Origin of the sequence: Vibrio sp. 10N.286.51.E5 (assembly GCF_041469125.1) — a bacterium.
Classification (GTDB): domain Bacteria; phylum Pseudomonadota; class Gammaproteobacteria; order Enterobacterales; family Vibrionaceae; genus Vibrio; species Vibrio crassostreae_C.
Genome location: NZ_JBFRJZ010000040.1, coordinates 1151 through 58821 on the forward strand (window position 1 = coordinate 1151; position 57671 = coordinate 58821).

Sequence of the window (57671 nt, forward strand, 5' to 3'; positions counted from 1 at the left end):
TGATACTCATGGATAGCTTCGGCTTCAAGACCACAAAGGCACTTAGCCTCAGAGTTAGGTTTAAGAGTCAGGGTAATAAGTGATGCTGTCTGGTGAGACTTTACTATTTGAAAGCCTTCCCAGAATGAAGATAGGAAAGTATGATTCGGCATGAAAACGGTAGTTTGTGTATGATTTTTGTTTGGCGACTAAACCATGTCACTTACTACCGTTTTTGTTTTTAGTTCCCGCTAATGCGCGATGAACCTTATTTGTTTCGACCTAGTGAGTCAGAAACAGATAAACGGCTCTTTTATTGAGTGGGTGCTGGATTCGAAATCTAGCTCACGAAACCTTAGAGATTGAGTCTACTCAGTGATCTCTTGCAGCACTTCTCCGATTGACCCGCTTGGTTGGGTGATACCCAGTTTGTTCGAAAGCGTTGGCGCAATGTCATATGGCGTCACTGGTCGCGATACCTTCTTAGCTTCAACGTCGTAGCCTGCAAAGATCACAGGCACATGAGTGTCGTATTTCCACGGAGAACCATGTGTAGAGGCAATTTGGAGGCCTTCCATGTCGTTAATGTAGCTGCGCGGTGCAAATACTACGTACACGTCGCCAGAACGAGCAGGGTGGTAGTTGTTTTTAATTAGCTGCATCACATGCGTATCCGGTACTCGGTTAGCCGCAATGTCACTACTTGATACAGCAAACGCAACACCTTTCACTTTTGCAATTTCATCCGCAATAGCTTCTTGGACCTTAGCCAGATCAAGCTTCTTCTCAGCGATCAGATCATGATTCAGATAGATGTAAGGTTGTGCGTACAAGCGAATCGCGTCTTTGGTTAAACCAAATTCATCCTTCAATCGTTTCTCAACACCACTCGAGAGTAGTGTGTCTTTATTGAAGTATTGAGCTTGATTGAAACCAAGCGCATTTGCCGCAGGTGAAGATTCAGGTACACCGTGGTCGGCAGACAGCACAATCAATGTGTTTTCTAGCCCGACTTGGTTATCCACGGTTTTGAAAAGCTTAGCGAGAGTCTTATCAAGTCGGATAAGGTTGTCTTCTGTTTCTAGGCTTTCAGGGCCGTAAAGGTGCACCACGTAGTCATTTGATGAGAAACTCACTGACAGATAATCGGTTACGTCGCCTTGGCCAAGCTTCTCTTGCATCAACAAGGTGCTAGCGAAGTTTTCCGTGATTTCGTCACCAGCAGGGCTGACGGTTAGCGTTGTGCTGTAGTACTTGTAACTTGCCGGGCCATAAGGATGAGGGAAGGTGCGTTGGAAGTCACCGAGTTTCACTTTGTGTTCGGTATCGTGTTCTTGCAACGTGTACTTATCACGCGGTAATGAGAGCTCCCATTTCTGTTTGGAATACTGAGCAGCAATCGCTTTCTCGTTCCAGCGTGATACCCAATCTGGATTCTCGTCATAGTAATAGTTACTGGTGACAAACTCCGATTGTGCTTTGGAGAACCAGAAGGCTTTACCATTGTGTCCTGCCAATGAGATTGCGCCGCGGTCTTTCACTGATACACCGAATACTTTTGATTTGCCACTATTGGAAATCGTCAGTTCGTCACCAAACGTGGTGGAGAGTATTGGCTCTGGAGAGCGGCCATCGCCTTGTGCTGTCTTCTGCGTTGGGTCGATCTCTGTTGCTTTATCGACACCTGCACCAGAGGTCAGCATTTGGTAGTTACCGTCTTCTACGTTATACACCAAACGTTCTTCGCTACGGTCATACCAAACGTTACCTACCATGCCGTGTACGCTCGGTGGAGCACCTGTTGCAAGCGACACATGGCCCACGATCGTTTCCGTGTTGCCATGTTGGTAGTTTGCGTTGGTGTAGTAGGTACCATCATCCATTAAGTACCGGAAACCGCCTTCACCGAAGTTGTGCTTATATCGTTCGATTAGATCTGCGCGCAGGCCATCTACCGTGATTTGAAGGACTAGATTTGGCTTTTCCTCAGCTGAAGCTGGGAGAGCGCAGAGTAACGCGAGGGTTAGTCCTGAAAGCTTGGTGTATTGCATAGAGTTTCCTTATTCACTGTTGCCGCTGAGTTCTAATGTTTGGTCAGGTTTCCAACGTTTGGCCAGATTTGTAACGTGTGTGCAGTGCGAATCGTATTTTTAGTATTGTTGGTGACGATTAGTGAACCATAACCTTCGGCATCTTTAGTTAGTTCGCTTCGTTAGCTAGTTCACATCCTTAACTAAACGCAGCCCCATATCTGACATAGTGATCGATTGGCTTGCGAAGTCACGACGGTAACTTTCAGATTCATTTTCGTCATAAGCAAAGCTGCCACCGCGAACCGATTTGTGTGATAAACCGACGTCGCTGTGTTTTGCGTTGTTAGGGTTGTCTGTTGGACCGAATCGGTAGAAGGTGTCATCGAAGGCATCGATAACAAACTCGCCCACGTTTCCTGTCATGTCATATAAGCCTAGTTCATTTGGTTTCTTTAGCCCGACTGGATGTGCGCTATTTTTAGAATTTGCTGAGTACCACGCAACATCATCTAAGTTATTGGAACCACTGTAAGTATAGCCTTTACTTTTATTGCCACCTTTAGCTGCAAATTCCCATTCAGCTTCAGTAGGCAGACGGTATTCTTCACCCGTTAATTCATTCAACTGCTCAACAAAATAGTTTGCTTGCTGCCAACTAAGGTTATTGACCGGAACTTGTGGGTTTTGGAAATAACTGAGAGATGAACCCATCACCGATTCGAACAATTCTTGAGTCACCTCAAACTTCGCAATATAGAAACTATCTACAGTTACATTACGTGCAGGACGCTCTGCTTTGGTCGCTTCTGGACCGTTCGACCCCATGGTGAATGTGCCGCCTTCAACCAACACCATCTCTTGGTCAATTTGTTGGGCGATGGGGTGTGTAGGCACGCTTGCACAGCCACTCAGAAGGATAGTCATGGTGACGCTGCTAATTGTTGCTAACTGTTTGTAATTAAGAAATTTCATCACGTGCCTCAGATGTTCGAAATAGGGTCTAATTCTAACGTTTAAGGTCATTCCTATTGGTTATAAAGGGTATAACATGTCACCTGTTCGAATAGGAATTATGATGGGTCCAGAATACTAAAATAGGTAGGTAAATCATGCATATTACTCAAGGTCCACAATATAACGGTAAAGCGTCTAAGCGCTTGCATGTCATGGCTAAGCCGATTGGCGCAGCATGCAACATTGACTGTAAATATTGTTACTACCTAAGTAAGCAAGATTTGTTGGAGTACAAGAAAGGCAGTTCTCCAAGAATGGATGATGAGACGTTAGAAACCTACATCCGACAATACATCGAAGGTCAAAACACGGCAGAAATCATCTTCTCATGGCAGGGCGGTGAACCGACCATGCTAGGCTTGGCGTATTTTGAACGCGTGGTTGAGCTACAGAAAAAGTACCAACCTGAAGGTGTATTGATTTCAAACGACTTACAAACCAATGGTACATTGTTGAATGATGATTGGGCTGAGTTTCTTGCGAAGAACAACTTCCTGATCGGTTTGAGTATTGATGGTCCTGAAATGCTGCACAATGCTTATCGTGTTAACAGAGCTGGCCGTGGCACATTCAAACAAGTGATGGCGGCTGTGGAGCTGCTGCACAAACACCAAGTGAAGTTCGCAACGCTTACCTGCGTGAACAACCTGACCAGTCAAAATGCACTAGAAGTGTACCGATTCTTACGTGATGTGGTGAAGTCGCCACAAATGCAGTTTATCCCTATCGTTGAGCAAAAAACCTTTAGAACGGTTGCACCGCAAACCTCTCAAGTGAGCGAGCAATTGAAGCAGGGTGACAAGCGCCTGATCCCGGGTCATAAAGATTCAATCATGGAATCATGGTGTGTGTCAGATCTGGCGTGGGGTAACTTCCTGATTGCTGTGTTTGATGAGTGGGCGAAACACGATATCGGAAAAGTGTTCGTTCAATATTTCGAAGCAAGTTTAGAAACGTGGATTGGGCGTCCGAACCCATTGTGTACCTTGAACGAGATATGCGGAAAGGGTTTGGCAATGGAGCCAAATGGCGATGTTTTCTCATGCGACCACTATGTTTACCCTGAGTACAAAATTGGCAATATTCATCACGAGAAACTTGATGATTTGGCGTACAGCGCACCACAGCAAAAGTTTGGTTTTGCTAAATCCCGCACACTGACCAGTCAATGTCAGCAGTGTGATTACAAGTTCGCTTGTCATGGTGAGTGCCCTAAGAACCGCTTTATCAAAACTCGTGCAGGCGAACCGGGCTTGAACTACTTATGTGCAGGTTGGCATAAGTTCTTTTCTCATGTCGATAAGTCGATGGCGTACATCGCTCGCGCGATGGGGCATCCGGTTGCTCATGGTAAATTCAGCGACTCAGTATTGATGGCGCATCGAGCAAAACAGGCGCAACAAGCTACGTTCGAGACCAAGTTTTAACTCGTTCTTTGGATCAACAGGTCCAAGATAAATTTAATCAGATACGAGTCTAAGGACAGGCTAAGTTCTCCAGTTTAAGGTAATACTATGATGAAGAAGAGTTTAGCGACGGCTGTTGCTTTATTGATTTCAACGTCCGCATTAATTTCAACGTCTGCGATGGCTGCGAATAGCGTTCAACAAACGGTTGACGCGCCAGCACAAAATATCAATCAAGTGCTTGAAATGACGGACACTCAAACCCGCATTCAACAGTTGTCTTACATGGCACAAGATCAGAATCAATCTGTTGAAAATCGTACTGGTGCACTGCAAGAGCTTGCTTCATATCCAAGCCAAAATGCGCTGGTGGCGGTGGCAAGAGGCTTAAAAGATCAAAACCCTGAAGTTCGTGAAGCGGCGGTTATCGGTTCTGAACCTTACCAACTTGAACATCGCTGGGCGTTAGTTTCCCCCTTGCTAAAAGACAGCGATACCATGGTTCGCCATACGGCAACGTCAAACCTAGTCCGTGACTTCAATGCATTGGATGACGAGCAGAAAGCACAAATTGAACCACCAGTCATAGAGCTTATTAGCTTCTTGGAAACGCAAGAATCTGAAAAGTACCAATTACTGTTTGCTGATGTGCTTCGTTGGCACAATGACTGGGATAAGGCGGAAACGGTTTATCTAGAGCTGATCAATACGCATCCAAAAGAAGCGCAAGTTTGGTTGAGCTACGCAGATAATTTTCGAGCTCAGAACAAAGATAAGCAAGCAGTCGAAGTATTAGATCGTGGTTTGGAGAGCGTGCCAAACAACGCCGCTCTGCATTATTCGAAATCGTTGACTCTGGTTCGCCTTGAAGACAAAACTGCGGCAGCCAAAGAGATTGAAGTGGCTGCGAAGCTAGCGAAAGATAACAGCTACTACTGGTACCTAAATGGGGTATTACAAGAAGAGTTGGATATCGACAAGTCGACTAAATCGTTCGAGAAAGCATATTTGATCTCTGGTTCTCCAGAGCAGCTATACGCGGTATGCGATATCTATGTGCGCTACGGAAATGAAAAGACCGATGATTGCTTAGGTGAGCTAGGTAAAGTAGCTCCTGACTATGTTATTGATCAGTTGAAAGATAAACGAGTAGCGCCAAGCTCATAATATCCTAATGAGTAATTAGCGAAGCCTATAATGAAAAGCCAGTCGACACGTTCGACTGGCTTTTTCGCATCCATGAACTGCTTAGACGAGGTTCAAGCAACTAAAGACAAAATAAGGGCAAGCCTGTTACTTGCCCATTTCGTTTTATTATTCACCCATAGAGCTTGATGCACGGCGTCTGTCGGTCGCGCCATAGATCTTGCCATCTTTGACTTCAATGGCATTCAAGCCACTGACGACTGGAATGACATGCACCGGATAACCGAGCTGCATGAACTCTGGTACTAACATTTCGGCGTAGGTTTTCTTTTCGACGAGCAAACCCGTTGGGTCATAAGGTTTGGTGCGATCAATCTTGGTCTTTGTCTTTTTGGTAAAACAGCGCAAAAGTACCGCCGCCAATCCCAGTCATATCCGGTTCAACCACCGACATTGTCATCTGCATCGCCACCATTGCATCGACTGCATTACCTCCTTGCTTGAGTACCGAATACCCAGTGCTGCTTACATATGGATTCGTTGCACTTACCATAAACTCTTCGCCAGTTTCGTCTGGCGTAATTGGAAAAGGATTTGGGTTAGAAGACGAAACTCAACATGATGGTATAAAGGACGGCATCTTTGTCATCAAAACCAGTAAGTGCGTTGAAATTCTCAACAAAGGCACCGTTTGCTTTACGAGCCTCAAAATATTGCACTTCGCCATTGATGGAGACGTTAGGTAACACATCGTAATCCACACCAATTAGGTAGCTGTTTCCTGTTAGGTGTTCGTGAGAATCAAACTCTGCTCCGTAAACGACGTATGGAGTGAATAAATCTAGTCTGTAGCCCAAACTAGCGTACATCGAGGACGAGATGTTACTGATCTGTCCTTCACTTGCAAGCACCGCTTGACCTAATTCATACTCAACACCTAACGACCAAAGTTGAATGTGTTGGTTGCCTTGTTTGCTACTGAATGGAGCTGTTATCGAAGTCCCAGGGATTGTAATCGTGCCAGAAACGGTTTGATCAAAATTGGAGTCGAGGAATGACAAGTTCCAACGATAGTTTTCACCGCTCAATTGAAGATTGGCACCGAACATTCGGTTGGTTTCAAATTCCAGTTTTGTAGTCGAGTTGAAATCTACGTCATTTTTATCTTTTATGCCGATAAACGGAGTAAGTAAAAGAGTAGCTTCGTCACTGACATCGTGAGTCCAGCTCACTTTTATACCGTTGAAAGCTGTGACTCCGAGAACGCTGTTATACACCTCTGTCGGTGGCCTTGCTGTCATATAGGCTTGGCCCACATAGTAGTACTCAGAGGCAAGGAATAATGGTAGTCGTAATCGACCAATGCTGACATCAAAGTCATTAAATTCATAACCTAAGTAAGCCCACTCTAGCTGCGGCTCACTCCAATCATATTGGGGTGGCTTAACAACTTGCACGGAAGCTTTGAATGAGTTGTAGAAGTAATCGAGTTGAACACCAAATGTGGTATCACAGTCGTAACAGCTCTCATCAGTAAAACCGCGGTTGATGATTAATGGATTATCGTTATCCGATGTTGCCCAAGACGTTGAGCCAAAGCCACTCAAGGATAAATTATCGGTAAGTTCGATATTCGCAAAAGCCGGAGAGGCCATTGAAGCACATAACACTGACGTAATTATTCTTTTCATATTATTTCTCCGAACTTATAACGTAGAGAACGTTGGCATTTTGAGGAACCGAAGAGAGTGGGGAGTAACCAATACGGTTTGGTTTGTCATCAAGCCAGTCGACTAAGCTGTCGGTTGACGCCGTTTTGATTTCTCTTGGATAACGCGCTTTTCCTGAAAAAGATAAACCAGCCCAGTGTGCATTCATTTGAGCGGCATTTTTTCCAAGCAAAAGCTGATAAAAGTCCTCTCTTTCGGCACTGTTCTCAGGCCAATCAGACAGTTCAACACGTTTGCCATTGAGGTGCTTAGTTTTCCCTCTATAGAGCTTTCGCGCTTTGTTTATTGATATCTCTTCAAATCCGGAGTCTAAAGAAAATATGGCATAATCTTCAGCGGCATGAGCGGGGCTGAGAAGAAGTAAGCTTCCTAACAACCCTATCACTGCGGGTAGCAGCGCTCTGCACGAGAGTGTTTTAATTGTTTTGATCCAATCCATTGGTTTCTCCTAACAAGTCGCACTTTCTATTTGGTGGAACAGTTTTTCTTTTCTTACGGGCTTCGCTACGTACCCATCCATTCCGGAATCAAAGCACTTTTGAATATCATCATCGATAACACTAGCGGTTAACGCGATAATAGGAGTTTTGCTTAAGCCTTGGTTTTTCTCGTGTTCTCGAATCTCCTTAGTTGCCGTGAAACCGTCCATAACAGGCATCATGCAATCCATCAAAATAATGTCGAAGCTACTGTCGTTCTGGTACATATCAACGGCAATTTGTCCGTTGTCTGCAATTTCAAAGGCATATCCGGCCTTCTTCAGCATGATAGAAGCTACTTTTTGATTGACGCGGTTGTCTTCGACTAGCAAGATTCTCTCTGATTTGCTCGGAATTGCGTTTTGTTCCGCTTCTTCAGGCAAAGTACGTTTGGTCGCAGCCCCGTTGATAATTGGAGTGACAGTTGCAGGTTGTTTCTTAGGTTGAGCTTTATAGGAAGCTGGTAGTGGCATAGCTTCTACCGCGGTGAGTACTTTCTCTTTAAGCATTTCGAACTTGAATGGTTTTGGTACATAGTCATCCATACCAACGTCGAAACACCTCTGAATATCGTCATCGATGACACTGGCGGTCAATGCAATGATAGGGATGCGTCGCGTCGCTTCCGTTTCTTTTTCAATTCTTCGGATGTTGCTTGTTGCATCAAAGCCATCCATAACCGGCATCATGCAGTCCATGAGTATCGCCGCGTAATGAGGATTAGCGGTGAACATGTCCACAGCTTCTTGACCATTATTAGCGAACTCGAATTCAAAACCACTTTTACCGACATGAAGACCAGCAATTTTTTGGTTGATCTTGTTGTCTTCAACGATGAGGATTTTGTGTTGGATCTCGACTGATGTCTGGCTTGCTTCTGATAGTTCCGCCAAACCTCGAGTATCACAAAGCTCAATAGCTTTAATTAAACGCAAGCCGAGTAGGGGCTGTGCGACTTGTGCAGTAACGCTGTCACCAAGATCCGCTGGCTCACTTAAGAAGGAACGTATCAAACAGATAGTGATGCCGTTTTGGTGCAGCTTTTCTAAGTTATCTGCGTGGGTATTAGCTAGGAATGCGTCATCCTCGGCGAAAACAACAGTAATAGGTTTAGTGTGTTTTTGAGTGGAGAGCTGCTCTGTAATTGCCGTTATATCATTCGTTTTATCGGTAACCTTCAAACCATAAAGGTTAAGGTCGGACTCTATTCGCTCGGAGAGCATGTTTTCGTTACCCAGCACATAAATATCAGCCGTTGCTGTACTTGGTTTTGGCAGTATCAAGTCAACAGGCAATACCAAGTCGAAGTAGAAACAGCTTCCTTCACCTTTGACGGAGTCGAGTTGAATTTGACCACCCATCAGCTCTACCAACTGTGTACTGATGGCTAGACCAAGACCAGTACCACCAAATTGGCGTGTGGTTGAATCGTCTTCTTGAGCGAACGGTTCAAATATCTGTTTTTGTTGCAGTGAATCGATACCAATACCCGTGTCTCGTACAGCAAATCGAATGGTGGCATTGTTATCTGCTTTGTTGAGCGTTTGAATTGATAATGTGACGCCACCTTCAGCCGTAAACTTCACCGCATTCGACATAAAGTTCATCAAGATCTGTCTTAAACGGTGATCGTCTATCATCACGCGAGCTGGTGTGTCTGGGCTGATATCAACGTTAATCGATATTCTTTGTTCTTTCGCTTTTGGTGCCACAATAGAGGCTATGTCGTAAATCGATTCTCGAATTGATGCTGAATGAGGGCTGATCAACAGCATGCCAGATTCGATCTTAGAGAAGTCCAAAATGTCGTTGATAAGGCTTAATAGCAATTGAGAAGAGGTCTCAATGGTATCGACATAATCGCGTTGTGTTGGTGTCAGCGGTGTATCAGACAAGATCTCAGAAATACCAATAACACCATTGAGCGGGGTGCGAATTTCATGAGACATGTTGGCCAAGAAGCTACTTTTTGCTTTGCTGGCTTGTATTGCGTTGTCTTTCGCGTGTTCGGCATCCTCTTTGGCTCTCTCTGCGTCTTCTTTTGCTACCGTCAATCTCTCTTTCGCGAGCTCTCGTTCGATGGTCAATCGTTCAACTTGCTGAGCAAACAGACTGAGTTCATCTTTACCTTGGATTAATTTATCTAAAGAAGGGCGCGTGTCATCATTTTCGCTTTGTAAGAAAGCTAACACCAAATTAAGGTTGTTAGTGACTTGTCTCGCCAAGCTAAGAGTTAAACCCATAACAATCGCTGCCAGCAAAGCGACGATTGAAATAAACAGGGTTCGTTGTATTTGCGCGTCATAGATGGCTTGCTCAACTTCTTGTTGAAACTCTTGCTTGATTACGCCGCCAAGGCTTTGTAATAAGTTGAGCCGTGCGCTCATCGCTTCTAAGCCGACAGACACTTCTTGTGGCGTCAGTTGGCTGATTGTATTTAGGTCGAGTAGCGCGCTTCTTATCTCTTGGCTTTGAGCAAACACATCATTTCGAAACACTTCAACCATCAAAGAAACTTGATGTTCGTTGGCGTTCAATGAAACAAAGCGCTCTAAGAACAATTGCTGTCTTTCACTCAAGGTTTTGATCTGTTCGGCGAGTTCTGGGTCGTACTCTTGGCTGATTTGGAAGATCTCAATCAGTGAACTACCAAGCTTGAACTCTTCGTTCGACCAAAACATCAACCACTCAAGTTGTTGAAGGGCAGTGAGGTGCTGTTGAATTTCACGTTTAGTGTTTTCAAAAGGGACTTTCTCTACTTCAAGTAACAGTTGCTTGTATAAATCGCTCTGCCATTCGAGGGCATCCAATTTATCGTAAGTGTCAGTCACTTGCATCGTCGATAAGGTCGCTTCGCTGAAATCGGCAACAAGTTGATTCATTTCACCAGATGCGTCTAAAAAAATGATGGGAGACAGGTTTTTAAGTTCTGCCTTTACTTGGTTGCTTTGAGTAGCAAACTCTTCAGGGCTAGAGGCTAAGGTACTTCTATACAAAATAGAAATATCTTGAAGATAGACAGATAACTGATTGGTTCGTTCAAAATCGGTTAACTGAGTCGTTAATATATAAGCCTGTCTACCTGCTAGGAAGAGTAATAATGAAATGGGAAGTAGAACTAAGCCAAAGAGTTTATGTTTGACTGAAAGGTTATTCCAAACCGTAATCGCCATATAAGGATCCATCCAACTGTCGTTATATAAAAACAGTAGAATAAAAATGCCGATATGGAAACTTTGAAACGGTAAATTTTACGTAAGTGTGGGAGAGGTATAAGTTCTTGTGATTCCAGAGCTTATTTTGAAATGCGTTCTTTTATTAGTAATTTATAGCGTTTGGCAGTTTGTTTAATTTTATGCTTATTGATGAATCACTTAAAAAGCTTACTAATGAGGACGATTGTTATCGAGGCTTAATTCGAAAAGAAGTTGCTCTAATACGGTTTTTGCAGAGGGTTCTAATGTCCAAATACCGAGCATTCTGTTAAGTGCGGCGCGATACACTCTGTTTTTTAGTAGGAAGGCGAGTGTGCTCGTATCATTGCTGAATACGTGCATTTGTACGATGGTGAGCTCTGCTTTGTTCTCAATGTCTATTTTCTGAAGATTGAAAGCGGGTAGGAAGGCAGACTCATACCAAACCTCAACGATCTCTCGAAGCTCCATCTCTTCTTCAGGTACATCGCACTCCTGAAGTTGGTGGTTTTCAGGAATTGCGGATAAGTAAGCTACATCAAGCTTGTCTGCAACGAATGTGTACATATTCTTCCTTGTTACCTGTGGTATTGGGGCGAATCATCCCTCTCGCTTATGAATTTGTCAATTATATCCATTTCCCTAAATAGCGAATTGTGATTAAGCGTTGAGGTTTTAGCTTAAGCTGTTTAAGTATTTGTCTGTTAAGCCAAAATATTTCAAATTTCCATCCGGCTCTAACACTAAACTCATGTTTGATGTTGCGATCAAACCAGGGTCGTTAGTCGAAAAAATCACGGTCTTATTCAACAATTTATCGGAGAACAGGCGATTAAAGTATTGAGCGTTTTCTTGCTCTGCACCGTTGAACGGTTCATCAATGATAATCAGAGATTGCTCACAGTTACCTAGGCCAAGTACCAGACGCAGTTTTTGTTGAATTCCATTCGGAAGACTTTTGCATTTATCCACGCTTAACTGAGTAGCCAAGCCTTCCGGAAGCCATTCATCTAATTCGAAGAAGCTGATCATCTCTTGCATCTTGTCTGTTGGAATCAGTCCGTTGTGTAAAATGAAGTTGGTCTCAAGTGAGCCTTCAAAAATATGCAAATTGAAAGGGATGTAGTTAATCGACGTGCGATAACGGTAGCTATTGAACTGTTTAATGTTGTAACCATCGACAGAGACTGCGCCTTGATAGCGGTCTTCTAACCCAGCAATGATTGAAATTAAGGTGGTTTTACCGCAGCCCGTAGGGCCACAAATGACCACTTTGGCACTGGGTGGGATTTTGAACCCCAAGTTAGTTAAACCCGTTGCGGCTCCTGCATATCGGTGACTGACTCCGCTGCCCACAATGCTTCCTTGGAACAGGCGAATAGGTGGGCTTTTTTCTAAGGTCAATTTGTCGTCATTCATCGACATCAGGTTGTTTATCTGTGCTGATGAAGCCTTGATCGATTGGAACTTGGAAATTGAGTTATAGATACCCATGATTGGGCCTAACGCTTTCCAAACCAAAATAACGGTTGCGAGCATGGCACCCGCATCAGAAGTACCTTCCATCACACCGATTACCGCGGTCACGATACTTGCTGTACCAATCACTTGAATCAAACTGCCACCAGCGGCCTGAATCTTACTGTTAGTCACGGCAACGTTCTCTGCATCGCTGGTGCTTTGCATATGCGATGCGCTGAATCGAGATTGAACGACACGAAGTAAAGGCAGGCCTTGGATAGTCTTGATACCACGAAGAATTTCATTCCATTGATACGAAACCATCGCATTGGCACGCGAACTTTTGGATGTGGCTTGCGAGTAGATATAGCGCGAGTAAATACAGAACACTAACATCAGTATTAAGCCGCCCATCACCACCAATGCCGCTGTACCAGACATCAGAGCAATGGCGATGATAAATACAATCACAAACGGCATATCAAAATAGCTAAGCGTTGATTCTGCGGTCACCAAGCGTCGGAAGGTATCGATATCTTTCAAACGCGCTAACTGAGAAGAGACCCCAGCTGTAGATGTCATCGCATAAGGTAGCCAAAGCAATTTAGATATAACGGCTTGCGAGATGTGCACGGCGAGGTCTTTACCGGAGGTCGCAATAATGTTGACCCGCATTTTCTTAAAAAAGTATTCAGAGAAGCCGACAATAATGGCGAATAAGGTTAGCCAATAGAGTGTGGCTTCGGAGCTCGAAGTCAGTGCGAAGTTATATACACTCATAATAAAGAATGGCTGCAATGCACCGAGAATACTGATGACGAAGCTGAGAATGATCAGGCTTTTAAGTTCATTGTTATAACGATAGAAAGCGTATTTAATCCAATTGCTTCTGTCTTGCGATTCCGGAGGTGGCTCGCGGAACAGACGAGAATATTCGCTAATCGCAATCAGCAAACAGGGCTTTTTGCACATTGGGTATTCAATGGTGTTGTTGTTCGTGTAATCAAACAGCAGCAACTTTCCATCTTTGGTGCCTAAGAAAATCGCACTTAGATTCTCTATTTCAATAAAGCATGGGTGTGGGTGCTTATCGATATTCTCGAGTGTCTTTAGTTTAGTAACATCACAGCGATATCCAAGGCGCTCTATGGTTGCTGTAAAGCTGTCGCCATCTTTGGGTTTTGGAATAAAAGCATCGCTGAGTATTGCGGGTGTGCCTTCCCATTCGAGTGCTATCAGGGTGTAGGCCAAACCACGAATAAGTGGCGATTGACTGTAACGTTCGTCGTATCCACTAGATTCAAAATCCAAGACACGTTGCGGCACATTATTGAAGTCGACTAGGATACTCATTGGTCACCTCCGGTAAGTTTTACGCGTTTGAGGCGGTGATTAAGTTTGTCCATTTTATTGCTGGCGATGATCAATATTTTGTCATTGGCGCGATAAGCCGTACTGGTGAGAACGACTCTCGCAAATTCCTCATCAAAGACACAATCGATGTCATCGAATATCAATACACGCTTACTGGCGAGCAGGGCACGAACTAATAATAAGGCGTAGCCAACTTGGCGAGAGAATGGGTTACGCATATGGCCTTTGAGTTCTGTATAAAACCCGGCAGGAAGCCCATCAATTTGCGCTTTGATGTTCATGGTTTCACACAGTGCAAACGCCGTGTTATTCAAGCTTGGTCGGAAACAGGTCAGGTTATCGATAATCGTCCCTTCTACGAACGAACTGGTCTTATCAACCATCAGAACACTGTTACGCCAAACGTTGTAATTGACGTCATCCAAAGGCGTGTCGTTAATCATGATATCGAGTTTGCTATCACTGTTCTGACGCGTAATACAGTTAGCGAGGTGGGTCTTACCTGAACCACTTTTCCCTGTCAGCAAATAGGCTTGTCCGAGTTCGAACTCGATACGCTGCTTTTCAGAATACTTAACCGAAATACGTTCAACTTCTGTTGTTTCATGTTGGTGTTCAACAGAGGCGGCCAATTCAAGGAGGTCAGCGATACGTTGGATATGGAGTTTGTTTAACTCCCAGCGGCTCGCGGTTCTCATTACCTGTTGATATGGCGCAAAGTAACGGTTGGTTAGCATGATGATCGCGGCCATGATGCCTTGACTCGATTCCATATTGATTACGGCAGTCGCCAAGACCACAACAACGCAAGCAATGGATAGCTGTTGGATGAGCGCCAAAATCAAGCCAAAGTTCGACTCGATTTGCTCATATTTGATGTTCTCCACTTCACGCTCTTCGACCATTTGTGTCATCAGGCTTTCAACGCGGTACTCCATGTTTCGCGCTTTAATATCAAGCGGGCTAGAGATGATCTCAATGATTTTGGAGGTAGTTAACCCTTCGATGTCTGACTTATTCTGCAAGCTACCAATTTTCTGTTTGGAAAGACTCCAAGCGAAAATCGCTAAGACAGCCGAGGCAATTAGAAGGGTGATACCAGCCCATATGTTAATGAGACCGATGATAAGTATAGTAATCACGCTAACAGCAAGGTTGATAAGCGCTCGAACCGATTCTCCACCAAAGAAGGTCTTAAGTTCAGGAATGGTTGAGATTCGTTCTAGGTATTCGCCTGGTTCCAAACGACGGAATTTAGATATTTCCGCCAAACAGATGGATTGGAATACCTTGTTGGTTAGGTTGGTTTCAAACTGCCTCATGATAACGGAAGATATCTTCTCTTCCTGACTTTTTAAGTGGTAGTCGAGGAAGATGGAAATCAAAATAATCGCGAACAATAAGAACAGCGTATCTTGTGCTTGGTTGGGTAACACTCGGTCAAAAATGATCAGAATAGAGAAGGGCAGTACCAAACCAAACAGGGTCGATATTATCGTTGAGAAAGTCAGATAACACTTATCTGCCATGTTGATCTTTTGCGAAAACTGCTCAGTTTGCATTGTGACCTCCTTTTCTCAATGACTCCGTTGAGAGAAGATGTTTTGGCACCAAATCTTGATTGTCGCGACCTTCAATATCACTCATTAATTGCATCACGCTTTCGATAGATTGAATTGAGAGTATTCCCTTAATTTGCTCAAGCTTGATGGTCTCGATGATGTAGTCGTATCGTGCGCTTTCATAGTCTCTTAACGCGCTGAACAGCTTACTTTCCGCCGCCAGCAAGTCGGTGATGGTACGCGTGCCTAATTGGTAGGCTCTTTGGATCCCTTTATAAGACGCGTAGTTGGCGCGAATGATGTTTTCGTAACTGCTTATAGATTGCGAGAAATCGTTAATGTTGAGCACGGAGGTATTCACACTGTTACGTGTGGTGTAAAGCGAATCTTGGTAAAGCAGCTCAGTACGTTCGATGGCCGTCGATGATTTTTGATAGCCGTAGTAATCAGAGCCACCAGACAAGATAGGAACTGCTAGGTTTAACCCAACACTGGTTGAGTTACTTTCGCCTGTCGCTGTAATGTCGGTTTTGTCGAAGTTATTGGCGTCATCGTGTCGATAGCTGGCTGAAAGCGATACTGTCGGTAAGAAGTTCGAACCGCTCTCTTTTAAGCTTCTGCGGCTTCTCTCGACGTTTTTCTTAGCCACTAACAAGTCGTTGTTGAGCTTTAACGCTTGATCCATGATTGATCGTTGTTCGGTTTCGTTTATCTCTTTTAAAGGCACACTTTCGTAGATATCTTGAGACGGAGTGATAGGGTATTGAATCTGAATCGATAGCCCGTTGAGAATGACGCGACGGTCTTTCTGCAAGGTTCTCAATCGATTCGACACACCTTCTTTCTGAGCAATCACTTCGTAAAGCTCACTGGCGGCTGTATTGCCGAGTTCCACATTGCGTCGCATTTGATGTTCACGCGTCTCAGACGACTTAAGCTCTACCTTGGTCGCTTTAATTTGTGCGTTGTTTTTCAAATACTCAAAGTATTGAGAGCCGATTTCTGAAATAGTGCTTTGGATTTTGTTCTCGTGTTTAATCTCTTCAATGTTGAAGTCGAGCTTTGCCGTCCCATATTTGAAAATATCGCCCAGATTGAAGATCGATTGAGAAAGGGAAAGGCTGTAGCTGTTCGAGTTATAGCTTGAAGTTTCATCAGGCACACTTGATAGCAAGGTTTCATTTTCATTCCATGTGGTATCGGCAGCACCATTGAGGGAAGGAAGAAATTTTGAGCGGCTGATACCAATGTTGTACTCGTTTTCTTCCACGCCCTTATCACTAGCGCGAAGAGACAGGCTGTTTTGCAGGCCGAGCTCTACCGCTTCAAGCAGGGTAGTCGCCGATGCTGAAGGTGTCGTGCTTAATGTAAGCGCAGCTATGATGCTGCTAGTTAAGTTTTTGTACCGCCACATACTTGTTGATCACCTTGATGATTTGGTCGCTTTTATAAGGTTTGCTGATTACGTAATCCATTCCGGCCTCAATACAAGCCTGGTGTTCGTTACTGCTGGTCAATGCGGTTGCACCTATGATGGTACAAGGGTTTTTCTCGTTTTCTTGTTCGAATTGGCGAATGCGTTTTGTGGCTTCGATGCCACCCATACCCGGCATGATGCAATCCATGAAGATGATGTCAGAACGCTTGTTCATAAAGTGCTTCACGGCATCGGCGCCATCGCCAACCATGTCTGGTTCATATTCTTGTTTGGTCAAGATTCGTTTCAGTAAAATTTGTTGAACTCGGTCATCCTCTACGATAAGGAATGAGCTGTTTTCCATCTGTTCTTCCGATGCTTCCGCTTCCATAATGGTGAGTAGGTTTGGAATGAACTCGTAAGGGATAGCAGGAGCGTTGATGATTTTGTCGACGAAGCTATGACACTCTTGTGCTTGCTGAGTGTTGGTCACTGACAACAGTAACTTGGTATTTGGGTGGTTCTTAAGCTGAGATTTCACCGTCTTGCTCAACGACGGCAGCTTGTTGGGTTCAAAGGTATCGGTCAACATTATCGCATCGTAATCACCGAACGTTTTCGCCGCTGAGAAAAGCTCATTTGCAGTGCGAATCTCGGTGATATCAAGCCCCAAGTTACTGAGCATTTTCTTCATCACATCGATGCGAACTTGAGTATTAGCACACAAGAGTAAACGCTTGCCATCAAAGCGAGTTTTCTCTGTGTGGAAGTTCTTAGCCTTAAGATCAAGCTCGATCTGAAAACGTTCCTGAGCCCCTGACTGGAACCAGTGGCTCTCGTAATATCCGTAATCCTTCAGAACGCTTTTCGCTAAGTCATCTGTGCTGGCTGTATGGTCTTTGTGTGCGCTCCAATGGAGTTTGTTGAGCTTGGCAACAGAAACATCCAGTGTTGATAAGAAGTTGAGGTTGATGGTGACACGGGTATTTTCCATGTCTGAAGCCGCACCCGATTCAATCGTTACAAACAGTTTCTTATTTGATTTGAGTTGAATAGCGTTAGAAAGTTGAAGGAACAGTATCCAGAATAAGCTGGTGGATTGGCCTGCAACACGATTCGGTAAGTTGTCAGAGATAAAACAGTCAAGTTGGCTTTCATTACGTTGTACTTTGGCACTGATATGAATCATTAATTCAGATAACACGCTCAGTAAAGAGAACTCTTTCGACTTGCTTTCCGTACCCTGTGATATCAAGCGATTATAGTTTTCTGCTAACTCAGATAGTGTGCTACACGCAGAGGTAATATCGTTCGCCATCAACACGCCGTTTTCATCGGTTTCTTGAACCAGATATTGGACACCACCGTTGATGGTGTTTGTAATTCCGCGAATCTCATAACCGATCAGCGCATACAACTGTTTGTAGAGATCGTTATTGCGCTTTTGGTCTTCTAATTTACTGAAAATAAGTTTGAGATGAGAGTAAATCTGACGCTGCTTGGGGTTGATGCTAACTTCATTAAGAAGCTCTTCAAGACGTTGTAAATCTAGCTGCTTCAGCTCTTGATACAGGGCATCGAATTCATAGTCGATTTCGCGTTCGTTAGAACTGGATTTCTTTAGCTTCAACATAGCAACTGAGTTGGATAGAATCGTAATCACAGCCAATATCACGACCACCATAAACAACCAGATAAAGAACTCGTTTTTTTCTGACATTAAGTCATTTGCATGGTTGTTAAACATGGTGCGATAGTTGTCGTCCATCTGCAGATAGTTATTGGTCAATGAAAGGTACAAGCCTAATACGTCGTTACGTGTTTTTGCGCTATCGGAGAAACGATTAATCGCCAATTCCAGTTGTGTGTATTCAGTTGCCCCAACCAAGCTGAACTCGGTTTTGTTCAACGAGGCTAAAGAGCGAAATTCATCAATTTCAAGCTTCAAGTTAACCAGGTTGAATTCGTTAGTGCCGCAAGTGTTGGTACTTAAACACTGTTGCAGAGTTTGAATATCTTGTTCTATGGTCTGATTAAGCTTCTGGGCTTGTATGAGCAGTGGGGCGCTTTGCACTTGTGCGACTGAATCTATTTTTGACCAAGAAAAGTATAAATAGAAAGCGAGCGCAGCCAATACCACGCTAAATAGTATGCTTAGACGTAGGGCGGGTATGGAAATATTGTACGAAGGTTTACCGCTCATTGATTATCTCTCATCGAAAGCATCCTCGATGGCTGACATCACCGGTTTCGCAGCGTATTCGATCACGCGACGCGAGCCTGTTTTCACATCAGCGGTAAACTCCATGTAAGGTGATAACTTGTATTGAGTGCCTCCTCGTTCAAGAAAGTTTCGGTCAATTTCAATCTCAGCTAAATAGAATTCAGCGTCTTCTTCTTCGTATGATGAACGGCTGATTGAGGCGATGGTTCCCTCAACAAACCCGTATTTTGCAAAGTTATAGGTATCCATTTTTACTTTCACTGCCTGACCAATTTCGACAAATCCCATGTCTTTACGTGGGATCTTCGCTTCACCGTGTAACGAATTATTTATTGGGGCAATATCGGCGATACTTTCTCCTGGCGGAATCACAGCAGAACGGAAATTGAAGTGAAGTTTATCGACCACACCATCGACTGGCGAGTAGACGACTAGGCGATCAACCTTGTCGGAATGCTGCGGTTGTAAGATTCGCTTTAGCTTGAGGTCTTTGTTCGCTTGAATGATTTGTGCTTGGTACTCAGAGTTTCGATTCTCAACCAAGTCACGGTGTTGCTTTTCCAGTTTGTCGAGTTGGAAACGCTCATTCATCACAGATTCGTCAAGGTTCTCAATCTCACGCACCATATTCGACTCTTGTACTTTCATGTTAAGAACGTCGACATAAGACGCCATCTCTTCTTTATAAAGCGTATTTTTGATGTTGAGTTGTTTGCGAATGAGCGATAGTTGGTTCTCTGAACTTTTACGACGCTTAAGCATTGACCTAATCAGGGAGTTTTTGTGTTTAATATCGTGGGTAATGAGCTCTTCATTTGAACGGTTTTTAGAGAACTCTTGTCGCCATGTATTCATGTTGACCTGAACTTGTTCTGGAAATTTTTCGATATAAGAAGCGAAGTTGGGTTCTACCATGTCGCGTAAGCTTTCATAACGAATCTTATCGAGCTCTATCTGAATAATCTCAGTATTCACGGTATCGAGTTGTGTGTTGCGGTCTAGTGAGCGAATTCGTGCGATCGGCTGTCCTTCATAAACGACTTCTCCTTTTCGGACTAACATCTCTTCCAATATGCCGCCTTCTAGGTGTTGAACCTTCTCAACGTCAGATTCCAACAACAGTTCACCACGTACAGAAACGACGATGTCGATACGCGCTTGTGATGCCACGGCAATAGCGACTAAAGCGAGTAGGAATATGATGAGCAACGTTTTGTGAACACTGGTCATGGCACTTGCAAGCACAATGGTGTCATCAGCTGTGACCTTAGAAGCCTCATTATTAGAAACGAGCGCTTTTCTTAAGTGGTGTTCTATTTGGTTATTGCTCATGACTACCTCGATGACTTGTCATCTATTACTTCCTTAATGTCCAACAAGTGATTGATTTGTCGATTGACGTTGTGCAATTCAGTTTTTACATCCTCTATTAGATCTTCCGGCGCAGGAAACTCGTGTCTACTCAAGTGTTCCAATTTGGCCATTTTTGGCGGAAGGTCTTGGTCGCAAAGCAACGTTAAGATGGTCTTCAATCGTTTTGAGTAACTATTGAGTTCATCAAAATGATTACCGTTATGAAGCGCTTCTATATTTAGGGCTGCGTCAGAAAAGTCATTGTAAAAGTCGCCTAATAGCAATTGCAGCCCTTTGTGGTTGTTGTCGACCGAGCGCAACAAATTCGTCATGTCTATCATCGCTCCACTGCCTTAATTGCTTTAATCACAATAACTAAGGATCTTTAAAGGCAGTTTTCAAATTTTTTTTGATTCTTTCTCTTTAAAAAGAAATTATGAAAAATGTTGTATAAAAAATTGGTTTTTCAAAATGATGTCCTTTAATGCCTCTATAAATACGATCAGTTAGCTAGTAGCAACGGAGGCTGTAATGGCAGGCGAAAATAACCAAAACAACCAAAATGAAGATCTAAATGACGCGGTAGAACAAACGGACACGAACGACGCGGGTACGCCCTCCCAACAGCAGAATCAACAAAATCAACAAAATACGATTGCGTCGACAATAGCGACGGGTGCTGAAAATACGGATGCGGCAGACGAAGTTAACCAGGCTTTAGACGACAATCCGAGTGGTGCAGGTAATGCTGAAGATGCCTCGGCCTCTGGTGCGGCTGTGCAAGAAGAGACGCCAGAAAGTAGTAGTGATTCACAGGCAGCTCAATCCAATGTGGTAGATAGTGTTGCTTCTGAAGGAGGAAGCGCTGAAGGTACATCGGGAAGTGGTGGTGAGGGTTCTGGTGCAGGTGCACAAGCTGTAGGTGGCGGTGGTGCTGCCGGATCTGAAGGGGGAGTTGATGCAGAAGGTAATCAAGCCCAAGGTCAAGCAGTACAAACTTCAGCAGCATCAAGTTCTTCAACAGACTCTGAAGGGTCACAAGGTGGTGATAATCTAGATTCGGAAACCGCAGAAGAAACGTTTGCAGTCGATGTTCAGGACCAAAGTGGTGAAGTAACAAATCAAGTAGAAGATGATTTTGATTCTGAAACGACGAGTGAAACTTTCCAAATCAATGTAGAAAGTGAAAATGATGCGCCAGAAGCAGAACAAGATCTGGCTTACATCATGGATGAAGATGGCTCCATAACATTCACTCAAGAACAATTACTCGAATACGCAAGTGATGTAGATGGGGATGAACTTGTTGCTTCTAACGTTCAAGTTGGTGCTGATGCAACAGTTCAAGACAATGGTGATGGTACTTTCACCGTCGTTCCTTCAGCTGACTTTAATGGTGAACTTGACCTTACTTTCGACATCAGTGACGGCCAAGAAACGATTAGCAGCGCAATTGATTTAACGGTACGTCCGATTAATGACGCGCCTGTTCCTGAAGATAAAACGTTTGAAATCGAGGAAGACGGAACTCTTGTATTCACCGACGCTGACCTTCTTTCTGGCGCTACTGACATTGAAGGCGATAACCTGACGGTTGAAGGTATCACTTATGAAGGTACTGATGGCGTACTGACTGACTTGGGTGATGGCTCATATAGCTTTGCGCCAAACGAAAACTTTAATGGCGATGTGAATTTTAGCTTCGATGTGTCAGACGGTACCGATACCGTGTCTGCAAACATTGATGTTAGCGTGACTCCGGAAAATGATCCTCCAGTTGCGGGTTCTACTTCTTACACCGTAAATGAAGATAACTCGATTACCATTTCTGATGCACAACTATTGGCAACGTCTTCAGATATTGAAGGTGATGTATCGATAGACAGCGTGACTTACTCTGGTAGTGACGGTGTCCTTGAAATCAATGGTAACGGCACTTACACCTTCTCACCAAATGAGAACTTCAGCGGTGAAATTGCACTGGATGTGGTTGTTGCTGATGAAGATGGTGCGACTGACGCGACGACTGCGGGTATCAATGTTCTTGAAGTGAACGATCCGCCGGTTGCAGGCCCAACGTCTTACACCATTGATGAAGACTCAGTACTGAACTTCAGTGAGTCTCAAGTGTTGCTTAATGCCTCAGATGTAGAAGGGGATGTTGAGCTAGTTGGTATTAGCTACGATGGCCCTGAGGGTATATTCTCAGTAAATGGTGATGGCACTTGTAGCTTCGCACCGAATGAGAACTTTAATGGCCAAGTTCAGCTTGATGTCACCATTCGTGATGAAGACGGTGCAGAAGTTGAAACCGTCATCAATGTTGACGTACTGCCAATCAATGATGCGCCAGTGTCTGGTGATTTGGCTTACAACGTTAACGAAGATGGTTCAATCACACTGAGCCAAGAGCAACTGTTATCACAAGCGTCAGATGTTGAAGGCGATGACCTGACAGCCAGCGACCTAACGGTTGGTGGTGATGCAACCGTTACTCAAAACGATGACGGTAGCTTCACGATTACGCCAGATGAGAACTTCAATGGTGACATCGATATCAACTTCGATATCTCAGATGGCACCAATACCGTTCAAGCTTCTGCAGACCTAACCGTTAACCCAGTTAACGATTTACCAGTACCACAAGACCAACAGTTCAGCGTTGAAGAAGATGGCACGTTAATCTTCACCGATGCAGACCTGTTAACAGGTGCTACCGACATTGAAGGTGACAACCTAACGGTTGAAGGTGTGACCTACGACGGTGGCGACGGTATCTTGACCGACAACGGTAACGGTACTTACACTTTCGCTCCAAATGAAAACTTCAATGGCGACGTAAACTTCGGCTTTGATGTGTCTGATGGCACCGATACGGTCTCTGCGAACATCGATGTGAGTGTTACGGCGGTTGATGATGCACCAGTGTCTGGCGACCTAGCGTACTCAATCGACGAAGACGGTTCGATTCGTCTAAGCCAAGAGCAGCTTCTATCGCAAGCGTCTGACGTAGAAGGCGATGACTTGACGGCCAGCAGCCTAACAGTCGGCGGTGATGCAACGGTTGTAGCTAACGATGACGGCAGTTTCACCATCACGCCAGATGAGAACTTCAATGGTGACATCGATATCAGCTTTGATATCTCGGATGGCACCAATACCGTTCAAGCCTCAGCTGACCTAACCGTTAACCCAGTTAATGACCTGCCAGTCCCTCAAGATCAACAGTTCAGCGTGGAAGAAGACGGCACGTTGATTTTCACCGATGCAGACCTGTTAACAGGCGCTACAGACATTGAAGGCGACAACCTTACGGTTGAAGGTGTGACCTACGACGGTGGCGACGGTATCCTTACTGATAACGGTAATGGTACGTACACCTTTGCTCCAAACGAAAACTTCAATGGCGACGTAAACTTTGGTTTTGATGTGTCAGATGGTACCGATACGGTCTCTGCCAACATCGATGTGAGTGTTACAGCGGTTGATGATGCGCCAGTGTCTGGTGACTTAGCGTACTCAATCGATGAAGACGGTTCTATCCGTTTAAGCCAAGAGCAATTGCTATCGCAAGCGTCAGATGTTGAAGGCGATGACCTGACAGCTAGCGACCTTACGGTTGGTGGAGATGCGACGGTTGTAGCTAATGATGACGGCAGCTTCACGATTACGCCAGATGAGAACTTCAATGGCGACATCGATATCAGCTTCGATATCTCAGATGGTACTAATACGGTTCAAGCATCAGCTGACCTAACCGTTAACCCAGTTAATGACCTGCCAGTACCTCAAGATCAACAGTTCAGCGTTGAAGAAGACGGCACGTTAATCTTTACTGATGCAGACCTGTTAACAGGCGCAACGGACATTGAAGGCGACAACCTAACTGTTGAAGGTGTGACCTACGATGGCGGTGACGGTATCCTTACTGATAACGGTAATGGTACTTACACCTTTGCGCCAAACGAGAACTTCAATGGTGACGTAAACTTCGGCTTCGATGTGTCAGACGGAACCGATACGGTCTCTGCGAACATCGATGTAAGTGTGACTGCGGTTGATGATGCACCAGTGTCTGGTGACCTAGCGTACTCAATCGACGAAGATGGTTCGATTCGTCTAAGCCAAGAGCAGCTGCTTTCTCAAGCATCAGATGTGGAAGGCGATGACTTGACGGCCAGCAGCCTAACGGTCGACGGTGATGCGACGGTTGTAGCTAATGATGACGGCAGCTTCACCATCACGCCAGATGAGAACTTCAATGGTGATATCGATATTAGCTTCGATATCTCAGATGGTACCAATACCGTTCAAGCATCAGCTGACCTAACGGTTAACCCAGTTAACGACCTGCCAGTCCCTCAAGATCAACAGTTCAGTGTTGAAGAAGATGGAACGCTTATCTTCACCGATGCAGACCTATTAACAGGCGCTACTGACATTGAAGGTGATAACCTAACGGTTGAAGGTGTGACCTACGATGGTGGCGACGGTATCCTTACTGACAATGGCAACGGTACGTACACCTTTGCGCCAAATGAAAACTTCAATGGTGACGTAAACTTCGGCTTCGATGTGTCAGACGGAACCGATACGGTCTCTGCGAACATCGATGTAAGTGTGACTGCCGTTGATGATGCGCCTGTGTCTGGTGACCTAGCGTACTCAATCGACGAAGATGGTTCGATTCGTCTAAGCCAAGAGCAGCTGCTTTCTCAAGCATCAGATGTGGAAGGCGATGACCTTACGGCTAGCGACCTTACGGTTGGTGGAGATGCGACGGTTGTAGCTAATGATGACGGCAGCTTCACCATCACGCCAGATGAGAACTTCAATGGTGATATCGATATTAGCTTCGATATCTCAGATGGTACCAATACGGTTCAAGCATCGGCTGACCTAACCGTTAACCCAGTTAATGACCTGCCAGTACCTCAAGACCAACAGTTCAGCGTTGAAGAAGACGGCACACTTATTTTCACTGATGCTGACCTATTAACAGGTGCGACTGATATTGAAGGCGACAACCTAACGGTTGAAGGTGTGACCTACGATGGCGGTGACGGTATTCTTACCGACAACGGTAATGGTACGTACACCTTTGCTCCGAATGAGAACTTCAATGGCGACGTAAACTTTGGCTTTGATGTATCAGATGGTACCGATACAGTCTCTGCAAACATCGATGTGAGCGTTACGGCAGTTGATGATGCACCTGTGTCAGGCGACCTAGCGTACTCAATCGACGAAGACGGTTCGATTCGTCTAAGTCAAGAGCAGCTTCTATCGCAAGCTTCTGACGTAGAAGGCGATGACCTTACTGCTAGCGGCCTAACGGTTGGTGGAGATGCGACGGTTGTAGCTAATGATGACGGCAGTTTCACCATCACGCCAGATGAGAACTTCAACGGTGACATCGATATCAGTTTCGATATCTCTGATGGCACCAATACCGTTCAAGCATCGGCTGACCTAACGGTTAACCCAGTAAACGACCTACCAGTACCTCAAGATCAACAGTTCAGTATTGCAGAAGACGGTACTTTACTGTTCACAGACGCGGATCTGCTTACAGGCGCGACAGACGTTGAAGGCGATAACCTGACGGTTGAAGGTATCACTTATGAAGGTACTGATGGCGTACTGACTGACTTGGGTGAGGGCTCATACAGCTTTGCTCCAAACGAAAACTTCAATGGTGATGTTAGCTTTAGCTTCGATGTTTCAGACGGAACAGATACGGTGTCTGCAAACATTGATGTAAACGTGACTCCTGAGAACGATCCGCCAGTTGCGGGTTCAACGTCCTACACGGTGAATGAAGACAATTCGATTACCATTTCTGATGCACAACTATTGGCAACATCTTCAGATATTGAAGGTGATGTATCGATAGACAGCGTGACTTACTCTGGTAGTGACGGTGTCCTTGAAATCAATGGTAACGGCACTTACACCTTCTCGCCAAATGAGAACTTCAGCGGTGAAATTGCACTTGATGTGGTTGTTGCTGATGAAGAGGGTGCGACCGATGCAACGACCGCGGGCATCAATGTTCTTGAAGTGAACGATCCGCCGGTTGCTGGCCCAACGTCTTATACCATTGATGAAGATTCAGTGTTGACCTTCAGTGAGTCTCAAGTGTTGCTTAACGCCTCAGATGTAGAAGGGGATGTTGATCTTGTTGGTATTAGCTACGATGGCCCTGAGGGTATCTTCTCAGTAAATGGTGACGGCACTTGCAGCTTCGCTCCAAATGAGAACTTTAATGGCCAAGTTCAGCTTGATGTCACCATTCGTGATGAAGATGGTGCAGAAGTGGAAACCGTCATCAATGTTGACGTATTACCAATCAATGATGCGCCAGTGTCTGGTGATTTGGCTTACAACGTTAACGAAGATGGTTCAATCACACTGAGCCAAGATCAGCTGTTGTCTCAAGCGTCCGATGTAGAAGGCGAAGATCTAACCGCAAGTGACTTAACAGTTGGTGGTGATGCGACGGTTGTAGCTAACGATGACGGCAGTTTCACGATTACGCCAGATGAAAACTTCAACGGTGACATTGATATTCAATTCAACATCACTGACGGTACTGACACGGTTCAAGCAACCGCCGATCTTACTGTTAACCCAGTTAATGACTTGCCGGTTCCTCAAGACCAACAATTCAGTATCGCAGAAGACGGTACGCTTCAATTTACAGACGCCGACTTACTTACCGGTGCCACCGATATTGATGGCGACGACTTAACCGTTGAAGGTATTAGCTATACAGGTGGTGATGGCGTACTGACCGACCACGGTGATGGTACTTATACCTTTGCGCCAAATGAAAACTTCAATGGCGATGTGAACTTCAGTTTCGATGTGTCTGATGGCACAGAAACCGTTAGCGCTAACATTGATGTGAGTGTGACTCCTGAGAACGATCCGCCAGTTGCGGGTTCAACCTCATACATGGTCAATGAAGACAATGCCATCACAATTTCTGATGAACAGTTGCTAGCTAACTCTTCGGATATTGAAGGTGCGGTGTCGGTTGATACTGTGACTTACAGTGGCACTGATGGTGTGTTCCAAGATAACGGCGATGGCAGCTATACCTTCCTTCCTAATGAAAACTTCAGCGGTGATATCAGCCTTGATGTGATTGTTGCAGATGAAGAAGGTGCAATTGATGAAACCACAGCAGGTATTACCGTTCTTGAAGTGAACGATCCACCAGTTGCGGGTCCAACGTCATACACCATTGACGAAGATTCGGTTCTGACGTTCAGTGAATCTCAGATTCTTGTGAATGCTTCGGATATCGAAGGCGATGTAGAACTTGTTGGCATTAACTACGATGGCTCTGACGGTATCTTCACTGTAAATGGTGATGGTACATGCAGCTTTGCACCCAACGAAAACTTCAATGGTCAGGTTCAACTGGGTGTGACCATTCAAGATGAAGATGGCGCAACGGTTGAAACACACATTAACGTTGATGTATTGCCAATCAATGATGCGCCAGTATCGGGCGATTTGGCTTACACCATCAATGAAGATAGCTCCATCACGCTAAGCCAAGAGCAATTGCTAGCAAGAGCAGGTGATATCGATAGCGATAACTTAGAAGCTATCAATCTATCTACTGATGAAAATGCGACCATCCAACACAATGATGATGGCAGCTACACCATCACACCGAACGCAGATTACAACGGTGACCTAGATCTGAACTTCGATATCATCGATAACGATGGTGGTTCAGTTCAAGTTGGCCTAGACATTACCGTGAATCCGGTTAATGACTTGCCACAAGCGCAAGATCAACAGTTCACGATTGAAGAAGACGGTACGTTACTCTTCACCGATGCAGACCTGCTTGCAGGCGCGTCGGATATTGATGGTGATGAACTGTCGATTGAAAACGTGCTCTACACAGGTGCAGATGGTGTTCTTAGCGATAATGGCGACGGCACATACAGCTTTGCTCCAAACGAGAACTTCAATGGTGATGTTCAATTCTCATTCGATGTCTCTGACGGTACTGATTCAACATCAGCTGTTATTGATGTCAGCGTAACGCCTGAGAATGATCCACCGGTAGCGGGCTCGACATCTTACACAGTTCAAGAAGATGGGCAAATCACGATCAGTGATGAGCAACTATTGGCAAACTCTTCCGATGTAGAAGGCGATGTTTCACTGTCTGGAGTATCGTACTCCGGTGATGACGGCTCATTTGTTGATAATGGCAATGGTACTTACACCTTTACGCCAAATGAAAACTTCGATGGTGATATTTCACTAGACGTTGTTGTCGTTGACGAAGACGGTGCAACCGCAACCACAACCGCTGGCATCGATGTTATCGCTGTGAATGACGGACCTGAAACTTCGGGCATTCAGGCTGAAGTCGATGAAGATAATTCAATCACCATTACTCAAGAGCAGTTACTCGCTAATGCGACCGATGTTGAAGGTGATGAGTTAACGGCATCTAACCTACAAACCAACGATCCAGATGCGACAATTGTTACTAATGACGATGGTTCATTCACTATTACGCACACAGAAAACTTCAATGGCGAGTTGGACTTCACATACAGCATCAGTGATGGTGAGAATGAAGTTCTGACGACACTCGACTTGACGGTTAACCCTGTCAACGATGCGCCAGAAGCGGGCGATGAAATCTTCATCCAAGCGCAAGAAGACCAAACAGTTGGTGTGACACTTCGTGAAGAACCAGCACTACGTTTAGACCAAGCGCCAGAAAACGGCATCATTGAAGCAAATGTGAATGACGAATGGGTGGTACTGGAAGTAGGACAAGAAGTTCCTGCAGATACCGAAGTGCGCTTTGTTCCAAGTGAAGATGCTCTTGCTGAAGGTACACACACCACACAAATCGGTACGTTTGACGATAACGCGAGTGTGGATGATTGGGGTACAGAAGTTGACCCTTATACGCGTGAGTTCTCAGATGGTGACTTAACGGTAACTGTTCAAAGTAACGATGACCCTCTTGGTGCCTGGAATGGCAACACCCACATTGGTCATGGTATCGGTGATACTGACCGCCAAGGCTTAAGTGGTGATGAGAAACTGACGGTTTCAGTTGAAGGTCAAGACATCAATGAAATCAGTTTCCACCTAGATGGTTTGGGTGGCTGGTTCATGGAAGAGTCTCGTCACTTTACAGAAGTAGAAATCAAAGCGTTCAATGAGGATGGCGACCTAATTGACTCGATGACTTACCACAAAGAAGACCGTGGTACTTTCGAGACAGATTACACGCTAACGGTTGATCAACCAGTGTCCTACTTTGAGCTTGGTACCGTGCAAGGTAATGGTACTTACGTCGTTCAAAACATGACAGTGTCACAAACTTGTCATGATGAAGCGGTGTTTACATCGATTGGTGTAGACGGTTCAGAGATTACTGAAACGGTTGAGTTGAATATCCATGCGGGTGACAACGAAATCGAGTTAACGGCTGATCTTCCGAATATTACTGTCGATACCGATGGTTCTGCCCAGTTTGCTTCGGTTGTGATTACCGAAGAGCAACTACTGGCGCAAGCATCTGATATTGATGGCGACGACCTTGATATTGAAAATCTAGAGCTAGTGGGTGAAAACTCAGAGCATGCAACACTCACCGATAATGGTGATGGCACTTGGACGGTAACACCGGATGAAAACTTCCATGGTGAAATCGAACTTGGTTACCAAGTTACCGATGGTGAGCTGACAGACAGCAATATCATCAATATCAATTTCGAATCAGTAAATGATGCGCCAATCGTTTCTGGCCCGATTGTTCTATCGACAGATGAAGATGAAGGTATCACGTTCAGTGCAGATGACTTGCTAGCGAACACCACAGATGTGGAAGGCGATACGCTGTCTATTTCTGACATCACTTACGGTGGTGATAACGGTGAGCTAGTTGATAACGGCGATGGTACGTTTACCTTCATGCCGAATGAAAACTTCAATGGTGAAATCGACATCGACTACAAGGTGTTTGATGGAACTGATGAAGTTGCAACGCATCTAGACCTAACGGTCGTACCAGTCAATGATGTGCCGGTTCCGGGTGAACCATTGCACACCCAAATGCTTGAAAACGGCTCCATGATCATCGAAGCGAAAGACCTATTGTCTGGTGCTACCGATGTTGATGGCGACATTCTTCATGTCGAAAACCTATTACTTGCAGACCAAACGCAAGGTACGTTAACGGATAACGGTGATAATACCTTTACCTTCGAACCTGCAGAAGACTTCTACGGTGAAGTGAATCTGACTTTCGATATCAGTGATGGCCAAGCAAGCGCACCAAGTACAGCAAGAGTTGATGTTGAAATTGTCAATGAAGGCCCAGAGGTTGGTGGTCCAATTGAAGCCGCTGTTGATGAAGATGGTTCAATCACTATCACTCAAGAGGATCTGTTAGCGAATGCGACGGATGTCGATGGCGACAACCTTGAAGCCGTTAACTTAGCGACCAACGATCCAAATGCGGTTGTTGTAGAAAACCCAGACGGTAGCTTCACTATTACACCAAGTGCAGATTTCTTTGGTGAGATTGAGTTTACTTATGATGTCACTGACGCGATCGAAACTGTTGCGGCTGACCTCAACCTAACCGTAAACCCTATCAACGATGCGCCAGACGTTCCAGACATGTCTTTCACTACGGAAGATGGTCAAGCGATTACTATTACCGAAGCTGAATTACTGGCACAAGCGACAGACGTTGAAGGTGATGAACTGTCAGTTGTGAATGTGACGAGTGCAAGCGACACGGTAGAAGTCACAGACAATGGCGATGGAACATACACATTAACACCAGAGCAGGGCTTCTTCGGTAACGTTGACTTAGCGTTTGATGTGAGCGATGGCACTGATGTGGTTGCCGCAAACATCGACCTAAAAGTTGAGTTCGTCAACGATGCGCCAGAAGCGACGCCAATGGTGGCAGATGTCGACGAAGATGGTTCAATCCTCGTTACACAAGAAATGTTGTTGGAGAACGCGAGCGACCAAGATGGCGATGAGTTGTTTGCAAGCGCGCTTGAAACTAACGATCCAAATGCCAGCATTGTAGACAATGGTGATGGCACGTACACAGTGACACCTTCTGAAAACTTCAATGGTGATATTGCATTCACTTATGAGGTGAGCGACGGTGAGCTGAGCACGTCTAATGATATGACATTGACCGTGAATCCGGTGAATGACATTCCAATTGTTGCTCCAGGCATGTATCACATTGAAGAGGATGGCAGCATCCTGTTCACTCAAGAAGATCTGTTGAGTGGTGCGATTGATATTGATGGCGATGACCTCAGTGTTACTAGCATCAATTACTCTGGCGATGAAGGCACAGTCACCGACAATGGTGACGGCACGTTCAGCTTCGTTCCTGAAGAGCATTTCAGTGGTGATCTGCAGTTCAGCTTTACTGTGACAGACGGTACGGATGAGGTTGAACAAGACCTTAACGTTCATATTGAAGCAGTCGCGGATGCGCCGGATCTTGTGATAACCGATGGCGACGGCGTTAACGTTGATGACCAGGCGATTTTGGTTGAGCCAGGCGGCATTGTTGAACTGAATATTGCAGCGGCGCTTGTCGACCAAGACTTATCTGAAACACTTACCGTAACTGTAGATGGTGTGCCAGAAGGTTCGGTTATTCAATACGATAACGAAGGCGTTCTGAATGACCAAGAGAACGGTATCACCAGTTACAACGACACTGAAATTACAGTAACGTTTGAAGGTGAAACGGCAGGTTACCAAAACGCAGCGGGTTACTACAAAGTTGACGAAGACGGCAACATCACGGGTGTTGAAGTTGTCTATGAAAATGCATCACAAGTTGGTGGCGGTGGTGACCTTGTTCCTGGGCAAGATCAGTTCAGCTTCCAAGTTGAAGAAGGTGAAAGTTTCAACCTGTTCTTGATTCCAAACGGGCATCAGCACAATGACTTTGACGCGATGCAGGAAGGTCAGTACGAGTTCCGTGCAGCGGATGGTTCGCCTGCAAACATGGATACGGTTGATCCTCAACTTGTATTTGTTGCTGCCGATGGAACTGAAACTGTAGTTCAAGGGCAGAATGGTGACGCGATATTCCATGGTGGTTCAAGCTCTCAGCTCAACCAAGATGGTATCGAACATACGCGCACAACGGTTAATGAAGACGGCGAGCTGGTTTACGGCTTTGAAGATTTGTATGGTGGCGGTGATGCTGACTATTCAGACTTCAACTTCACAATCGATGTCGGTGAAGTGAACAGCCAAATCTACAGTGGTGAAGTGACGGTTGGTCCTGATGGTACGGTGAACCTACCAACAACGGCTATCGAAAATTCACTACAAATCCAGTTACCAGAAGACTTCAACGAACAGCTTGAAGTTCATGTAACCGCAACCGCAACAGAGCTATCGAATGATGATTCTGAAACGGTCTCTCAAACCATCTACATTAACGCGACAGGCGCGCACATTGAGCACGCACCTGAAGCACTTCCTGTTGCTGCAACTGTGGAAGAAGATGGTTCTATCATCATTACGCAAGAAGACTTGTTAGCTAATGCTCGCGATTTAGATGGCGACCATCTGACGGCTCTGAATTTAGCGACCGATGATGAGAGCGTTACGATTACCGATAACGGTGATGGTACTTACACATTAACGCCAGATGCTGATTTCAATGGCGATGTTAACTTTACGTTTGATGTTTCTGATGGTGATGATGTTGTCTCTACCAATCTAGAGCTAACGGTTTCACCAGTGAACGATGGTCCAGAAGCACAAGACCAGACATTCACAGTCGGCGAAGATGGCGTGTTAACGTTCAATGACCAAGACCTATTAACAGGTGCGACGGACATTGAAGGGGACGACCTAAGTGTTGAAGGTGTAACGTACACTGGCACAGACGGTGTCCTAACCGACAATGGCGATGGCACATACAGCTTCGCGCCAAACGAAAACTTCAATGGCGATGTCAACTTCTCGTTCAATGTATCAGATGGTACCGATACGGTAACCGCTAACATTGATGTAAGCGTGACGCCAGAGAATGACCCTCCGGTTGCGGGTAGTACGTCTTACACGGTTCATGAAGACAACTCTATTACAATCAGCAACGAACAACTGCTAGCGAACTCTTCGGATATTGAAGGCGAAGTCGCAATTGATAACGTGACTTACAGTGGTAGCGACGGTGTTCTGGAAATCAACGGTGACGGTACATACACCTTCTCGCCAAACGAGAACTTTAATGGCGAAGTTAGCCTAGATGTTGTCGTGACGGATGAAGATGGCGCGACCGAAGCAACAACTGCGGGTATTACTGTCCTTGAGGTGAACGATCCGCCAGTTGCTGGCCCAACGTCATACACCATCGATGAAGATTCAGTACTGACTTTCAATGAGTCTCAAGTTCTGCTGAACGCTTCTGATATTGAAGGTGATGTTGAGCTTGTTGAGATCAACTACGATGGCCCAGACGGTATCTTCTCAATCAATGGTGACGGTACATGTAGCTTCGCTCCGAATGAAAACTTCAACGGCCAAGTGCAGTTGGATGTGACCATTCAAGATGAAGACGGCGCTCAAGTTGATACGTTTATTACGGTTGATGTATTACCAATCAACGACGTGCCAGTATCAGGCGACCTGGCATACAGTGTTGAGGAAGACGGTTCGATTACCTTGAGCCAAGAGCAGCTTCTTTCTCAAGCAAGCGATGTAGACGGAGACGACCTTACTGCTTCTAACTTGATTGTTGATGGAGACGCGACGGTTGTTGCTAACGATGACGGCAGCTTTACCATTACGCCAGATGCGAACTTCAATGGTGACATTGACCTAACGTTCGACATTAGCGACGGTACAGACACGCTCGTTGCGACGGCTGACCTAACCGTTAATCCAGTTAATGACCTTCCACAACCACAAGATCAAACGTTCAGCATTGGCGAAGACGGCATCTTGAACTTCACAGATGAAGACTTGCTAACAGGTGCTACCGATATCGATGGGGATGACCTATCGGTTGAAGGCGTGACTTACACAGGTGCCGACGGTGTTCTTACTGACAATGGCGACGGAAGCTACAGCTTTGCGCCAAACGAGAACTTCAATGGTGATGTGAACTTCAGTTTTGATGTGTCAGATGGCACGGATACGGTTCAAGCCAACATTGATGTCAGCGTGACACCAGAGAACGATCCACCGGTTGCAGGTAGCACGTCTTACACCGTTCATGAAGACAACTCAATTACCATCAGCGACGAACAGTTACTTGCTAACTCTTCTGACATTGAAGGTGATGTGGCAGTCGATAGCGTGACTTACACTGGCGCTGACGGTGTCTTTGAAGACAACGGTGACGGTACTTACACCTTCTCACCAAACGAAAACTTCAACGGCGAAGTTAGCCTTGATGTTGTCGTAACTGATGAAGAGGGCGCAACTGAAGCGACCACCGCGGGTATTACTGTACTTGAGGTGAACGATCCACCAATCGCAGGCTCAACCAGCTACTCAGTCAACGAGGACGAAGTTATCACCATCAGTTCAGAGCAACTGTTGGCAAACGCTTCTGATATCGAAGGTGAAGTGGCGATTGATAGCGTTAACTACACAGGTTCAGACGGTATCTTTACCGACAATGGTGACGGAACATTTAGCTTCGCACCAAACGCGAACTTCGATGGTGATGTAAGCCTAGATGTTGTCGTTACTGATGAAGATGGTGCAACTGTAGCGACCAACGCAAGCATTGACGTTCTGCCTGTGAACGATGCTCCGGTATCGGGCGACTTGGCGTACAGCGTGGACGAAGATGGTTCAATTACCTTGAGCCAAGAGCAATTACTTGCTCAAGCGAGTGATGTTGACGGCGATGACTTAACAGCGGCTAACCTGACCGTTGGTGGTGATGCGACCGTCACTGCAAACGATGACGGTAGCTTTACTATCACACCAGATGCGAACTTCAATGGCGACATTGATTTGAACTTCGACATTACCGATGGTGATGCGACGCTTCAAGCAACGGCTGATCTTACCGTTAACCCTGTCAATGACTTGCCAACAGTCGGTGAGCCACAGTTTGTGACTCAAGAAGACACCAGCTTTACCTTTACAGAAGAGCAACTGCTGCAAAATGCGGGCGACATTGATGGCGATAACCTATCGGTTGAAAATGTGGCTTCAGATAGCGGTACTTTGGTTGATAACGGCGACGGTACTTACACATTCGCACCGAATGAAAACTTCGACGGCAATGTGAACGTGACGTTCGACGTGAATGACGGTACCGCGACAGTACCAGCAGAAGCGACGATTGATGTTCAATCTGTGGTTGATATGCCAGAGCTGTCGATTGCTTCTGACCTAGTGATTGCTTCTGACAACTTCGAGTCTGGCTCAAACGGCTGGAATACCGGTACTGAAAGCTCACAAGGCTTCGAATCAGGTGACATGCTAGGTCGTATTGGTGGCACTGGTGGCGATGAAGCTGTCAGCAAAACTTACGACATTCCAAGTGATGTGAGCGAAGTTAATATCTCGTTCAGTTTCTACGAAATTGATTCTTGGGATGGTGAGTCATTCCAAATCTTTGTCGGCGGCGAAGAGCTTACTTCGTTAGATAACTCGGCGTTCCAAACTCAAGATGGCACTACAACGTTGTACGATTCAGCGGGCAATGAAGTCGGTGAAGTTGTTCACGGCGTGTCGCAAGGTGAAGGCTTCAGTGGTTGGAACGACCAAGCACACCAAATCAACCTAACGGTACCCGTTGAAGACGGCCAACTTGAGTTAGGCTTCGGTTCAACCTTGAACCAAGGTGTGAGTGACGAGGCGTTTGGTATCGACAACATCGAAATCACAGTGTCTGACGCGGATTACCAAATCATTGGTACTGAAGACACACCTGTACCACTTGATATTGATGCAGCTCTAACAGATACCGATGGCTCAGAAAACCTTGCTATCTTGATTGAAGACGTGCCAGAAGGCAGCTCGCTTTCTGCAGGTACCGATAACGGTGATGGCACTTGGTCATTGCAACCAGGCGAGCTAGAAGGGCTAGAGTTTATCCCTTCAGGTGACTTCAATGGTGATGTGGTTCTAACTGTGAATGCAACATCAACAGATGTTGATACCGGTACAACCGCAACAGCTACGCAAGACGTGACGATTCACATCTCACCTGCGAACGATGCTCCAGAAGTTGACGGTGATATTAGTGCCGTTACAGCCGAAGATAACAGCATCACGCTAACTCAAGAGCAGTTGCTAGAGCACGCTGTCGACATTGATGGTGATGACCTATCAGCAATCAACCTAACCACCAATGATGAAAATGCGACCGTTCAAATGAACGACGATGGCAGTTTCACCATTACACCGAGTGAAAACTTCAACGGTAATATCGAATTTAGTTACGATGTAACTGATGGGGAAGACATGGTCGCTGCTGGCCTAGACTTGACGGTAACACCTGTCAATGATGCGCCAGAGCCACAAGATCAAGCATTCACTATTGGTGAAGATGGGGTTCTTAACTTCTCTGACGCTGACCTGTTAACGGGTGCAACGGATGTTGAAGGTGATGACTTAACGGTAGAAGGTGTGACATACACAGGTGCTGATGGCGTTCTTACTGATAATGGCGACGGAAGCTACAGCTTTGCGCCAAACGAGAACTTCAATGGTGATGTGAACTTCAGCTTTGATGTGTCAGATGGCACGGATACGGTTCAAGCCAACATTGATGTGAGCGTGACGCCTGAGAACGATCCACCAGTGGCGGGTAGCACGTCTTACACTGTGCATGAAGACAACTCAATCACGATCAGTAACGAACAGCTATTAGCCAACTCTTCAGATATTGAAGGTGAGGTTGCGATTGATAGCGTGACTTACACTGGCAGTGACGGTGTGTTCGAAGACAACGGTGACGGCACTTACACCTTCTCGCCAAACGAGAACTTCAATGGTGATGTGAGCTTAGCGGTTGTTGTTACCGATGAAGAAGGGGCAACAGAAGCGACCACCGCGGGAATCACCGTACTTGAGGTGAACGATCCGCCAATCGCAGGCTCAACCAGCTACTCAGTCAACGAAGATGAAGTTATCACCATCAGTGCAGAGCAACTGTTGGCGAACTCTTCTGATATTGAAGGTGAAGTGGCGATTGATAGTGTTACTTACACAGGCGCAGACGGTATCTTTACTGACAACGGCAACGGCACATTCAGCTTTGCACCGAACGCAAACTTCGATGGCGATGTTAGCCTCGATGTAGTGGTGACAGATGAAGACGGTGCGACAGTAGCCACCAGCGCAAGTATTGATGTTCTTCCAATTAATGATCCACCAGTATCGGGTGACTTGGCATACAGCATTGATGAAGATGGTTCGATTACTCTGACTCAAGAGCAGTTGCTGTCTCAAGCATCTGATGTGGATGGCGATGATCTGACCGCAAGCAACTTAAGCGCAGGCGATAATGCAACCGTTGTTGATAATGGCGATGGCACCTTTACGGTAACGCCAGATGCGAACTTCAATGGCGATATCGACCTAAGCTTTGATATTTCGGACGGCACCGAGTCGATTGTGGCGAACGCCGATCTGACGGTAAACCCAGTCAACGACTTGCCAACGACATCTGATGTTTATGCGAACGTTGATGAAGATAATGTCATCACTATCACGCAGGAGCAGTTACTTGCGAATGCCGCTGATATTGAGGGCGATGACCTTGTCGCTTCCGACTTAACCTTAGTGGGCGACGATGCAACGATTGTCGACAATGGCGATGGCACGTTCTCAATCACTCCAAGCGAAAACTTCAATGGCTACATCGATGTTGCCTACAGCATCAGCGATGGCGACACACCAATTGCCGCTAACTTAGGCTTAACCGTTGACCCAGTTAACGACGCGCCAATTGTTTCTGCTGATGTGGCGATAACCATTGAAGAAGACGGTTCATACACCATTACTCAAGAAGAGCTCCTACAATTCGCGACTGACATCGAAGACGATGACATGACCGCAATTATCGGAGAGCAGGGCGATGAAACAACCGTAACCGGTACAGTGTTGGATGCTGAAACTGGCAATCCAATCGCAGGTGCGGATGTTACGCTAACCGACAACGCAGGTCATTCTTACACAGCGGAGACGGATCAATCTGGTAACTACTCTGTGAGCGGTCCAGTTGTTGACCAAGGTACCGTTACGATTGAACAAGAAGGCTCAATTACTAGCAGCTTCCTAGTTCCAGCAGGCGAAGATACCAATGGTGGCGTGACTGCAATATCTGAAGTCCTTGAAGAAACAGATATGCGTATCGTGGTCACATGGGGTGACAGTCCACGTGATATGGACAACCACCTATGGCTCTACGATACAGAGAATGGCAGTGAGCTAGACCATATTTACTATCGCGACATGAGCCATGATCTTGGTGAAGGTAACGTTGTTCAGCAAGATGTAGATGACACGAATGGCGGTGGTCCTGAAACCATCACTATTCCAAATTATCAAGATGCTGACATGCACTATTCAGTACACAACTACACCAGCAGAAGTTGGGATGTAGATGGTGTTGAAGATGTACAGGTTCAGGTATTTGTTGGCGATACATTGGTTGAAACCTTTAGCCCTGATTTATCTGAAAGCCCATCGGGTGACCACTGGCATGTATTTGATATCGTGAACGGCGTTATTGTTCCAAGCCAAGATGTAGGCAGCGAGAATGCGTTTGATTTACCAACGGCAGAAGAAGCGCTCGCGAATGAAAACGGCATTGATATCTCTGAATTGCTAACCGGCGAGGAAGGTGATGATTCTGGTGAAACGGGTGGTAACGAACCAAGTGTTGGAGATGTTTCCATTGAGAACGCTCTTATCACTGACAATGGTGATGGTACTTACACCATTACACCGGAAGAGAACTTCAATGGTGAATTCTCGATTAGCTACAACGTAGACGATGGCAACGGTGGGGTTACTCCAGCGGAACTAGACGTGACTGTAACAGCAGTTAACGACCTTTCTGTAATTTACGACCACGACTACACCATTAATGAAGATGGTTCGCTGACCTTTACCGATGAACAGCTACTGACTGGTGCAACGGATATTGACGGCGATGATCTTTCTGTCGAGTCGGTTAACTACGAAGGTACAGACGGTGTGTTCACGGATAACGGCGACGGTACTTATACCTTTGCTCCAAACGAGAACTTCAATGGTAATGTCGACCTAACTTACGATGTGAGTGATGGTACAGATGTTGTATCGGCGAATATTGATGTTCAAGTGGTTCCAATCAACGACGTACCGGTAGCGGGTTCTACGACTTACAGTGTTGAAGAAGACGGCAGTATCACCCTAAGCGATGCACAACTTCTAGCGAATAGCTCGGATGTTGAAGGGGAAGTGTTTGTCAGCGATGTAAGCTACAGCGGCACTGATGGTGTATTCACTGATAATGGTGATGGTACTTACACCTTTGCTCCAAACGAAAACTTTAACGGTGACATCAGTCTTGATGTCTCTGTTATGGATGAAGATGGCGCAACCGCTGAAACAACCGCAGGTATCGACGTCATTGCCGTTAATGACTTGCCAGTTGCAGGTTCAACGACCTACAGCGTTGACGAAGATAACGTGATTACCATCTCTGAAGCACAGCTTCTTGCGAACAGCTCAGACATTGAAGGTGATGTATCCGTTAGCGACGTTTCCTACTCAGGCGCAGACGGTATCTTTACTGACAATGGTGATGGTACTTACAGCTTCGCACCAAATGAAAACTTCAACGGCAATGTCAGCCTAGATGTCACCGTTGCTGATGAAGAGGGTGCAACGGCTGAAACCACTGCGGGTATTGAAGTTATCGCGGTTAACGACGCGCCAGTGTCAGGTGACTTGGCTTACTCAGTGGATGAAGATGGTTCAATCACATTAAGCCAAGAGCAGCTGCTTGCTCAAGCATCGGATGTGGACGGCGATGATCTTACCGCTGCCAACCTAACCGCCGGTGATAACGCGACCGTTACGGCAAACGATGATGGTTCATTTACCATTACCCCGGATGCTGACTTTAATGGCGATATTGACCTAAGCTTCGACCTTTCTGATGGTACTGAAACGGTTGTTGCAACGGCTGACCTTACTGTGAATCCAGTGAATGACATCGCAGTTGTAGAAGATGTCGCTTACACCATTGAAGAAGACGGTTCGCTTACCTTTACGGACGAGCAACTGCTAGCAGGTGCTTCTGATATTGATGGTGATGAGCTTTCAGTTGCCGACGTGTCTTACACTAGCGCAGAGGGTGTGTTTACCGACAATGGCGATGGAACCTACACCTTTGCACCGAACGAGAACTTCAACGGTGACTTAAGCCTAGACTTCTCAGTATCTGACGGTACAGAGACGGTCGATGCTAACATCGACGTAACGGTAACAGACGTTAACGATGCACCAGTGGCAGGCGCAACGTCTTACCAAATGAACGAAGATGGCACCATCACATTGAGCCCTGAGCAGTTGATTGCTAATAGCTCCGATGTGGACGGTGAAGTGTCGCTTGATAGCGTGAGCTACTCAGGTGCAGACGGTATCTTGGTTCAAAATGAAGATGGGTCGGTAACGTTCGCACCAAACGAAAACTTTAACGGCGACATCAACCTTGATGTGACGGTTATTGATGACGACGGTGCAACGGCTCAGACTACCGCTGGTATTGAAGTTATTGCAGTTAACGACGCACCAGTGGCCGGAAACGTGGCTTACTCGGTTGATGAAGACGGTTCAATTACGCTATCTCAAGAGCAGTTGCTGGCTAACGCATCCGATGTTGATGGTGATGCACTAACCGCAAGCAACCTATCTGCAGGTGACAATGCGACCGTAACAGCGAACGAAGATGGTTCATTTACTATCACTCCGGATGCTGATTTCAACGGTGACATTGATTTGAGCTTCGATGTGTCAGATGGCCTTGAAACTGTTCAAGCTGGAGTCGACCTAACGGTTAACCCAGTCAATGACCTACCAACAGCAGAAGACCAAAACTTTACTGTTGAGGAAGATGGAACGCTAATCTTCACGGATGCAGACCTACTAGCAGGTGCTGCAGACATTGACGGCGATGACTTGTCTATCGTTGACGTGTCTTACACGGGCGCAGAAGGTGTGTTCACTGATAACGGTGACGGCACTTATAGCTTTGCTCCGAACGAGAACTTCAATGGCGATGTCAACCTAGGCTTCACAGTGACTGATGGCACTGAGACAGTCGATGCCAATATTGGTGTGACGGTAACGGATGTTAACGATGCGCCGGTAGCGGGTTCTACGTCTTACCAAATGAACGAAGATGGCACCATCACAATCAGTCCTGAGCAGTTAATTGCTAATAGCTCTGACGTTGATGGTGAAGTGTCACTTGAAAGCGTGACTTACTCAGGCTCTGACGGCACCTTGGTTCAAAACGATAATGGGTCTGTGACCTTCACGCCAAACGAGAACTTTAATGGTGATATCAGCCTAGATGTGGTCGTGACCGATGATGACGGTGCAACGGCAACAACAACGGCAGGTATCGAAGTTCTGGCTGTGAACGATGGACCTGAATCTGAGGATGTGAAACTAACCACAGCCGAAGACAGCACCATTCTTATCACACAAGACATGTTGTTAGCTCAAGCTACCGACATCGATAACACCGCAGACGAGCTGTCGGCTTCTGGTCTACAAATCGACCCTAGCTTGGGTGAGTTGCTAGATAACGAAGATGGTACTTGGTCATTTACACCAAACGAAAACTTCAATGGCGATGTGCCAATGACGTTTAACGTTAGCGATGGCCAAGAGACAATTTCAGTCGACGGCAACATCGATGTTACGCCAGTGAATGATGCACCTGAAGCGCCAACCATTGAGATGCAAGGCGAAGAAGATGTGGTCATGGTGATTGACCCTGCTTACATCGCGGGTCAAGTGACAGACCTTGATGGCGACGAGATCAGCATTGAGAGCATCACAGTACGAGCACCAGCGAATGCGACCTTAACTCAGCAACCAGACGGCATGTATCACTTAGTGACTACTCAAGACTTTAATGGCTTAGTAGAACTCGGTTATCAAGCTACTGACGGTGAAGAAGTGGTTGATGGCTCGCTGAATGTGGATGTCATTCCGGTTAACGACGCACCATTCAATGTCGGCAACGCAATGATGACCACAGACGAAGATGGCGCGTTCACCTTCGATGCTGGCGACTTGATGAACTTGTTCGGTGACATTGATACCGCAGACCTTGTTGTTTCTCGCATTATCACCGCAGACGGTGAAGATGGCGGAGAAGTTACAGACAACGGTGATGGTACTTGGACATTCACACCAACAGGCGACTTTGCGGGTGTTTCTGACCTACAAGTTGTCGTGAGTGACGGTGAGTTCGAAACGGTTCTCGATGTTCCTGTGTACGTACGTCCTGTCGCAGATGGCGCGGTTATTTCAACTGACCATGACGGTCCATTAGTCTTCGGCGAAGATGAAACGGGTCACTTGGGACTGAACGTTGGCCTAGTCGATGATTCAGAAACACTAAGTAACTTGGTGATGACAGGTTTCCCTGTTGGATTCGAGGTAACAGATGGTGTGAATACCGTGATGATCACCGAGCCGGGTCAATACATCGACCTGTTCGACTGGGATATCTCAAACATTCAAATGACGCCGCCTGAAGACTTCCATGGTGAGTTCTTCGTAACCGTAAGCGCAACAACGGTTGATTACGGAGATGAGCCGGAAGCGTTTGATGATGGTATCGATTCAGGTGATTTCGAAACTGTGGCGGGTGATTCCATCATCCTAACGGCGGACGACCTAATTGGTTTGGCTGAGAATGTGGATGCAGACAGCGATGATGAAGTGAAACTGGTTCATCTTGCCGACCGCAGCCAAGGTGAGATTGTCGATAATGGCGATGGCACTTGGACGTTCACACCAGCACCAGGCTTCACGGGCGAAGCAGACATTGCATACGTAGTTGATAAAGATGGCGTGCTTCATGATGAGCAAACTGGCGTAGTCGTGAAAGAAGGCGACTCGCAAGAGAATGCAGCACCAGAAGTTAACAGCATCACAACGACGGAAATCGCAGCGGATGCCACCTTGTCGTTCACTGATGAAGACATGTTAGCGAATCTGAGCGATGCAGAAGGCGACAGCTTGAGCATTGAGTCAGTAAGCTTGATGGAAGGTCAGGGCGTAATTGAGAGCGATAACCAAGGTAACTATCAATTCACTCCTGCTGAAGACTACACCGGCGATGTTCAAGTTGGGTTTATAGCGACCGATGGCGAAAATCGCATCGAAAGCTTCTTCAATGTGGATATCCAAAGTGGCGATGAAGCAGCGGCGAGCGAAGGTTATACCTTAGCTGATGATGGTTCACTAACTATCACGGATGCACAGCTGGTGGATGAGTTAGGCGTCAGTGATTCTGCACAAGTTGTTGATGTTGCAGACGCGAACGATGCTGGCTTCTTTGCCGAATCAGGTGAAGGTGAGTGGACTTACTGGCCGAACGAAGACTTCGATGGCAATTTAGCGATGAATGTTGAAGTTAACGACGGCGGTGAAGTATCAAGTCACAGCTTAAGCATCCAAGTTGAAGATGATTCAGTACAAAGTGATGAACCACAAGTCCAAGCTGCTCAAGCAACAGAAGAGCAACAAGTGGAAGTGGCTCAACAAGCTGATGACCAAGCTCAAGATGCTGAAACTGAAGGCAGCACAGCAGATGTAACCGCGGCACCGGGCGATACCATCTCTATCTCGATTCCAGATGAGGTGAGTGGTAACGAATCGGTTGATTACGCTGATATGTCTGGCTTACCTGAGGGCGCTACTGTGAACAACGCACTGGATAACGGTGATGGTAGCTTCACAATCAGTGGCAACCTAGAGCAGCCTGTATCCGTTGAACTTCCAGAAGGTTATGAAGGTACTAGCGAGATCCAATTCCAAGGTTACGACGAATTGGGTAGTTCAATAGACGGTGCTAGCGGTTCTGTTGAGGTTGAGGTCGATGATCAATACACCATGCAAGGTTCTACTCAAGAGCAGCAACCAGACATGGCGGGTATGGAATCTGGAGGCAGCGACTGGACAAGTTCAGGTGGTCAAGATCAAGGTGTTGACTTCACGGATGACTCTGGAAGCTTTGATTCAGATTCTCAAACTGGAACCGATCAAGGCAACGACTTCGACCAAAGCTCGATTTAATCGAGAGAGCTTAGTTTTAGTCTAAACCGACATTTAGTCTAAGCCAACAAGGAGATAGGGCAGCGTAAAGTTGCCCTCATTAAAGCCATGTAGAGTTATTGATACATGGCTTTTTTTAATTTTTTTGTTGTTTGTTTCGATAAATAAACTTGAGAACAGGTAAATATGTCCTTAATTATGAGAAGGGTCAGTTAGACAGGAGTGAGGGCATGTATCGTTATGTCAGTTCACCGCAAGCGTCGAAGTACATAGTGCCACCACCTCAACATCGAGAGTTGTCGAGTGTGGATGTGCCTGAGTCCGAATTAGAGATGCGAGAAATATTGAATAATTGGTTTGCTGATGGTTTAGCGCCCATTATTGAAAGTGAAGATGACTACATCTCTGCGAGCGATCACGTTCGATTTGAAAAGCTTAGCCGCACCGTTGGGATGTTGTTGAGAAACAAAGATTATTATTTTGCGGCTAAACGGATTTTATCAGTGTGGGAACAAGATTGTCTTGAAACCACTTATATCAATTATCTCATTTTGCGCAGTGAGCGAGTCACTTCTTTAAGGTAAGTTAATGGTGTGGCAGTTGTCATTTTTCATTAGGCATTAGGGATTAGCGACTTAGGGTTCGTGTGCTTACGATCTTTTTATTTTTCTAACGAATCAGCAAACAAAAAGGGCAAGCTTGGAGGCTCACCCTAAAGGTCTTTGTTTTGGCTTAACGTTATTTTCAACTAATTCTCAACTGGGTTACGACTTACACCCAACCATCAAATTTGAGTCGTTTTTGAATTCTTTCGACCGCTTCTTTCTGCATTTGTCTAACACGTTCATTAGAAACATTCACATCCAACATTTGTCCGACCTCAGACAGCGTTTTCACCTTGTTATCAAAGAAACCAAAACGGTGGATGAGCACCTTTTGTAATTTTGGAGGAAGTGTATAGATGATTTGTTCTAGAGCTTGGGTAAAGGATTGATCCTCACAATCTTGTTGAGGGTCTGGGATATATTCACTTTCGCATTGATCAAGCACCATAGGCGCATGGCTAGTTCCAACCGTTGTCGTCACGTCAATAAACCCGCTTAACGCCACCAGTTGATCGACGCGTTCGGCCTTTACACCTGAACTGTCTGATAGCTCAGAAATTGAAACCTCTTTACTCATTTTTTTGCTTGCATCGAGCTTTTTTGAGGCGAGGCTGTTTATTTCTTTACACACGTGGGCTGGCAATCGAACGGTTCGACCCGTGTTCATGAGTGCGGCTTCAATGTTTTCGCGGATCCACCAAACAGCATAGGTTGAAAAACGATAGCCTGGTTCTGGATCGTATTTGTCGATGGCCTTAATCAAGCCAATGTTGCCTTCCTCGATCAGGTCGAGCAGGGTGAAATTATTGCCTTTACGTTTTAGGTAACTCTTTGCGATTTTCACAACAAGGCGCAGGTTTGATTCGATCATGACATCACGCGCTTTTTTATCACCCGCGCGATTCAATTTTGCGTAATACACCTCATCTTCACGCGACAGCAGATCAATGCCAACAATATCTTTCAGATAATGAGCATAAGGGTCTGCACTGGTAGAAAATGATTCGGTAATGGGTGTTTCATCCGTGAGCCCCTGAAACGCAGCAAAACTATCGTTGTTCATTTCCTTGTCCTTATCTAGCCGACTGAACGTTTTAGTTTTTTTATTATGCCACCAAGTGATTAACGCTTGGTTTCATTAGAGTGTAGATAACAATTTCTTCTTTACCAATAAATAAAATGCAATTTCGTATGTTTATGTCACAAAAAGATCTACAAATATTTAACTATTTTGCATCTCATCAAGTGTGTTGGTTTTTCGTTTAAAACATTAATACGGATAGTTTATAAAGCATGTGTTATACATCGGTTTATCTAGATAAATGACGTGAATTTATAGGTGTGGGTTAGAACTATAATTGAGAGGAGAAATGATGAGAAAAATGTTAAGAGTCGAGGTTCAATGTTTCCAAGCACCTCAACTCTTTTAGCTGTGTCGGCTGTTAAGTATCGCCATGCACGTTTTAATTCTATCGACTAATAAGTGCTAAGAACCTCATCGATTTGCTGATTAATGATCTTCATTTCGCTGTAGATAACCGAAAGATCATCATCTTGCGGCGCAAGCTTATTGAGTGTGTTTTGTTCTACTCTTTCCAATGCAACTGTGGCCGTTTCTTCACCAAAGCTGGCTAAAATGCCTTTTAAGGTGTGCACGGTAAAATGAAGCTTGCCCCAATCTTGTTGTTGAACCAACTCTTCGATCTCTTGTAGCGAATTGCCATGGTCTTCTTGATATGTAGACAAAACGGCGTAAATGACGTCTCTGTCATTGTCTAAATAGGCGTTTAAAGCATCAAAGTCTAGCATGTGGACTCCTGTCGGCTGAATGTTGAAAATGGGCTAGGCGGCTTAGTGGAAAAACCATACCTTGATGAATCACTAATCCATTGATTCCATTTTGGAGGAAGTTCTAACTGTAAGATTTCTTCTAGATAGTCGTCGCTAAGTTTCTCATCTATATGAGCTTTATTGACGGCGTATATATAGTCAAGTTTGGCGGCAACTGAATATGGGTAACTGTGAATGTAGTCCTTTATTTCTTGGATCGAACCCAAATTTTCAATGTTTATACACGTTGAAGGGTCGACATTTTTGGACTCAAGTTGGTGATTTATGGCTTCTCCACGAGATTTGAGACATTCCACTGTTAAATGATAAAGAGAGTACTCACCAAAGTGGGCGAGCATGGGTAATAACTGAGTGAGCAAATAAGTCGGTTGGCTGTGGAAATTGTTCGCTAACAGTGTCGAAGCTCTAATCACTTTTTTGTGGGCAATCTGAGGGCTATTTTCGATGAGCAATATGCTGCTCTGAAATAGGGCAAGGCTGGCCAAAACTTGCTGCTGTTGTTTTACCGGAAGTTTCAGGTTTACCAACTCGGTGAATTGGTTGGCGTGCTCAAGCAAAATACGTTTGTACTTTAGTTGCGTCTCGCGCTGATACGTTGCTTTTAAGGAATTAAAGTGCGCACCAATGGAATGGATGACATCAATGTCAGCAGCTGAAATGTGGGTTGCATACATCTCACCTAACTTTATGATCATATGTGTGTTATCTGCGTTCTCAGCTAAGTCGATGGCCCTGATTGCACGATGGCTGATGCTGGGAGTCATCTCAAATGCACGAATCGCTAATTTAAGAGCAGGCAGCAGCATTTTATGTTTTTCATAGATACAGCTTAAGCAGTCAATCACGCTCAATGAGAGTGGCTGTGCTATTAGAAAATTGTGGAGCTTATCTATGGCTAAATTTGGCTTGCCTAAGCTGTCGAGAATCAGCGCCTCAGCCACCAATTTGGTTGGGTGCATGTTGGTTTTGGAGTTGTTAATGACGCTAGAGAGTAACTGCCATTTCTTACCTGCAATTAAATGTTCAATCAATGTCGCTTCGAACTGAACGCTAGTACCATTAGGGGAGATAGCCAAAGCTTGAGCTAATCTCTCTTGACTGGCAATGGGATACAAATCATTCAGTTGGGTGAGTTTCTTTGAAACGGACACGGCACTTTGGATCTTTTTACCCAACGTTTGAGTATTAATCGGTTTAGAAACGAAGTGGTGTGCTTCACCTGAAAGGGCGGTTAATACTGTTTCCTGACGCATATCCCCAGAGAGCAAGATTGTCGCCACAGTATGATCGATGAGGCGGTTTCGATACAGAATGCCCAATAGCTCAAAGCCAGTAAAAGACTGTTCTAAGTGGTAGTCAATGAGGAGTACATGAAAAGAGTGTGTCTCGACCGCTTTAATGGCTTTTCGATAGTCGGTCGCAATAAAAATACAGTCGCGCGAAACTCCCAAACTAGCCAGTTGCTGCTTAATAAGTATTGTTGCGCTTTTAGAGTCGTCGACGATCAAAATTCGAAGGTCTGTTGGTAAGGTCAAATCCATTTTCCTTAATACCAAATGTTATTTTTTAATTTAGGTGTCAAGTTGCACATTGTCAAGGTGCCTATATCACATACAAACACTCAATAAACTATTGGTAATTAAAGAGTATTAGATAACATTTATGAAAGCCTTCAAACGCAGGTGACTTTTACCTGATTTTAGTGGGGTTATACGTGTTTTAGAAATAAAAAAGAGGCAAGCCGATAAGCTCACCTCTCTGTTTTATTGTTCGAGTTTTTATTCGAAATGTTGTTCTTTGCTTGAAGTTTTATTTACCGAAACTCTAGCGTTAATCACGCATGTTTAGAATCAATACTGCCGCTAGAGCCAAGAACGCCGTCATCATTAAGAACACATCGTTGTAAGCCATGATGGCTGCGTCACGTTGCATTGTGCCGAGCAAACTTGCTTGTGCTTGTTGCATCGCAGTTGCGGCATCACTTCCTGACTGAATGAAAAACGCTTGTTGTTGCTGAAGCGTCTGCCAACCAAGTTGACTCACTGAAGGTAGCGACTCCTTGATGTGTGCTAAGTGCTCACGGGTTTTGTTATCCAATAGCGTAGCGATAATCGCGATGCTGAAAGCGCCCCCTAAGTTCCGCATTACGTTGGTTAACGTTGATGCGTCTGGCGTGTCCATTTTGCTGATGTTCTTCATGGCAACCAAAGACAGCGGAACCATGATGAACGGACTACCAATAGCACGCAGAACCATAGATAAAATCAGCTGTTGCCCGCCAAAATCGATTGTCATGTGTGTATTTACGTAACAACTAAAACCGAACATCGCGAAGCCAAAGGTAACCAAGTACTTAGGCTTAATGATCTGTGTTAGCTTTGGCACAATTGGGAATATCAGAAGCTGTGGGAAACCCATCCACATTAGCACTTCACCAATTTCCATCGCGTTATATTGCTGAATTTGAGTGAGATACATCGGTAGAACATAGATAGAGCCGAGCAATGCCATTCCTAGAATCAAATAGGCGATACAAGACATCGCAAATTGCCCATCCCGCAATAGCCGCAGGTTAACCAATGGCTTCTTGTGTTGGAGTTCGTTTATCACGAAGTAAACCAAACTCACCGCCGACACGATACTCAAGCCAATAATAAAGCTCGAACTGAACCACTCTTCACGGTTACCTTCTTCTAACACCACTTCCAAACAACCTAGCCCTAATGCCATGGTGGCGATACCAAACCAATCGGCTTTTTTCAGCGTGCCAAGGTCGAGCTTTTCATCGTCCAAGCCATATCGGATCATGGTGATCACAAGCAAAGCTGGCGGAATATTGATGTAGAAAATATAGTGCCACGAGAAGTTCTCCGTCAGCCAGCCACCAAAGGTAGGGCCAATCGATGGAGCAAAGGTCGCGGTTACACCAAACAGTGCCATACCCACAGCACGCTTGTTGACCGGCAATAACTGAATCACCAACGAGAAAGCAAGCGGGATTAGAGCACCACCACTGAAGCCTTGCATCGCGCGGAAAACGATCATCGAGGTCATGTTCCAAGAGAACGAACACAACAAAGATGAAATGGTGAAAATGGCTGTCGTCCACGTGATATAACGGCGTTTACCGAGCGCTTTAGAAAGCCAACCACTGAGTGGGATAGCGATCATCTCTGCGACTAGGTAAGACGTAGAGATCCACGAGCTTTCATCCAAGGTGGCTGATAGCGCACCTTGAATATCTTTGAGAGACGAGTTGGTGATCTGAATATCCAAGATCGCCATAAACGCGCCAATCAAGCCGCCAAATAGGGCGATCCAATGGCGTCTCGAAACCTCGTCATCATCATTTGTTTGGGTGACAACACCAGCGTTACTCATGGTCTAGCCTCGTTTATCGATGGTCGCTACCACAGACAAACCAGGAAGCAGTCGACCTTTCAACTCTTGCTGATCTGGAATAGTAATTTTAACCGGTACACGTTGAACGATTTTAGTGAAGTTACCGGTCGCGTTTTCTGGTGGTAGGAGCGCAAATTTAGCGCCAGTCGCAGGGGAGAAACTGTCTACCACACCTTCAAGAGGCTGCCCCGGGAACGCATCCAGCTCTACTTCAACCGTCTGACCTTTGTGAATACCACTTAGCTGTGTCTCTTTGAAGTTGGCTTCAATCCACACTTGGTTGTTTGGTACCAAGCTCATCAGTGGTGCGCCTGCTTGAATCAGCAAGCCTTCACGTACGCTGCGTTTACCAATCACGCCATCTGCTGGCGCGTAAATTTTGGTGTAATCAAGGTTAAGCTGTGCTTGATCTCTCTGGGCTTGAGCTTCGGTCACGGATGCATTTGCTTGCTCAATCTCACTAGCGATAACGGTTAATTGGTCATTGGTTGCAACGAGGTTTGCTTTTGCTTCTTCTAAATCTGCCTGAGTTACTTTTTGTTGTGCAACCATGCTGTCGACTTCATCTTGAGACGTGTAGTTACGCTTTAGTAAGCTACGAGAACGTACCACTTGTTGAATCGCGCGTTCGTATTCAGCTTGTGCAGAATCAACGCGGCTTTGTGCTTGATTGATCTTGCTACGTTGTAACGTTTGTTGTGCCACTAGATTTTTGACGTCTGATTGCACGACGCTTAAATGGGCGTTTGCTTGAGCGAGTGCTGACTGGTAATCACGGTCATCGATTTGAACCAGCAAATCACCTTCTTTAACCGATTGGTTATCACTCACATAAGACTTAACAATATAGCCAGAGACCTTAGGGCTAATATTCGTGATGTCGCCTTGTAGGTAGGCATTGTCGGTAGATTCAAAGTACTGGCCATAGCCGTACCAGTATCCAGCACCGGCTAAACCCAATGACAGCATGATCGCAGTAGCAATAAGCGGAGCTTTTTTACGTTTTTTTGTGCTTACTGTTTGCGAAGCGTTGTTGTTCTCTGTCATTTTTTCTTTCTCATTTTGTTTTTATTTAGATGTAACGAATTGTAAATGAATTCGATTGATTGATAAGATAGGAAAAAAGGGAAACACTGTTGCAAAAATCTAACTAATGGCGCTTTGGGAGAAGTACGATGGACTTAAATGCTGTGACTGTTTTTACACAAGTTGTTGATTGTGGGAGTTTCACGCACGCAGCTGAAGCATTGAACATGACCAAGTCGACCGTCAGCCGAAAGCTAGACGAGCTGGAACAGCATCTAGGTGTGAGGTTGATCACTCGTTCGACACGAAGTTTAGTCTTAACGCCAGAGGGTGAGCGCTTTTATCAGTCGAGCATGCAGATGCAAGAGATCATGAACCAAGCTGAGCTAGAGGTTTCAGCCAATCAGGATTTGATCCGAGGGCAGTTGAATGTTGTGTTGCCTGTCGAATTGGGGCATCAAGTATTAGCCAAATACATCCACAGCTTCCTAAAAGAGCACCCAAACGTGACTTTGAACTTAGAACTGTCGAATCGAGAAGTCGACATCATTGCGGAGGGTATCGATCTTTACGCACAAATTGGTGAGCTAGTGGACTCGAGCTTGGTTTCTCGCTACCTCACAACATCAAAGCGTGTATTGGCAGCCAGCCCTGAGTATTTAGAGCAGTTCGATGACGTCTCTTCACCCGATGATCTTGAACCGCCATTCAGAATGATTGAGGTGGTGAACAAGGCCGCGCGTCTACCCAAGTGGCATTTACAATTAGAAGGCGGTGAGTCGATTTTGATCGATCTGCCGTGTCAGTTACGGGTGAATACCATCACGGCATGCCTAACAGCTTGTGTAGATGGGCTCGGCTTGGCGGTGCTTCCTGAATTCATTTGTCGTGAGCACTTCAAGACAGGCAAGTTGATTCGTTTGCTACCTGAATATGAGATGCCGGAAGTTTCAGTAAGCCTAGTGTATGCAGACAGGCAGTTGATGCCGAAACGTAAGAAGGTCTTTATCGACTATCTACTGACTGCTTTTCAAAATAGAGCCAATCAAATAACGAAATAAAGGCATATTGTATTGGGAGCAACAGAAGGAATCGGCTGCCTAACTGTTGATTAGTTGTAATTCATTGACAATGACCAATAACATTGAAAAGAAAAAAACGAACTTGTTAACAAGTTCGTTTTTTTCTGATTGCTAATGTAGTTGTAGGCTAAGTACCGAACTAGCTCTTTTTCTCTGTGTACTCTAGCTTGTAGAAGTGAGCTTCACTTTGTCCATTCGTAAATTGGTTGTATACGCCAGCTTTGAAGTAGCTTAATAGGTGACGCCAGTAGTCAATATCCTGCTCAACTTTACGTTCACCGTTTACGTCAACAATAAGTTTCTTATCACCCACGATTAAATCAAATGCTGTTGGTTTGCCTTGTGGTGCTTTGCCTAAATCATACTGAGAATATGCTACGTCTGATTTGCACATTTCCTTGTCTTGGTTTTTCTTGCCGAACGATCCTTTACAAATTACAGCGTTGTTTTTAATGATTGCCCAGAAATGCCCTTCAATACCATTATTGTCACGTTTCCATACAACACGAAGCAAAGGGTGAGGGACATTGTGAGTACCAAGATCATCTAAGCCTTTGTTATGTACTTGTAGGAATGTAATCTCGTCTTGCTTAGAGTCTGAGTTCTTCATCGACTCTTCAGGTTTTATGATCTCCACCTCCGAACTTAATGTGTATGTTTCATTTGTTAAGTCTGTGCGGAAGTTTTCCTGAACGCGTAGCTCGTTGCGCAGGTGGTCATTCTTCATGGTAAAGACTAGCGCTTCACTTTCTTTGTCGACATAGAAGTTGTTGTTCACAATGCCGTCGTAGTTATTATCGAGCGCAAAATAGTCTTTGTTGCCTTTCTTTCCGTTTGGATCTGAAATTTGAAGTTCAGAAACTGACAAAACATTTTGGTATTGAGAGTAATTAGAAGGTTCGCCTAAAGCTCCTTCTGGATTCGAAAACTGAACATTAGCGATTGCCGAAGAAGAAAAGGCAAGAAGGGCACAGCAAGTGAGTAGGGTCTTTTTCATCAAAAATATCTCTTTTGTATTATTATCATTCAATATAAGCATTGATATCACTTTTGAGATTTATGTGAAAACATCTGTGTTTGAAATTGTGGTCGGCACCCAATTTTCTTGTACAAAAATAGAGAGAATTAGGTGTCGATTGGGATTGGTACCTGAGTGTCAAAGGTGTGGATTTTTGCTCGTTAACAACACTACCTGCTAACCCGTAATAGTGAATAAGGTGAGGCTTAAAAACGGCACGTTCAAACTAGTTAGGCTCTGATTTCCACTCTAACGTTTGTCCGTTGCTCAATACGGCTTTTATAGCGCTCGGCGAGACTTTAAGGCCTCTCTGATGAAAGGTTTGATCTGAAAAATTGGCAATGATCTTACTTCCGTCACTGAACTCAGTTTGTTGAACATCGCCGCTCTTATCTAACCATTCGGAATCGACTAACTGTTTATCCCATAACTGTTCGTGCATTGGTTCAAAGCCATCTTGATAGTGTTTGAGTGCTTTGATTCTCTGGCTTGAACTTGATAAAGCTTCATCTCTGGTCAAGTGAACCATCGGTGGTGTGTTGTACAGCATGGCGGTTAAGTCACGTTCTGCTTGTACATTAGTGAACTTAAGGCTGTCTGAATGCCAATGGTGCGTATTGATTACTTCATCATGGAAAACGGCTTGGTAAAGTGGAATTCGATATTGAGGCGAAAACAGTAGCGACTTATAGGGCTCTTTAACCTCGGCCGGCTTAAAGAAGAAGTCGGGCTTGTGGTCTGGGTACCAACGACCTAAGTAATAGGGAGATTGGCGGTTCTCTTTCATGTCTTTGTCTGTCCAACCAAAACCAACCGTTTCTAAGCCGTGTGCAAACGCGATGCCTTTTGTTGTTAGGCTGTTGCCGTCTTCAGAGCCTAATACTAACGAAGGTTGCTCGCTAAGCCACTTCATTCGGTTGTTGAACGCAGAAAGCATGTCTGATTCGTCGTTTGTATTGCCATTACTGTCTATAGAGACGCGGTAATCTTCACGTGCCATGGCGGTTGCATCAACATCTAAGAACAAGCTGTTGAAGTTGCCGAATCTCATAATGTCTTGAGCACGCTGTTTTACGTATTCGAAATTGGTTTTTGTATTTGAGGAAGCATTAGAGGATGCATCTGAAAAGAGCAGTTGATTGTTGGTTGCATTAACCATTTGATAGCTAATGAAATGATTGTTTTGCTGTACTGTCCAAAAAGGCATCTTCAAGTCTTGAGTAGTGTTACTTCCAGAATGGTTACCGACGAGATAACTTGCCCAAAGCTTGTTGTCAGTAGGCACGCGCATACCTTCACTAAACGGAAGAAATAGTGTCTGAGTTTGTTGTTCGGCAAGATCAAACCACGCCAATTCGATGGGTTTGTTTCGTTTCACCTGTATATTTGAAGGTAAGCTGAACTGAAAAGTGAGCTGGTCTTGATTAAGCTCTGCCTTAACGTTTATTCCACTGGGTACTAAGGTCCAAGTGGCGATTTTTGCTGAGTCAGCTTTATCGGAAAAGCCAATGACCAGATTGGTCGCTTTCTGTGGTTGGCTATCAACAGTGAGAGCAGCACTGTTAACGCTTAAGCCGTTCCAATCGACCTCTAAAGTATTCGATGAGGTAGCGACGGTATTGTTGTTACTGGTGAGCGTTATTTGGCTCGCTTGTGCGTTGGATGAAAACAGACAAGCTGTTGTTAAAGCCACAATGGCAAAATTAGAAAGATTGAGTGGGTGACGTACGCTGAGCATATTTAGATTCCGTAAAGGGTAACTACGGTTATTACACCTAAGTAGCGCTAGTGCTTTGTCACCTATATGTCTCTATTTTCTGTTTGGCTTTAGTGGTTTTCCATTAGAAAGGCACGGCGACGCGCTGCACATATTGGACTTCAATAGCGCCTTGGTATTCAAACATTTCAACCGAAGCACTCAAGTGCTTGGCTTTGGTTCCAAGTGGACTTTCTGTGGGAACGGGTGCTTGCGCTGTTTTGATTGGCACTTTGTAACCCAGCAGGTTGTAGTTTTCATCAAACCATTGCCAACTCACGTTAGCGTCGGGGCAGTTGTCGATCACCTTTGGAGGCGAGAGCACGATATGTGGTTCGCTGAGTTTACTTTCGAGCGTCAGCCATCGATTACTGTTATTTAAAGCGACAATAATAGGGTAGTGATTTGAACCTATCTTTAGTTGATAAACACCAGATTCGGGTTTGATGAACATTTCATTGGTTTCAATCTCTTGATACTCATTATTGGAAGCGAGTTGTCCATCGAGAAGGACTTTACCTTTAGGCGATACCAAAGAAAGAGTTTGAGTTTCTGAGCCTTTGCTGAGTTGCTCGGCAGAGACTTTGATTTGATAACCGTGCGACGACAGGCCATAGCGTCGAATGAAGCTGACTTGGATGTGGTGTTTTGGCTCAGCACTTTGTTTGAGTAAGGTTCCACATTGAGTCTGGCTCAGGATCTCTTGTTTGACTGGCAGCCAAAGCTCACTATCGAGTGATTTGTGATCGAGTGCGATTTGCAGCTCTTGCCACGCAACTTGAGGTTGGTCATCAAGTAGAGATTGATAGGTGTGCTGCAATGGCGTGTCGGTAAACCATGCCGCATGACTTGCGAGCGGCAATGTGTAGATCAGTGCGGTTAACGAAGTAACTTTCATTATGATTCCCCGGCCAAGCGGTAATCAACGCCACGATGTGTTTCTATATTCAATGTTGGCAGCTTCTGGCGTAAGCGCAGTATGTGATTATCAATAGTTCGGGTACTAGGAAAAGCCTGATAACCCCAAATCTTATTGAGTAACTCATCACGATGAAACACACGACTTTGGTTCTGAACAAACAAGACCAATAACTGGAACTCTTTAGGTTTTAACGTGATCGGGCTTTCATCCAAATAAGCGATTCGTTCAGACAAGCGGACTTCAATGTTGGCGTAATTTAGTAGGCTCACCCCTAACGGACGAAGTTGGGTAATGACTCGAGCAAGCAACTCCTCGTTTGAGAAAGGTTTAGTGACGTAGTCTTTGGCACCCGCCATTAAACCTTCAACACGTTGTTGAACTTCTACTTTAGCGGTCAACACAATCACAGGCAGCGCTTTGAGGAGCAACCAGTTTGGAAGGTGTTGCAAGCTGTCCCCATCTTCAAGCTGTCGATCCAGTATCACAAGATCGGCTCGAAACCATTTCTTACTGGCATTCTCTGAATCCTTCGCCCAAAGGCATTGGTAACCATTGGATTCAAAGAAGCTGACGAGGCCTTGTCCAAGCAGTTGGTCGTCTTCAATCAGCAGTAGGGTGTTCATAAGCAATTTCCAAAATACATCGGGTTGGGTTACGAAGAATAATGAGGCGGCCATTCGCTTGCTTCATAAAGTGCTCGACAATAGTCAGGCCAATGCCCATGTTATCCAGTTCGTGCGTTTCACTTGGCGTGACACCAGACATGAGCCGTTGTATCGGTGAAGGGAAGTGCCCCTCGTCTTGTACCTCAATCGTCAGCTTGTCACCGAGTTCGACCTTTACCAAAACCTCACCTTTACCATGTTGTTTGGCATTCTTGATTAGATTATCCAAGCAGATGGTTAGCCAGTAATAGGGAAGGTTCAGTTCAACTTCACGCGCTTCACATTGATAAGAAATATTGTGCTTTTCACAGACATGATCGAGCCACTCTTCTAATGAAGCGTTTTGCTTCAACAAAGGCTCTGACTGATCCGAACTTAGGTACACTTTGCTGTTTTCGGTGAGCTGAGAAAGCCTTTGATAGTCAGATATTAAACGCCAAACCGCACTTTGAGTTTCATCAGAAAAGTCATCGTAGCGATTTCTAAACATTTCGACGGTTAAGCCTAGGCTAGTAATAGGCGTGCGCAGTTCATGAGTAAGAAGCTGTAAAACGAACTGCCTCTCTTTTCGTTGTTTTGTTCTTAGGTATAAGACTCTAGCGAGCCCGGAAAGCAACGTTAGCAGCAATGTAAAGATCAACGTTT

28 protein-coding genes and 2 pseudogenes (1 of these 30 cut by a window edge) are annotated in these 57671 nt (G+C 45.2%); 5 read left to right on the forward strand and 25 right to left on the reverse strand.

Features of this window, described 5'->3' with window-relative positions; all coding sequences use genetic code 11:
- From AB4161_RS23260 to AB4161_RS14400, 3 genes and pseudogenes are all read right to left on the reverse strand, one after another.
- A pseudogene (locus AB4161_RS23260) lies at positions 1–152 on the reverse strand (ISL3 family transposase); the annotation flags it as partial.
- 195 nt (positions 153–347) lie between these two features.
- Complete coding sequence (locus AB4161_RS14395; protein ID WP_372083517.1) at positions 348–2030, reverse strand: alkaline phosphatase family protein; 1683 nt, start codon at positions 2028–2030, stop codon at positions 348–350.
- Between the two features lie 165 nt (positions 2031–2195).
- Entirely contained in the window at positions 2196–2984 is a 789-nt protein-coding gene (locus AB4161_RS14400) for an SUMF1/EgtB/PvdO family nonheme iron enzyme (RefSeq protein WP_017060470.1), read from the reverse strand.
- A gap of 137 nt (positions 2985–3121) precedes the next feature.
- On the opposite strand from AB4161_RS14400, the gene AB4161_RS14405 reads away from it, so the two are divergent.
- Both AB4161_RS14405 and AB4161_RS14410 read left to right on the forward strand, forming a co-directional pair.
- The gene (locus AB4161_RS14405; protein WP_372083518.1) at positions 3122–4453 is read left to right on the forward strand and encodes an anaerobic sulfatase maturase; all 1332 of its coding nucleotides are present in this window, start codon (positions 3122–3124) and stop codon (positions 4451–4453) included.
- Between the two features lie 87 nt (positions 4454–4540).
- The gene (locus AB4161_RS14410) at positions 4541–5599 is read left to right on the forward strand and encodes a HEAT repeat domain-containing protein (protein WP_017060468.1); all 1059 of its coding nucleotides are present in this window, start codon (positions 4541–4543) and stop codon (positions 5597–5599) included.
- A 147-nt stretch (positions 5600–5746) separates the two neighbouring features.
- Here AB4161_RS14410 and AB4161_RS14415 read toward each other — a convergent pair.
- The 12 genes and pseudogenes from AB4161_RS14415 to AB4161_RS14470 form a co-directional block, all read right to left on the reverse strand.
- Positions 5747–5959 (reverse strand): annotated as a pseudogene (locus tag AB4161_RS14415) (gamma-glutamyltransferase); the annotation flags it as partial.
- Positions 5949–6131 carry a gamma-glutamyltransferase gene (locus tag AB4161_RS14420; protein ID WP_029222748.1) on the reverse strand — a complete coding sequence of 61 codons (183 nt, stop codon included), beginning with the start codon at positions 6129–6131 and terminating at the stop codon, positions 5949–5951. The gene AB4161_RS14420 and the pseudogene AB4161_RS14415, both read right to left, overlap by 11 nt.
- 46 nt (positions 6132–6177) lie before the next feature.
- Complete coding sequence (locus AB4161_RS14425) at positions 6178–7269, reverse strand: sulfate ABC transporter permease (protein WP_372083519.1); 1092 nt, start codon at positions 7267–7269, stop codon at positions 6178–6180.
- 1 nt (position 7270) lies between these two features.
- Positions 7271–7747, reverse strand: coding sequence for a hypothetical protein (locus AB4161_RS14430; protein WP_017069467.1), 477 nt, complete (start codon positions 7745–7747; stop codon positions 7271–7273).
- A 9-nt stretch (positions 7748–7756) separates the two neighbouring features.
- Positions 7757–10960, reverse strand: coding sequence for a response regulator (locus AB4161_RS14435; RefSeq protein ID WP_372083520.1), 3204 nt, complete (start codon positions 10958–10960; stop codon positions 7757–7759).
- Positions 10961–11173: 213 nt separating this feature from the next.
- A complete protein-coding gene (locus tag AB4161_RS14440; protein ID WP_017060464.1) occupies positions 11174–11548 on the reverse strand; it encodes a hypothetical protein in 375 nt (124 codons plus the stop codon).
- A 108-nt stretch (positions 11549–11656) separates the two neighbouring features.
- Positions 11657–13795, reverse strand: coding sequence for an ATP-binding cassette domain-containing protein (locus AB4161_RS14445; protein ID WP_102393126.1), 2139 nt, complete (start codon positions 13793–13795; stop codon positions 11657–11659).
- The gene (locus AB4161_RS14450; protein ID WP_052879653.1) at positions 13792–15378 is read right to left on the reverse strand and encodes an ABC transporter transmembrane domain-containing protein; all 1587 of its coding nucleotides are present in this window, start codon (positions 15376–15378) and stop codon (positions 13792–13794) included. Before AB4161_RS14450 ends, AB4161_RS14445 begins: the two co-directional genes overlap by 4 nt.
- Positions 15368–16792 carry a TolC family protein gene (locus AB4161_RS14455; RefSeq protein ID WP_017069471.1) on the reverse strand — a complete coding sequence of 475 codons (1425 nt, stop codon included), beginning with the start codon at positions 16790–16792 and terminating at the stop codon, positions 15368–15370. The genes AB4161_RS14450 and AB4161_RS14455 overlap by 11 nt, the downstream gene beginning before the upstream one ends.
- Positions 16767–18998, reverse strand: a complete 2232-nt coding sequence (locus AB4161_RS14460; protein WP_029235405.1) for a response regulator — start codon at positions 18996–18998, stop codon at positions 16767–16769. The genes AB4161_RS14455 and AB4161_RS14460 overlap by 26 nt, the downstream gene beginning before the upstream one ends.
- 3 nt (positions 18999–19001) lie before the next feature.
- Complete coding sequence (locus AB4161_RS14465) at positions 19002–20351, reverse strand: HlyD family type I secretion periplasmic adaptor subunit (RefSeq protein ID WP_017092939.1); 1350 nt, start codon at positions 20349–20351, stop codon at positions 19002–19004.
- 2 nt (positions 20352–20353) lie between these two features.
- Complete coding sequence (locus tag AB4161_RS14470) at positions 20354–20713, reverse strand: hypothetical protein (RefSeq protein ID WP_372083521.1); 360 nt, start codon at positions 20711–20713, stop codon at positions 20354–20356.
- A gap of 190 nt (positions 20714–20903) precedes the next feature.
- Between AB4161_RS14470 and AB4161_RS14475 the strand changes: the two genes are divergently transcribed.
- Together AB4161_RS14475 and AB4161_RS14480 are read left to right on the forward strand one after the other, a co-directional pair.
- Positions 20904–44720, forward strand: a complete 23817-nt coding sequence (locus AB4161_RS14475) for a tandem-95 repeat protein (protein WP_372083522.1) — start codon at positions 20904–20906, stop codon at positions 44718–44720.
- 209 nt (positions 44721–44929) lie between these two features.
- Complete coding sequence (locus AB4161_RS14480; RefSeq protein WP_017072193.1) at positions 44930–45283, forward strand: hypothetical protein; 354 nt, start codon at positions 44930–44932, stop codon at positions 45281–45283.
- Between the two features lie 187 nt (positions 45284–45470).
- Here AB4161_RS14480 and AB4161_RS14485 read toward each other — a convergent pair whose 3' ends face one another.
- The 5 genes from AB4161_RS14485 to AB4161_RS14505 all read right to left on the reverse strand — a co-directional run bounded on the left by AB4161_RS14485 (position 45471) and on the right by AB4161_RS14505 (position 51604).
- Entirely contained in the window at positions 45471–46367 is an 897-nt protein-coding gene (locus AB4161_RS14485; RefSeq protein WP_017060509.1) for an RNA polymerase sigma factor RpoD/SigA, read from the reverse strand.
- A 413-nt stretch (positions 46368–46780) separates the two neighbouring features.
- Positions 46781–47113, reverse strand: a complete 333-nt coding sequence (locus AB4161_RS14490; protein WP_017060508.1) for an Hpt domain-containing protein — start codon at positions 47111–47113, stop codon at positions 46781–46783.
- Complete coding sequence (locus AB4161_RS14495; RefSeq protein ID WP_017064673.1) at positions 47107–48696, reverse strand: response regulator; 1590 nt, start codon at positions 48694–48696, stop codon at positions 47107–47109. Before AB4161_RS14495 ends, AB4161_RS14490 begins: the two co-directional genes overlap by 7 nt.
- Before the next feature lie 289 nt (positions 48697–48985).
- Positions 48986–50536, reverse strand: coding sequence for a DHA2 family efflux MFS transporter permease subunit (locus AB4161_RS14500; RefSeq protein ID WP_017060506.1), 1551 nt, complete (start codon positions 50534–50536; stop codon positions 48986–48988).
- A gap of 3 nt (positions 50537–50539) precedes the next feature.
- Entirely contained in the window at positions 50540–51604 is a 1065-nt protein-coding gene (locus AB4161_RS14505) for an HlyD family secretion protein (protein ID WP_372073669.1), read from the reverse strand.
- A gap of 128 nt (positions 51605–51732) precedes the next feature.
- On the opposite strand from AB4161_RS14505, the gene AB4161_RS14510 reads away from it, so the two are divergent.
- Positions 51733–52644, forward strand: a complete 912-nt coding sequence (locus tag AB4161_RS14510) for a LysR family transcriptional regulator (RefSeq protein ID WP_017060504.1) — start codon at positions 51733–51735, stop codon at positions 52642–52644.
- Positions 52645–52804: 160 nt separating this feature from the next.
- Here AB4161_RS14510 and AB4161_RS14515 read toward each other — a convergent pair whose 3' ends face one another.
- The 5 genes from AB4161_RS14515 to AB4161_RS14535 form a co-directional block, all read right to left on the reverse strand.
- A complete protein-coding gene (locus tag AB4161_RS14515) occupies positions 52805–53662 on the reverse strand; it encodes a polysaccharide lyase family 7 protein (RefSeq protein ID WP_017060503.1) in 858 nt (285 codons plus the stop codon).
- 247 nt (positions 53663–53909) lie between these two features.
- Entirely contained in the window at positions 53910–55421 is a 1512-nt protein-coding gene (locus tag AB4161_RS14520; RefSeq protein WP_372083523.1) for a glycoside hydrolase, read from the reverse strand.
- Positions 55422–55524: 103 nt separating this feature from the next.
- Entirely contained in the window at positions 55525–56337 is an 813-nt protein-coding gene (locus tag AB4161_RS14525) for a DUF2861 family protein (RefSeq protein WP_017060501.1), read from the reverse strand.
- Positions 56337–56984 carry a response regulator transcription factor gene (locus AB4161_RS14530; RefSeq protein WP_372083524.1) on the reverse strand — a complete coding sequence of 216 codons (648 nt, stop codon included), beginning with the start codon at positions 56982–56984 and terminating at the stop codon, positions 56337–56339. The genes AB4161_RS14525 and AB4161_RS14530 overlap by 1 nt, the downstream gene beginning before the upstream one ends.
- Positions 56962–57671 carry the 3' portion of a DUF3404 domain-containing protein gene (locus AB4161_RS14535; RefSeq protein WP_372083525.1) on the reverse strand. The gene runs 700 nt beyond the window's last position, so 710 of the gene's 1410 nt are visible here — the last part of the coding sequence; its start codon lies off the right edge, out of view — the gene reads right to left on this strand; it ends in the stop codon at positions 56962–56964. The genes AB4161_RS14530 and AB4161_RS14535 overlap by 23 nt, the downstream gene beginning before the upstream one ends.

What these genes read in the sequence shown, in the direction of transcription:
- AB4161_RS14470 (WP_372083521.1), bottom strand. Translation starts at nt 20,713, where the DNA reads ATGATAGACATGACGAATTTGTTGCGCTCGGTCGACAACAACCACAAA.
- AB4161_RS14460 (WP_029235405.1), bottom strand. Translation starts at nt 18,998, where the DNA reads ATGAGCGGTAAACCTTCGTACAATATTTCCATACCCGCCCTACGTCTA.
- AB4161_RS14450 (WP_052879653.1), bottom strand. Translation starts at nt 15,378, where the DNA reads ATGCAAACTGAGCAGTTTTCGCAAAAGATCAACATGGCAGATAAGTGT.
- AB4161_RS14495 (WP_017064673.1), bottom strand. Translation starts at nt 48,696, where the DNA reads ATGGATTTGACCTTACCAACAGACCTTCGAATTTTGATCGTCGACGAC.
- AB4161_RS14425 (WP_372083519.1), bottom strand. Translation starts at nt 7,269, where the DNA reads ATGAAAAGAATAATTACGTCAGTGTTATGTGCTTCAATGGCCTCTCCG.
- AB4161_RS14405 (WP_372083518.1), top strand. Translation starts at nt 3,122, where the DNA reads ATGCATATTACTCAAGGTCCACAATATAACGGTAAAGCGTCTAAGCGC.
- AB4161_RS14490 (WP_017060508.1), bottom strand. Translation starts at nt 47,113, where the DNA reads ATGCTAGACTTTGATGCTTTAAACGCCTATTTAGACAATGACAGAGAC.
- AB4161_RS14500 (WP_017060506.1), bottom strand. Translation starts at nt 50,536, where the DNA reads ATGAGTAACGCTGGTGTTGTCACCCAAACAAATGATGATGACGAGGTT.
- AB4161_RS14435 (WP_372083520.1), bottom strand. Translation starts at nt 10,960, where the DNA reads ATGGCGATTACGGTTTGGAATAACCTTTCAGTCAAACATAAACTCTTT.
- AB4161_RS14530 (WP_372083524.1), bottom strand. Translation starts at nt 56,984, where the DNA reads ATGAACACCCTACTGCTGATTGAAGACGACCAACTGCTTGGACAAGGC.
- AB4161_RS14475 (WP_372083522.1), top strand. Translation starts at nt 20,904, where the DNA reads ATGGCAGGCGAAAATAACCAAAACAACCAAAATGAAGATCTAAATGAC.
- AB4161_RS14455 (WP_017069471.1), bottom strand. Translation starts at nt 16,792, where the DNA reads ATGTGGCGGTACAAAAACTTAACTAGCAGCATCATAGCTGCGCTTACA.
- AB4161_RS14515 (WP_017060503.1), bottom strand. Translation starts at nt 53,662, where the DNA reads ATGAAAAAGACCCTACTCACTTGCTGTGCCCTTCTTGCCTTTTCTTCT.
- AB4161_RS14520 (WP_372083523.1), bottom strand. Translation starts at nt 55,421, where the DNA reads ATGCTCAGCGTACGTCACCCACTCAATCTTTCTAATTTTGCCATTGTG.
- AB4161_RS14485 (WP_017060509.1), bottom strand. Translation starts at nt 46,367, where the DNA reads ATGAACAACGATAGTTTTGCTGCGTTTCAGGGGCTCACGGATGAAACA.
- AB4161_RS14445 (WP_102393126.1), bottom strand. Translation starts at nt 13,795, where the DNA reads ATGAGTATCCTAGTCGACTTCAATAATGTGCCGCAACGTGTCTTGGAT.
- AB4161_RS14505 (WP_372073669.1), bottom strand. Translation starts at nt 51,604, where the DNA reads ATGACAGAGAACAACAACGCTTCGCAAACAGTAAGCACAAAAAAACGT.
- AB4161_RS14465 (WP_017092939.1), bottom strand. Translation starts at nt 20,351, where the DNA reads ATGAGCAATAACCAAATAGAACACCACTTAAGAAAAGCGCTCGTTTCT.
- AB4161_RS14510 (WP_017060504.1), top strand. Translation starts at nt 51,733, where the DNA reads ATGGACTTAAATGCTGTGACTGTTTTTACACAAGTTGTTGATTGTGGG.
- AB4161_RS14430 (WP_017069467.1), bottom strand. Translation starts at nt 7,747, where the DNA reads ATGGATTGGATCAAAACAATTAAAACACTCTCGTGCAGAGCGCTGCTA.
- AB4161_RS14410 (WP_017060468.1), top strand. Translation starts at nt 4,541, where the DNA reads ATGATGAAGAAGAGTTTAGCGACGGCTGTTGCTTTATTGATTTCAACG.
- AB4161_RS14395 (WP_372083517.1), bottom strand. Translation starts at nt 2,030, where the DNA reads ATGCAATACACCAAGCTTTCAGGACTAACCCTCGCGTTACTCTGCGCT.
- AB4161_RS14480 (WP_017072193.1), top strand. Translation starts at nt 44,930, where the DNA reads ATGTATCGTTATGTCAGTTCACCGCAAGCGTCGAAGTACATAGTGCCA.
- AB4161_RS14400 (WP_017060470.1), bottom strand. Translation starts at nt 2,984, where the DNA reads ATGAAATTTCTTAATTACAAACAGTTAGCAACAATTAGCAGCGTCACC.
- AB4161_RS14525 (WP_017060501.1), bottom strand. Translation starts at nt 56,337, where the DNA reads ATGAAAGTTACTTCGTTAACCGCACTGATCTACACATTGCCGCTCGCA.
- AB4161_RS14440 (WP_017060464.1), bottom strand. Translation starts at nt 11,548, where the DNA reads ATGTACACATTCGTTGCAGACAAGCTTGATGTAGCTTACTTATCCGCA.
- AB4161_RS14420 (WP_029222748.1), bottom strand. Translation starts at nt 6,131, where the DNA reads ATGGTAAGTGCAACGAATCCATATGTAAGCAGCACTGGGTATTCGGTA.